The 57,120-nt window shown below is 66.1% G+C and carries 53 protein-coding genes (2 of these 53 only partly in view); 25 read left to right on the forward strand and 28 right to left on the reverse strand.

The genetic code is table 11. The features are described from left to right. The 10 genes from BLT71_RS18465 to BLT71_RS18510 form a co-directional block, all read right to left on the reverse strand. A protein-coding gene (locus tag BLT71_RS18465; protein WP_172830005.1) for an MFS transporter crosses the window boundary here: on the reverse strand, positions 1-669 show its beginning. It extends 702 nt beyond the left edge of the window; only the first 669 of its 1,371 coding nucleotides appear in the window; the start codon lies at positions 667-669; its stop codon lies beyond the left edge, outside the window. A gap of 312 nt (positions 670-981) precedes the next feature. Further along, complete coding sequence (locus tag BLT71_RS18470) at positions 982-1,212, reverse strand: hypothetical protein (protein ID WP_091723203.1); 231 nt, start codon at positions 1,210-1,212, stop codon at positions 982-984. Positions 1,213-1,389: 177 nt separating this feature from the next. Further along, positions 1,390-2,901, reverse strand: a complete 1,512-nt coding sequence (locus tag BLT71_RS18475) for an aldehyde dehydrogenase family protein (RefSeq protein WP_172830006.1) — start codon at positions 2,899-2,901, stop codon at positions 1,390-1,392. 24 nt (positions 2,902-2,925) lie between these two features. Beyond that, a complete protein-coding gene (locus BLT71_RS18480; RefSeq protein WP_091723204.1) occupies positions 2,926-3,741 on the reverse strand; it encodes an SDR family oxidoreductase in 816 nt (271 codons plus the stop codon). Next, the gene (locus tag BLT71_RS18485; protein ID WP_091723205.1) at positions 3,741-4,721 is read right to left on the reverse strand and encodes a dihydrodipicolinate synthase family protein; all 981 of its coding nucleotides are present in this window, start codon (positions 4,719-4,721) and stop codon (positions 3,741-3,743) included. Before BLT71_RS18485 ends, BLT71_RS18480 begins: the two co-directional genes overlap by 1 nt. A gap of 76 nt (positions 4,722-4,797) precedes the next feature. Beyond that, on the reverse strand, positions 4,798-5,619 hold the full coding sequence (locus tag BLT71_RS18490) for an enoyl-CoA hydratase-related protein (RefSeq protein ID WP_172830007.1): 822 nt from the start codon (positions 5,617-5,619) through the stop codon (positions 4,798-4,800). Next, the gene (locus BLT71_RS18495) at positions 5,616-6,908 is read right to left on the reverse strand and encodes a CaiB/BaiF CoA transferase family protein (RefSeq protein ID WP_091723207.1); all 1,293 of its coding nucleotides are present in this window, start codon (positions 6,906-6,908) and stop codon (positions 5,616-5,618) included. The genes BLT71_RS18490 and BLT71_RS18495 overlap by 4 nt, the downstream gene beginning before the upstream one ends. Beyond that, a complete protein-coding gene (locus tag BLT71_RS18500) occupies positions 6,905-8,311 on the reverse strand; it encodes an FAD-dependent oxidoreductase (protein WP_091723208.1) in 1,407 nt (468 codons plus the stop codon). The genes BLT71_RS18495 and BLT71_RS18500 overlap by 4 nt, the downstream gene beginning before the upstream one ends. An 11-nt stretch (positions 8,312-8,322) precedes the next feature. Further along, a complete protein-coding gene (locus BLT71_RS18505; protein ID WP_091723209.1) occupies positions 8,323-9,654 on the reverse strand; it encodes an MFS transporter in 1,332 nt (443 codons plus the stop codon). A gap of 164 nt (positions 9,655-9,818) precedes the next feature. Next, positions 9,819-10,424 carry a helix-turn-helix domain-containing protein gene (locus BLT71_RS18510; protein WP_091723211.1) on the reverse strand — a complete coding sequence of 202 codons (606 nt, stop codon included), beginning with the start codon at positions 10,422-10,424 and terminating at the stop codon, positions 9,819-9,821. A 186-nt stretch (positions 10,425-10,610) separates the two neighbouring features. Between BLT71_RS18510 and BLT71_RS18515 the strand changes: the two genes are divergently transcribed. Further along, entirely contained in the window at positions 10,611-11,075 is a 465-nt protein-coding gene (locus BLT71_RS18515) for a hypothetical protein (protein WP_091723213.1), read from the forward strand. Next, positions 11,072-12,802 carry a DUF5671 domain-containing protein gene (locus tag BLT71_RS18520; RefSeq protein WP_091723214.1) on the forward strand — a complete coding sequence of 577 codons (1,731 nt, stop codon included), beginning with the start codon at positions 11,072-11,074 and terminating at the stop codon, positions 12,800-12,802. Before BLT71_RS18515 ends, BLT71_RS18520 begins: the two co-directional genes overlap by 4 nt. A gap of 16 nt (positions 12,803-12,818) precedes the next feature. Here BLT71_RS18520 and BLT71_RS18525 read toward each other — a convergent pair whose 3' ends face one another. From BLT71_RS18525 to BLT71_RS18535, 3 genes are all read right to left on the reverse strand, one after another. Then, on the reverse strand, positions 12,819-13,619 hold the full coding sequence (locus BLT71_RS18525; RefSeq protein WP_091723216.1) for a cation transporter: 801 nt from the start codon (positions 13,617-13,619) through the stop codon (positions 12,819-12,821). Next, complete coding sequence (locus BLT71_RS18530; protein WP_091723217.1) at positions 13,616-13,942, reverse strand: ArsR/SmtB family transcription factor; 327 nt, start codon at positions 13,940-13,942, stop codon at positions 13,616-13,618. Before BLT71_RS18530 ends, BLT71_RS18525 begins: the two co-directional genes overlap by 4 nt. 105 nt (positions 13,943-14,047) lie before the next feature. After that, positions 14,048-14,296 carry a hypothetical protein gene (locus BLT71_RS18535; RefSeq protein ID WP_091723219.1) on the reverse strand — a complete coding sequence of 83 codons (249 nt, stop codon included), beginning with the start codon at positions 14,294-14,296 and terminating at the stop codon, positions 14,048-14,050. A gap of 262 nt (positions 14,297-14,558) precedes the next feature. On the opposite strand from BLT71_RS18535, the gene BLT71_RS18540 reads away from it, so the two are divergent. After that, entirely contained in the window at positions 14,559-16,433 is a 1,875-nt protein-coding gene (locus tag BLT71_RS18540; RefSeq protein WP_091723220.1) for a Na+/H+ antiporter, read from the forward strand. 80 nt (positions 16,434-16,513) lie between these two features. On the opposite strand, the gene BLT71_RS18545 is transcribed toward BLT71_RS18540, so the two are convergent. Continuing rightward, a complete protein-coding gene (locus BLT71_RS18545; protein WP_091723222.1) occupies positions 16,514-16,741 on the reverse strand; it encodes a hypothetical protein in 228 nt (75 codons plus the stop codon). Next, complete coding sequence (locus BLT71_RS18550) at positions 16,738-17,052, reverse strand: hypothetical protein (RefSeq protein WP_091723223.1); 315 nt, start codon at positions 17,050-17,052, stop codon at positions 16,738-16,740. Before BLT71_RS18550 ends, BLT71_RS18545 begins: the two co-directional genes overlap by 4 nt. Positions 17,053-17,209: 157 nt before the next feature. On the opposite strand from BLT71_RS18550, the gene BLT71_RS18555 reads away from it, so the two are divergent. Beyond that, positions 17,210-17,638 carry a VOC family protein gene (locus BLT71_RS18555; protein ID WP_091723225.1) on the forward strand — a complete coding sequence of 143 codons (429 nt, stop codon included), beginning with the start codon at positions 17,210-17,212 and terminating at the stop codon, positions 17,636-17,638. Between the two features lie 27 nt (positions 17,639-17,665). On the opposite strand, the gene BLT71_RS18560 is transcribed toward BLT71_RS18555, so the two are convergent. After that, a complete protein-coding gene (locus BLT71_RS18560) occupies positions 17,666-17,962 on the reverse strand; it encodes a hypothetical protein (protein WP_091723226.1) in 297 nt (98 codons plus the stop codon). Positions 17,963-18,057: 95 nt separating this feature from the next. Here BLT71_RS18560 and BLT71_RS18565 point away from each other — a divergent pair, with 95 nt between their 5' ends. After that, on the forward strand, positions 18,058-18,417 hold the full coding sequence (locus tag BLT71_RS18565; RefSeq protein WP_091723228.1) for a VOC family protein: 360 nt from the start codon (positions 18,058-18,060) through the stop codon (positions 18,415-18,417). A 48-nt stretch (positions 18,418-18,465) separates the two neighbouring features. Here BLT71_RS18565 and BLT71_RS18570 read toward each other — a convergent pair whose 3' ends face one another. Beyond that, positions 18,466-19,191, reverse strand: coding sequence for a GOLPH3/VPS74 family protein (locus BLT71_RS18570; RefSeq protein WP_091723230.1), 726 nt, complete (start codon positions 19,189-19,191; stop codon positions 18,466-18,468). Between the two features lie 141 nt (positions 19,192-19,332). On the opposite strand from BLT71_RS18570, the gene BLT71_RS18575 reads away from it, so the two are divergent. Continuing rightward, entirely contained in the window at positions 19,333-19,866 is a 534-nt protein-coding gene (locus tag BLT71_RS18575) for a GNAT family N-acetyltransferase (RefSeq protein WP_091723231.1), read from the forward strand. Positions 19,867-20,740: 874 nt separating this feature from the next. Here the strand turns inward: BLT71_RS18575 and BLT71_RS18585 are convergent. The 5 genes from BLT71_RS18585 to BLT71_RS18605 form a co-directional block, all read right to left on the reverse strand. Next, positions 20,741-21,487 carry a hypothetical protein gene (locus BLT71_RS18585; RefSeq protein WP_231994364.1) on the reverse strand — a complete coding sequence of 249 codons (747 nt, stop codon included), beginning with the start codon at positions 21,485-21,487 and terminating at the stop codon, positions 20,741-20,743. A gap of 1,054 nt (positions 21,488-22,541) precedes the next feature. Beyond that, the gene (locus tag BLT71_RS18595) at positions 22,542-24,185 is read right to left on the reverse strand and encodes an HNH endonuclease signature motif containing protein (RefSeq protein WP_231994365.1); all 1,644 of its coding nucleotides are present in this window, start codon (positions 24,183-24,185) and stop codon (positions 22,542-22,544) included. Positions 24,186-24,242: 57 nt separating this feature from the next. Beyond that, positions 24,243-24,587, reverse strand: a complete 345-nt coding sequence (locus tag BLT71_RS18600; RefSeq protein WP_091723237.1) for a hypothetical protein — start codon at positions 24,585-24,587, stop codon at positions 24,243-24,245. A 228-nt stretch (positions 24,588-24,815) separates the two neighbouring features. Further along, positions 24,816-25,088, reverse strand: a complete 273-nt coding sequence (locus BLT71_RS20450; RefSeq protein ID WP_157693502.1) for a hypothetical protein — start codon at positions 25,086-25,088, stop codon at positions 24,816-24,818. Between the two features lie 190 nt (positions 25,089-25,278). Beyond that, on the reverse strand, positions 25,279-26,268 hold the full coding sequence (locus BLT71_RS18605) for a patatin-like phospholipase family protein (RefSeq protein ID WP_172830008.1): 990 nt from the start codon (positions 26,266-26,268) through the stop codon (positions 25,279-25,281). Positions 26,269-26,709: 441 nt separating this feature from the next. Between BLT71_RS18605 and BLT71_RS18610 the strand changes: the two genes are divergently transcribed. The 7 genes from BLT71_RS18610 (at position 26,710) to BLT71_RS18640 (ending at position 35,109) form a co-directional block, all read left to right on the forward strand. Next, the gene (locus tag BLT71_RS18610) at positions 26,710-27,609 is read left to right on the forward strand and encodes a MurR/RpiR family transcriptional regulator (RefSeq protein WP_091723238.1); all 900 of its coding nucleotides are present in this window, start codon (positions 26,710-26,712) and stop codon (positions 27,607-27,609) included. After that, a complete protein-coding gene (locus tag BLT71_RS18615; protein WP_407681249.1) occupies positions 27,579-28,706 on the forward strand; it encodes an NAD(P)-dependent oxidoreductase in 1,128 nt (375 codons plus the stop codon). Before BLT71_RS18610 ends, BLT71_RS18615 begins: the two co-directional genes overlap by 31 nt. 89 nt (positions 28,707-28,795) lie before the next feature. Beyond that, positions 28,796-30,343: an aldehyde dehydrogenase family protein gene (locus BLT71_RS18620; protein WP_091723241.1), complete on the forward strand. Its 1,548-nt coding sequence runs from the start codon at positions 28,796-28,798 to the stop codon at positions 30,341-30,343. A gap of 8 nt (positions 30,344-30,351) precedes the next feature. After that, positions 30,352-31,668: a M20 family metallopeptidase gene (locus BLT71_RS18625; RefSeq protein ID WP_231994366.1), complete on the forward strand. Its 1,317-nt coding sequence runs from the start codon at positions 30,352-30,354 to the stop codon at positions 31,666-31,668. After that, positions 31,665-33,041, forward strand: coding sequence for a DUF3100 domain-containing protein (locus BLT71_RS18630; protein ID WP_091723243.1), 1,377 nt, complete (start codon positions 31,665-31,667; stop codon positions 33,039-33,041). The genes BLT71_RS18625 and BLT71_RS18630 overlap by 4 nt, the downstream gene beginning before the upstream one ends. Positions 33,042-33,164: 123 nt before the next feature. Continuing rightward, positions 33,165-34,400 (forward strand): NYN domain-containing protein, encoded by a 1,236-nt coding sequence (locus BLT71_RS18635; RefSeq protein WP_091723244.1) that lies wholly within the window; start codon positions 33,165-33,167, stop codon positions 34,398-34,400. Positions 34,401-34,572: 172 nt separating this feature from the next. Beyond that, positions 34,573-35,109 (forward strand): flavodoxin domain-containing protein, encoded by a 537-nt coding sequence (locus BLT71_RS18640; RefSeq protein ID WP_091723246.1) that lies wholly within the window; start codon positions 34,573-34,575, stop codon positions 35,107-35,109. A gap of 7 nt (positions 35,110-35,116) precedes the next feature. Here BLT71_RS18640 and BLT71_RS18645 read toward each other — a convergent pair whose 3' ends face one another. Beyond that, entirely contained in the window at positions 35,117-35,968 is an 852-nt protein-coding gene (locus BLT71_RS18645) for a hypothetical protein (protein WP_091723248.1), read from the reverse strand. Between the two features lie 19 nt (positions 35,969-35,987). Further along, positions 35,988-36,926, reverse strand: coding sequence for a LysR family transcriptional regulator (locus tag BLT71_RS18650; RefSeq protein WP_091723250.1), 939 nt, complete (start codon positions 36,924-36,926; stop codon positions 35,988-35,990). 242 nt (positions 36,927-37,168) lie between these two features. Here BLT71_RS18650 and BLT71_RS18655 point away from each other — a divergent pair, with 242 nt between their 5' ends. The 8 genes from BLT71_RS18655 to BLT71_RS18690 all read left to right on the forward strand — a co-directional run bounded on the left by BLT71_RS18655 (position 37,169) and on the right by BLT71_RS18690 (position 48,600). Further along, entirely contained in the window at positions 37,169-38,329 is a 1,161-nt protein-coding gene (locus BLT71_RS18655) for a PrpF domain-containing protein (protein ID WP_091723251.1), read from the forward strand. A 12-nt stretch (positions 38,330-38,341) separates the two neighbouring features. Next, the gene (locus tag BLT71_RS18660) at positions 38,342-39,799 is read left to right on the forward strand and encodes an SLC13 family permease (protein ID WP_390896688.1); all 1,458 of its coding nucleotides are present in this window, start codon (positions 38,342-38,344) and stop codon (positions 39,797-39,799) included. A 334-nt stretch (positions 39,800-40,133) separates the two neighbouring features. After that, positions 40,134-41,990, forward strand: a complete 1,857-nt coding sequence (locus BLT71_RS18665) for a BCCT family transporter (RefSeq protein WP_231994367.1) — start codon at positions 40,134-40,136, stop codon at positions 41,988-41,990. Between the two features lie 208 nt (positions 41,991-42,198). Beyond that, positions 42,199-43,296 (forward strand): DUF6226 family protein, encoded by a 1,098-nt coding sequence (locus BLT71_RS20850; RefSeq protein WP_231994368.1) that lies wholly within the window; start codon positions 42,199-42,201, stop codon positions 43,294-43,296. Between the two features lie 146 nt (positions 43,297-43,442). Next, complete coding sequence (locus tag BLT71_RS18675; protein ID WP_091723255.1) at positions 43,443-43,787, forward strand: hypothetical protein; 345 nt, start codon at positions 43,443-43,445, stop codon at positions 43,785-43,787. Beyond that, on the forward strand, positions 43,774-44,328 hold the full coding sequence (locus tag BLT71_RS18680) for a hypothetical protein (protein WP_157693503.1): 555 nt from the start codon (positions 43,774-43,776) through the stop codon (positions 44,326-44,328). Before BLT71_RS18675 ends, BLT71_RS18680 begins: the two co-directional genes overlap by 14 nt. Further along, positions 44,325-47,201 (forward strand): ATP-binding cassette domain-containing protein, encoded by a 2,877-nt coding sequence (locus tag BLT71_RS18685; RefSeq protein ID WP_091723258.1) that lies wholly within the window; start codon positions 44,325-44,327, stop codon positions 47,199-47,201. The genes BLT71_RS18680 and BLT71_RS18685 overlap by 4 nt, the downstream gene beginning before the upstream one ends. 448 nt (positions 47,202-47,649) lie before the next feature. Then, a complete protein-coding gene (locus tag BLT71_RS18690) occupies positions 47,650-48,600 on the forward strand; it encodes a S1C family serine protease (protein ID WP_231994564.1) in 951 nt (316 codons plus the stop codon). Positions 48,601-48,736: 136 nt separating this feature from the next. On the opposite strand, the gene BLT71_RS20455 is transcribed toward BLT71_RS18690, so the two are convergent. Next, positions 48,737-48,889 (reverse strand): LPXTG cell wall anchor domain-containing protein, encoded by a 153-nt coding sequence (locus BLT71_RS20455; RefSeq protein ID WP_157693504.1) that lies wholly within the window; start codon positions 48,887-48,889, stop codon positions 48,737-48,739. A 205-nt stretch (positions 48,890-49,094) separates the two neighbouring features. Between BLT71_RS20455 and BLT71_RS18695 the strand changes: the two genes are divergently transcribed. Next, the gene (locus tag BLT71_RS18695; protein ID WP_091723261.1) at positions 49,095-49,919 is read left to right on the forward strand and encodes an alpha/beta fold hydrolase; all 825 of its coding nucleotides are present in this window, start codon (positions 49,095-49,097) and stop codon (positions 49,917-49,919) included. 16 nt (positions 49,920-49,935) lie between these two features. On the opposite strand, the gene metH is transcribed toward BLT71_RS18695, so the two are convergent. Then, the gene (metH, locus tag BLT71_RS18700; protein WP_091723263.1) at positions 49,936-53,616 is read right to left on the reverse strand and encodes a methionine synthase; all 3,681 of its coding nucleotides are present in this window, start codon (positions 53,614-53,616) and stop codon (positions 49,936-49,938) included. Between the two features lie 238 nt (positions 53,617-53,854). Here metH and BLT71_RS18705 point away from each other — a divergent pair, with 238 nt between their 5' ends. The 3 genes from BLT71_RS18705 (at position 53,855) to BLT71_RS20460 (ending at position 56,361) form a co-directional block, all read left to right on the forward strand. Beyond that, entirely contained in the window at positions 53,855-54,946 is a 1,092-nt protein-coding gene (locus tag BLT71_RS18705) for a type I restriction endonuclease (protein ID WP_091723264.1), read from the forward strand. Positions 54,947-55,065: 119 nt separating this feature from the next. After that, complete coding sequence (locus BLT71_RS18710; RefSeq protein ID WP_157693505.1) at positions 55,066-55,608, forward strand: hypothetical protein; 543 nt, start codon at positions 55,066-55,068, stop codon at positions 55,606-55,608. A 219-nt stretch (positions 55,609-55,827) separates the two neighbouring features. After that, on the forward strand, positions 55,828-56,361 hold the full coding sequence (locus BLT71_RS20460) for a hypothetical protein (RefSeq protein ID WP_157693506.1): 534 nt from the start codon (positions 55,828-55,830) through the stop codon (positions 56,359-56,361). A gap of 64 nt (positions 56,362-56,425) precedes the next feature. Here BLT71_RS20460 and BLT71_RS18715 read toward each other — a convergent pair whose 3' ends face one another. Next, on the reverse strand, positions 56,426-56,878 hold the full coding sequence (locus BLT71_RS18715) for a PIN-like domain-containing protein (protein ID WP_091723267.1): 453 nt from the start codon (positions 56,876-56,878) through the stop codon (positions 56,426-56,428). Then, positions 56,875-57,120, reverse strand: the 3' portion of a protein-coding gene (locus tag BLT71_RS20465; RefSeq protein WP_157693507.1) for a DUF433 domain-containing protein. Its footprint extends 189 nt past the window's final position; the window shows 246 of its 435 coding nt (coding positions 190-435); its start codon lies off the right edge, out of view — the gene reads right to left on this strand; its stop codon occupies positions 56,875-56,877. Before BLT71_RS20465 ends, BLT71_RS18715 begins: the two co-directional genes overlap by 4 nt.

Raw genomic sequence — 57,120 nt, forward strand, 5'->3', positions numbered from 1 at the left:
GGGGGCAGCCAGCAGGAACGGCAGCCGCCAGCCCCACTCGTGCAACTGCTCTGTGGTGAGCACCGAGCTCAGGAGAGCCGCTATGAGGGAGCCCAGGAGCAGGCCGGCCGCGGTGCTGGCCGGAACCACGGCAGCGTAGAGGCCGCGCCGGTTCGCCGGGGCGTACTCCACCAGAAAGGCCGAGGCGCCCGCATACTCGCCGGCGGCTGAGAAGCCCTGGACGATGCGGATGAGGAGGAGCAGGACCGGAGCCATCAGCCCGATGGATGCGTAGCCGGGAATCAGCGCGATGCAGAACGTCGAGACGGACATGATGACGATGGACAGGGACAGGGCCTTCCGCCTGCCGAGTTTGTCGCCGATGTGGCCCCAGAAGAAACCGCCCAGCGGCCGGACGAAGAACGAGACCGCGAAGACGCCGAAAGTGGCCAGCAGCGCCGTCTGCCGGTCCGCTTCCGGGAAGAAAACCGATGAGATGACAGCGGCGAGGTAGCCGTAGACGGCGTAATCGAACCATTCAACGAAGTTGCCGATGAAGCTCGCGGTGACCACCCGGCGTCGTACGTCCTTGCTGGGCGTTAGGGGGCTAACGCCGCCGCCTGCCAGTGCGGAACCATCGGCATCTTTGGCGATGACTCCCGCCTGGGGCGGTGTTGTTTCGTGACTCATAGAACCACCAATGAAAGTTGGAGTTGCACTGATTGCAACGTCGTTGTTTCAAGATAGGTGGTGACTGCGAACACAGTCAAGAGATTCGCAGACTATTTCCGTGGAGACTTGACAGGCGATACGGGCATTCATCGCCTGGAGGCAGCAATTCCGCGACATATGACAACGTTGCACTCAAAGCAACATTGTTGAAACGAAACGGAAACCCGTTGCGGCTACGCGAACAGGCACACGGCCCGGCCCTGCCGTTGGGCAGCAAGAAACAGGCGACGCCGGGAAAGTCCCGTCGTCGCCTGTTGTGGTTCCTCTGTCCTAGGTGGAGCTGCCGCTCTGCTGGTCCCCATCGGTGCGGGGTTGATCCGGCGGAGGCTCATCCCCGTGCGGGTGATCCTTGTGGCGGGCTTCCTGGAGGTGGTGCTCCAGCTTCTCCTCCGCGTCGCGGCGGCGTTGGCCCACCGTGCGCATCTGCTGCGTGGTGGGTGCGGTGTGGGCATGCAGATGCGGGCCTGCATCATTGGGGCTGTCAACCCTGTTTTCCTGCATAGGATCATCGTCCCACCGGCGCGGGGGCCCGGAAAGGGCAGGCGGACGACGGCGGGGCAAGGCTTGCGGGCACACGAACGGCCGCCAGGAATTTGCCTGGCGGCCGTTCGGTGCTGGGTTGCCCCTGGGGGCGGATCCCGGGCCAGCGCCTGGAACCCCGCCCCCTTCCGGGTCCTGTCAGATCCCGGTGTAGACCGTCTTGCCCCACGTGAAGAAGTCCAGCGCGGACCGGCCCTGCTCGCGGAACGTGTTCGTTGACGAGTCCTTCACGCCGCCGAAAGGCACGTTCAGGTCCAGCCCGGCGGTGGGCCTGTTCACCTTCACCACGCCGGCCTGGGCGCGGGCAGCGAAATCGGTGGCCAGGGCCAGGGAATCGGTGCAGATGCCGGCGGTGAGTCCGTAGCGCGAATCGTTGATTGCGGCCAGGCCGGCCTCGTAGTCGGGGACTTCCAGGACCGCCACCACGGGGCCGAAGATTTCCTCGGTGACAGCGGGGTCACCGGCGGGCAGGTCGGTGAGCACGGCGGCGGGGAAGAAAAGCGCACCGGAGGGGTCGCCGTCGTACTTTCCGTGCAGGAGGGTGGCACCGCGTTCGACGGCGGCGCGCACCGCTTCCTGGTCCTGCTCGAATTGCTGCCGGCTCACCACGGCACCCATGCGCGATGTTCCGCCTGTGCCAGCGCCGTCCAGGCCGTCCAGGCCGTCCCCGGCAGTGTACTGCGAGGCTTCGGCCACCAGCGCCGCGAGGAACTTCTCCTTCACACCCGGCGTGACATAGACCCGCGATGTTGCGGTGCAGGCCTGGCCGGTGAGGCCGAACGCGCCGGCGGCCACCACCTGCGCAGCCTTGGCGGGGTCTGCGTCATCAAGCACCAGGACGCCGTTCTTGCCGCCCATCTCAAGCTGGACGCGGGCGCGGCGCGCGTTCAGGATTTCCTGGAGCCCCAGGCCCACACGGGTGGAACCGGTGAAGGAGAGCCCGGCGATACGGGCATCCCGGGCCAGCGCCTCCCCCACAACACGGCCCTTACCGTGGACCACGTTGAAGACGCCGGCGGGCAGCCCGGCATCCTGCAGGGCCCGGGCCAGGTGGGTGGCGGACAGCGGGGTCAGCTCGGCTGGCTTGATCACCACGGCGTTGCCGCTGATCAGCGCGGGGGCGGCCTTCCAGGCGGGGATGGCGATGGGAAAATTCCACGGCGTGATCAGCCCGACCACGCCCAACGCCTCACGGCGGGTGGTGATGGTGGTGTCCGGCAGGCCGCTGGGCAGCACCTCCCCGGTGGCCGCCCAGCCCAGCGAACCGAAGAACCGCAGCACGTCTGAGGCTCGCTTCACCTCGCCCTTGGCCTCGGCCAGGGTCTTGCCTTCCTCACGGACCAGGTCCTCGGCGATGGCCGACTGCCGCTCGATCAGCAGGTTGCCGGCGGCGATGAGGATGGCGCCGCGCGAGGGTGCGGGCAGCGCCGCCCAGGCAGGCTGGGCCGCCGCCGCTGCGGTGACCGCTGAGTCCACGTCCGCAGCGGTGCCGCTGGGGGAAACCGCGGCGATCTCGCCGGGCCGGGCCGGGTTCATCCGCACCGTGTCCGCGTCACCCAGCCATTGGCCGTTGATGAGGTGCCGGGCGGTGATGGCTTCCCGGGAGTCAGTGGATTGGTTGGTTTCGGCGTCAATAACGGTGGAGGTCATGGTGGGTCCTTTGGAATGTTGGGGCTAGAGGCTGCGGATCAGGCCGCCGTCGCAGCGGAGCGCCACGCCGGTGATGTACGACGCCGGCGCGCTGCACAGGAAGGCGGCGGCCGCACCGAACTCGGCGGGTTCCCCGTAGCGGCGGGCAGGGATAGTCTTGCGGGATTCGAGCTGGATCTCCTCGAGCGTGGTGGCGCGGCGCTTCGCTGCGGCCTGGTCCAGCTGGGTGACCCGGTCCGTGGCGATCCGGCCGGGCAGCAGGAGGTTCACCGTGACCTCGTCCAGGGCCACTTCCGCTGCGAGGGTTTTCAGGTAACCGGCCAGCGCGGCCCGTCCGGTGTTGGAGATGGCCAGGTTGGGCAGCGGCGCGGTGACGCCGCTGGAGCCGATGGCGAGGATTCTCCCCCACCGCCGCTCGCGCATGCCCGGCAGGACGTGGGACACCAGGGCGTGGTGCGGCTTGACCAGGAGATCGAAGGCGGCTGCCATGTCTTCCGCAGTGAGCGTCGCTGCGGCACCCGGCCTGGGCCCGGGGCCGTTGAGCACCAGGATGTCGATGGGGCCGAGGTCCGCCACGGTGTGCTCGACGGCTGATCCGATGCCCTCCGGCGTGGTCAGGTCCGCTTCGATGGCCACGGTGTCGAATCCGGCAGTGTTGGCGCCGCTGCCGGTTCCGTACGCGGCCTGGAGTTCGGCCACGATCTCCTTGGCGCGGTCCCGGCGCCGGCCCACGATGGCCACGCGGACGCCCTCCGCAGCAAGCGCCCGGGCCACGGCCAGGCCAAGCCCGCCTGTGGAGGCGGCCACCAGGGCAGTTTTGCCGGCGATTCCGAGATCCATCAGTAGCTCCTTGCTGGGGTCAGTGCCGGGGATTGTGCTTGTGCCCGGGCCTTGGCGTTGCCGAGCGCATCGGCGGCCTCGCTGAGGTGGGTGTGCATGGCGTCGCGCAGGCTTTCGGGGAAGGCTGCCGCCGGGGCCCGGACTCCGGAGTCCTTGATCAGGCCGCGTTCGCGGAGGCATTCCTTCCGGATGGCGAGCGCCACCTTGGCCTGCTGTTCGAAGTTGATCAGCGGCAGGTACTGCAGCAGTTCGGTGCGGGCGGCTTCGTAGCCCCGGTCCTGCCATGCGGCGACGCAGGCGATCAGCGCCTCCGGGTAGGAGAATCCGGTCATGGCTCCCGCCGCGCCGGCTTGGAGTTCGTCCAGCAGCCCCTGCCCGCCCAGGCCGCCAAAGATGGAGACGCCGACGGCGGCGCTCAGCTCGGCGATGGCCACACTGGTGGGCGGGGCCTCGGCTTTGACGGCGATGACGAACGGGCAGGCGTTGACCACGGAGATCAGTGCGGCCGTGGCGATGCTGACGCCGCTGGCCAGCGGGTAGTCCTGCAGCACCACCTTGGCGCCGGTGGCGCGGTGGATGGCATCCAGATGGGCAATCACCGCATCCGCCCGGGCCGAGTTGGCCTGGACCATCACTGCTGCCAGGCGTCCCCCAGCCATCTCCTGCGCCGCCCGGACCTCCTCGATGGCCGGCCTGGTGGCCAGCGCCGTCACTCCCACCACCAGCGGAAGCGACGTGCATTCGACAACGGTTTCCAGGACGTGGCGCCGTTCCTCAGCCGTCAGTGCGGCGGCTTCGCCGAACACGCCCAGGACGGTGAGGCCCGTGGCGCCGATGGCTTCGTAGTGCTCCACCAGTTCGGACAGGCTGTCCAGGTCCACGTCGAGGGTACTGCCCTGGAAGGGCGTGGCCACCACACCCCACACGCCTGCGGGCAGTGCGTCAGGGGCCAGGTTGTTGGGCGCAAGGGGTTGCTGCATTGTTCTGCTTCCTTTCAATGCGAAGCGTGGGGGGTGGGGCGAAGCGTGAAGGTAGGGGCGGAGGGACGGCGGCAGGTCAGCGGCCGGGCCACACGGGCCGGCGCTTTTCCTGGAACGCCCGGACCCCCTCGGCCGAGTCCTCACTGTCCAGGGCGGCCATGAGGGCCGGGAGCCGCAGGCCGCGGGCTTCCGTGGCGGTGAGGTGGCTGGTCTGCGTGACCATTTGCTTGACGGCCCGGACCGAGGTGGGCGCGCAGGCGAGGATCTGGTCCACCCAGCGCTGCACCGCGGCGTCGAGCTCTTCCGCGGGGACCACCTCGTTGACCAGGCCCATGGCCTGCATCTCCGCCGCGTCCGCCTTCCGGCCCGTGAGCAGCATGCCCATGGCCTGCGTGTAGGGGACGCGCCGCACCAGCTGGTGGATGCCGCCGTCGAGCGCCAACCTCCCGACGCGGGGCTCCGTGAGCCCGAACTTCGCACTGTCCGCGGCGACCACGATGTCCGCGCCGAGCACCATTTCCATGCCGCCGCCCAAGGCGTAGCCGTTCACCCGGGCGATCACCGGCACGTCCAGCGTGGTGCGCAGGCTGAGGCCGCCGAACCCGTTGGGGTCCAGGCCGGCCCAGTACTCCAGGCCGGTCTTGTCCACGGCGGACGCGGACATGTCCGCTCCCACGCAGAACGCGCGGGTGCCGGCGCCGGTGATGACCACGGCCCGCACCGACGCGTCCTGCTCCAGCTGGTCCCAGATCTCATTGAGCCGGGCCTGGGCTGTGCCGTCCACGGCGTTGAGGACGTGCTGCCGGTCGATGGTCACGGTGGCCAGGCCATCGGTGATGGCCAGCGTGACCTGGTCTACCCGTTCTTCGACGGCGGGTTCTTCCACAGTGATGCTCACCGGAGGACCCCCAGTTGCTGCAGGCGTTCGATGGTCTCGGGATCGAACCCGTTTTCCAGCAGCACCTCCACATTGTGCTCACCCAGGCGGGGCGCCACGCGGCGGACTGAGGGCGGGGTGGCCGAGAGCCGGATGGGGGCGTTGAGCATCTTTACCGTGCCCACGCCGGGGTGTTCCGCCTCCACGATCATGCCGTTGGCCTCGGTCTGGGCATCGGCGAGCGCCTGTTCCAGGGTGTGGACGGGGGCGTTGAGCAGCCCCTGCTCCTCGAGTTTGCCGGTCCAGTACTCGGTGGTGTTGGTGGCAATGTGCTCCCGGAAGATGGCCTGCAGCGCGGGCTTGTGCTTGAACTGCTGCTCCAGGTTGGCGAACTCCGGGCGCTGGGTGAGGTCCTCGTCCAGGCCCAGGGCGTCGGAGATCCGGGCGAGCGGGTCCGGGGTAAAGCCGCCCACCATGCACACGGCACCGTCGGTGGTTTCGAAGACGCCGCTCAGCGGCATGGCGCCCCAGTTGACCTCGTAGCCGCGGTTGAGCTGCATGCAGGCTTCCTGCATCTGCAGGTGCAGCATGGAGTCGTACATGGTCACCTCCACCTTCTGGCCCACACCCGAGGTTTCCCGGGTGCGCAGCGCCAGCAGGATTCCCTGCATCAGGTGCATGCCGGTGATGTAGTCGCAGAGGGTGGTGGGGTAGATGGCCGGTTTCTGGTCGTCCGATTCGCGCCGCCACATCACGCCCGAGTAGGCCTGGGCGATGGCGTCCTGGCCGCCCTTGTGCGAGTACGGTCCCACCGGGCCGAAGCCGGTGCCGGAGGCCCAGATGATGCCCGGGTTCTCCTGCGTGAGCTCCTCGTAGCCGAAGCCCATCCGCTCCATCACGCCGGAGCGGAAGTTGCTGACCACCACGTCCGCGTCCGCCATGATGGCGTGCAGGACGTTCCGTCCTTCCTCCGTGCGCGTGTCGATGGAGACGCTGCGCTTGTTGCGGTTGATGGACAGGAAGATCGGGTTGTCCTGGCCGTCCTGGTCCGGGAACGAGTTCCGGGAGATGTCCCCGGCACCGGGGCGTTCCACCTTGATGATGTCCGCACCATAGTCACCCAGCATCTGGGTGCAGGACGGGCCCATGAACACCTGGGTGAAGTCCACGATCTTGATGCCGTCCAGCGGCAGCGGGGTGGCCGGCCGCGCATCCCCGGCGAGGGGTGACGCGGTGGCGCCTGCCGCCGTCGTACGTCCTGCGGCCTGTTCCGTGCGGTCCGTGAATTGCTCCAACGTCGCGCTGCTCATGCCGGCACCGCCGCGTCCTGGTCGATGGTGGCGTTCGACGACGGGACGTCGCCCGGGTCTGCGCCGTGCCGGCGCATGCCCTGCTGGATGTCCAGGGCGGAGACGTCGCGGACCAGGACATTGTTCTCGACTGCGAGCGCGGCAGCAACGCCGACGGCCTGGCCCATGGCCATGCAGGGCGGAATCTCACGTGACATTTTCTGCGCTTCCGGGGTGGCGGAGTAGTGGCGCCCGGCAACTAGCAGCTGGTCCACCTCCTTGGGCAACAGCGAACGGTACGGGTAGTAGTAGTCGCGGCCGCGGGCCACGGTGTCGGCGAAGTGCCGGCGCTGGGTGACGTCGTCCTTGGTCATCACGTACTCGCCCTGCAGCAGGCGGGTCTGCCGGACACCCATCTGGGAGGCGACGTCCAGCATGTAGCAGTTTTCGAAACCGGGCAGGTGGGCGCGGACGTAGTCCACGGCCTCGGAGATCCTGTCGCGGGCAGCGAACTCGGCGGCGGTCATGTCTGCCGGGTCCGTGCCGTCGAAGCCGGACATGTGCGGGGCGTTGCACCAGACCACGCCGTCGATGGGGGTCTTGAGCCACCACAGCTCCCAGGCGCCGCCGAGGAGGCGCTTGATCTTGCGGTTGATGGCGCGGGCTTCCTTGGGGTTGGCCTGCTCGAATGCTTCGGCGGCCCGGGTGTCCACGTTGCCCAGGCGGAAGACGAGCGTGGTGATGTAGTTGTCCTTGGCGTAGCTGGCCCCGGCCCGGGAGGCGACGTCGATGTCGCCCGTGGTGTCGATGACCACGTCCGCCATGAAGGCCTGCGGGCCCAGCTTGGTCTCGGTGATGACGCCCTTGATCACGCCGTTGTCCACGATGGGGCGGGAGAACCAGGAGTGCAGGCGGAGGTCCACTCCGGCTTCGCGGACCAGGTCGTTGGAGACCCGCTTCCAGCCGTCGGGGTCAAAGGCTGCGGCGTAGCAGATGGGCTTCGGGTTGGTGTGGGAGTGGAAGTCGAAGGTGCCGTAGCGGCCCCACTTGTTCCAGAGTTCCTCCGAGGTCTTGCGGTCATCCGCCGGCGGGACAATGGCCAGGCCCAGCTTCTGCAGCCGCTCCACGTACTCGGAGACGATGCCGGTAACGGTGATTTCCTGGCCGTTGATCATGTCGTCCAGCACCAGCACCATGCCGCCGGAGGCGAGTCCGCCCAGGGATGAGTAGCGTTCCAGCAGGGTGACCTTGGCGCCGGAGCGGGCCGCGGTGACGGCCGCGGCAACGCCTGCGGGGCCACCGCCCACCACCAGCACGTTGGAGCGGGAGATGACGGGGGCGGTGAGATCCGCCGTGGTGGTGGCGAGTTCCAGGGAGCCGGCGAAGCCGTTTTCGGGCGCGGCGAAGCTGGGTGTGGTGTTCATGGGAGGGTTCCTTACTTGCCGACGAAGATGCCGTTGGAGCGGCGTGCGGCGATGTAGAAGACGATGCTGAGGATGGACAGGACGGCCACGTAGACCGGGAAGATCCAGGTGAGGTTCAGGGACTGGAACCAGACCAGCAGGTAGGAGGCGGTGCCGCCGAAGAGGGCGACGCCGATGCCGTAGCCCAGGGCCACTCCGGTTCCGCGGATGTTCTTGGGCATCAGGGAGGAGCTGACCACGTTGTAGAGGGTCATGTTCAGCACCAGTACCACCGAGCCGCCCAGCAGGACCGCCGCGAATGCGCCGATGCCGGGCTGTACGTAGAGCAGCATGAGGAACACTGACGGGATGGCCAGGATGCGGGTCACCAGGAACCAGCGGGACATGGCCTTGCCGTCGGCGAGCTTGCCGATGATCCAGGAGCCGGCCACCAGGATGACGCCAAGGACAGTGGTGAGGGCGAAGACGGAGGTGGGGTCTTCCTTGAAGCCGCTGCGGGCTGCGCTGGGCAGGCCCACGTTCCAGGCGTAGTTGTAGGCCTGGGCTGCGCCCACCACGAAGATGATGGCCATGACGGAGAGCCAGTGCTTGCGGACGCCGGACCAGACGGCGCGGGGTGTGTTGGTGGCCATCTCCTCTTCTTTGAGGGTTTCCGGTAGGGAGCGGCGGAGGTACAGGACCACGAAGCCGAAGAGGGCGCCGAGGATGAAAGGCACACGCCAGCCCCAGTCCCCCATGGCCGCCCCGCCGATCACCAGGCTGCAGAGGAAGCTGACCAGCGAGGCCAGCAGGATGCCAATGTTCACGTAGAAGGACATGATGCCGGCCACGTAGCCTTCGCGGCCCTCCGGCGCCAGTTCAACGGCGTGCGAGGTGGAGAGCGGGGCTTCGATTCCTGTGGAAATGCCCTGCAGGACCCGGCAGACCAGCAGGATGATGCCGGCCAGGGGGCCGATGGTGGCGTAGCTGGGGGTGACGGCGATGATCAGGGTGGTGCCGGCCATCAGCATGATGGACAGCAGCATCACCCGGCGCCTGCCGATCCTGTCGGCCAGGGTGCCGAGGAGGATGCCGCCCAGGGGGCGGAAGGCGAACCCGACGGCGAACACGGCCAGGGCGTTCAGCGTTGCGGACAGCGGGTCCGTGTTGGGGAAGAAGTTGGGTCCGATGAAGGCGGACAGGAGGCCGAAGACCATCCAGTCGTACCATTCGAGGGCGTTGCCGAGGCCCAGGCCCAGGAGGCCTTTGCGGACTTCGGGGGTGAACTTTTCGTGCTTTTGGGGGGATGAAGCGGTGGTTCGGGAGGTCGGGACGGCATTGTCCGTGGTTTGGGTGTCAAGCATGGGATTTTCCTTACGCTTGCGCCCCGGAGGGCGTAAGAGGGTATGACGCAGGAACGCCTGTTGGAGGAGGCGCCTGATGCGAAAGTGGCAAGGAGTGTCAGCGGCCACGGAAACGTGTCCGGACGGTTAGGGGTCAGCGCCGGCGCAGGTTAAGGCCGGCAGGCCTACAACGCGTGGGGAGCGTTGACCCAGATGGCTACGCATACCTCTTCGTAGCTGTTCTTGTACCAGTGGGGGATTTCCGAAGAGTAGGTGATCGAGTCGCCCTCTTCGAGGCTGTAGCAGACGCCATCAAGGTAGACGTCCTTCCGGCCCGAAATGATGTAGCAGAACTCTTCGCCGCTGTGGGTGAAGGGTGTTGCGCTGGTGTCGTGCCCTGGGGGCGTGCTGATCCATTGCGCTTCAATGGCGCCATCGCGGTCCGGGGTGAGCAGCTCATGAATTGCTTCGCCGACGGACTCGCGGGTGACGTTTTGGAGGTTGCGCCGCGCGGATCTCCGGACCACCGGGGACCTGGACTGGTCCTGGCCGATGAAGAACCGTCCCACGGGGATGTCCAGTCCGTGGGCCAGCTGCGCGAGGGTTGTGAAGGACGGGTTGGCCATTCCGCGTTCGATCTGGCTGACGATCGCCTGGCTGAGTCCGGTGATTTCCGAGAGCCGGGCCAGGGTCATTCCCCGGTCCTTTCGCATGGACCGCACCTTGTTGCCGACTGTGGCCAGCAGTTCGCTGGTGGCCGGCGGGGCGGTGGTGCTAGTCTCGGTGGTCATCGTTTGTCTTTCACTGGGTGATGCTACTCACACAACTATAGTGAAGATTTCCGGACAGTCAACGGATTTTCCTAACTATATTGAAGATTTGCTCTTCAGCACCCCGGGAAGGTCCTCAGGCTGCGCCTCTCGCGCCGGGCCAAAAGACACCTTTAGAACTCCCTGACCAGGGCGCATACTGTCGCCATGAGCGACGCCGCGCGGAAACCGGACCGGATCCTTTTCGTGCTGATCGGCGTCGTAAGCCTGCTGGTGGTGGTGGCGCTGGCCGTGGTCTTCACGCGCGGCGACCCCGCGCAACTGGACGAGGCCAGCCCCGCCGGGGTGGTGCAGCGGTACAGCAAGGCCGTGATTGATGGCGACAACGCCGCCGCGGATTTGTACCTCACCGACGGCGCCCGGAGCAGGTGCCGGGGAGGCTTTCAGGGCGAGCCCCGGCCGGCGCGGGTCGTCCTGGTGTCGACGGCGGAGCGCACCAATTCAGCCACGGTGCGGGTTTCCATCGTCCAACAGTCCCAGGGCGGACCGTTTGACCCGTCCGAGTACGAGATGGAGGACGCCTTCTCGCTCCTGAAAGTCAACGGCGCCTGGAAAATCGACCAGCCACCCTACATCCTGACGGCCTGCTCCGTGGTTCCGGCCAAACAATGACCTCGCCGGCAGCCACCACCACCCGCGCTCCGGCCGGCGGCCTGGCCACCCTCCGCCGCCTGATCCTTTATGTCCTGCTGTTCGCCCTGGTGGTGATTGCGGCCTCAGGTGTGAGCGGATTGCTCGAACGGCTCTTCCGTGCGTCGTCCGTGCTGGTCACCGGCGATCCTGCCAGCCTGGCACTGCCCCTGGCGTTCACCCTGATCGGCGGTCCGCTGGCACTGCTGCTGTGGTGGTTTGCCTGGCGGCGCCTCGACGACGCGGCGGAGCGCACCGCTGCCGGCTGGGGCCTGTACCTGTCCGGGATGTACGCCGTTTCGCTTATCATCGCCACCACTTCGCTGCTGAACCTGGCAACGTCCTCCATTGATACGCAGGAAAGCCAGTGGCAGTCCCCGCTCGCCAACGGCCTGGTGTGGGCGGCCATCTGGCTCTGGCACCGGTGGATGTGGAAGCACCCCGCCAAGCCGCCGACGCACCTGGAAGATGTCAGGACACTCCTCGGCTCGGTCTTCGGCCTGCTGCTGGGCGCCGGCGCGGCGGTTGCCGCCCTCAGTGGCCTGCTGGACGTGGCCATCCGCGGGTTGCCGCTCAGCGCAGCGGTTGAGCCGTGGTGGTTTGCCCCGGTCCGTTCGCTGGTGTGGGCCGCGGGCGGGGCCCTGGTGTGGTGGTGGCACTGGTTCAGGGAAGGCGGCCGGCGCCTCCGGACCACACTGGCGGACGTGGCCATGATCGCCGTCGGCATCTTTATCGCGGGCATTGCAGCGCTGGGCGGCGTGGGCGTGGTGGCGTTCGTGCTCCTGCGGCTCGCGTTCGACCGCAGCGATCCTGTGAACCTGCTGCTGGAGCCCCTGGCGCCGGCAATCTCGGCCGCGGCCATCGGTGCTGTGGTGTGGCGCTACCACCGGGCGGTGGCCGTTTCCCGTTCCACCGCAACGAGGCGCGCCAGCCTCCTGGTGACCTCAGCCGTTGCGCTGGCCGCGGCGGCGTCCGGTGTGGGCGTGGTGGTGAACGCGCTGTTGGCTGCCGTCGTCTCGCCACTCGCCGGCGGCGCCGCGCGCACACTGCTGCTGGGCGGCATCAGTTCCCTGATGGTGGGCGGCGCGGTGTGGTGGCTGGCGTGGAAGCCGCGGCACCAGCCCCGGACGGCAGGCGAAATCCCACCCGGCCGGCGCATTTACCTGGTGGCGTTCTTCGGCGTCAGCGCAGTGGTGGCCCTGATTACGCTGCTGGTGACGGGCTACCGGGTGTTCCAGTACCTGCTCGGCGACGTCTCCGGCGGAAGCTTTGTGGACCGGATCCGGGCACCGCTGGGCCTGTTGGTGGCGGCTGGCCTGGTGGCCGGATACCACTTCGCCTTGTGGCGGCACGACCGCACGCTGCTGGCGGCCGCGGCGCCCGCCCGGCGTCGGACGATTGACCAGGTCACGCTGGTCAGCGGCTATCCCCCGGGCACCATTGACGTCAGCGCTTTGGCGCGCGGCATCGCTGACGCCACGGGAGGTGCCAAGGTGACCGCCTGGCTAAGGGCGGACGACGGCGGCACTGGCCTGCCGCCGTCGTCCGTCCCTGCGCCGGGGTCACCAGCTGCCCAGCCCGACGAAGTCATCCAGCAGGTGGCAGCGGCACTGGACGACGTGGCCGCGCCTCACGTCCTGGTCATGGTGGGTCCGGGCAGCCTGGACGTGATCCCGCTGGCCGCGCCAACTCCCGAAGTTAAGGGCTGAGGTTTTCGGCGGCTACTCAGTTCTTGCTGCGGATGGTCAGTCCCAAGGACTGCGGCTGCGCTGGAGCGCACCCGGGGCAGCACGCATCTGCGTCCTGCCCGCTGCCGGCCTGGCTGGCGGCGGCATCCTGGGCCGCGCTGCCGTTTACGCGGAACACCGCAGGCGACTCGGCGTGAGGCTCTGCATGGGGCACCGCGCAGCAGACGTCCCCGCGCCAGGCGTTGAAGCCTTCGCGGACCGCAATGCCGGCGATCACGATGGCCGCTGCAGCATCCGCCCACCACCAACCCAGCGTGCTGTTCAGGACCAGCCCCACCAGCAGCACCGCGGACAGGTAGGTGCAGAGCAACGTCTGTTTGGAGTCGGCGACGGCGGTCCTCGAACCGAGCTCGCGTCCTGCCCGGCGCTGCGCCCACGAGAGGACGGGCATGATGGCAAGGCTCAGGGCCGCAATCACGATGCCGGGGGTGGAGTGCTGGGCCTCTCCCCCGCCAGCCATCGACCGGACGGCATCCACGGTGACGAAGGCCGCGAGCGCGAAGAAGGAGATGGCGATGATGCGCAGGGTGAGGTGTTCACGCCGTTCCGGGTCCTTCGCGGAGAACTGCCAGGACAGTGCAGCGGCAGACGCGACCTCAATGACCGAATCCAGTCCGAACCCGATCAGTGCCGACGAATCGGCCACGCCGCCGGCCCAGAGCGCAACCACCGCTTCGATAACGTTGTAGGTGATGGTGGCGGCTGCGAAGAGGCGGATCCGGCGCGTCAGGATGGCCCGCCGCCCGGATGTGAGCTGGTGGGCCAGGGTTCCGCTCATGCCAGGCACTCGCCGTCGGGGGCGCAGCAGGCAGGGTCTACCGCGAGGACAACACCGAGCAGGTCCATGATGGCGTGGCCCAGCCGGGCATCGGCGAGTTCGTAACGAGTCCGGCGGCCGTCCGGGACCGATAATACCAGCCCGCAGCCGCGCAGGCAGGTGAGGTGGTTGGACATGCTCTGCCGGGACACTCCGATGGAGTCGGCCAGATCCGACGGGTAGGACGGCGCCTGGGCGAGGGCCAGGAGGACCTGCGCCCTGGTGGGGTCCGAGACGGCGTATCCGAAGCGCGCCAGGACCGGGGCGTGGGTGAGGGTCTCCATGTCCTTGACGGTACATCGTGCGATGTATCCATTCAAGGCTGTATTACGGCCGAGCCTCCTGGGCCCGTGGCTTTGCCGGCTCGGCAGGTCAGCCGGAGACGCGGGTCAGCTGGACGCGTCCCGTTCGATCTCCTCCGCGAGGTCGTCCACCTCTTCGGGCCGCGCATCGATGCCGGCTTCCTCGAACCGTTCCTCGAGGACAGTGCTGACGTCGTCCTGGACGTGGCCCAGCTGGATTTCGTGCCGAACGTCGTCGGCAATGGACTCGGGTGTCTCTTCCGGGGCCGATCCTCCTACGATTTCGTCGCTGCCATCGAAGGGGTCGTCGGCGCCGCCGGTTCCGGAATCAGTCATAGTCCATGGTTACCCGCCCGCGCGCCGGAGTAAACGGTCACCGGCGCTCAGGCCGGGAACGTCGCCAAGGAAGCGGACGACGGCGGCCGCGCCCCGCCGTCGTGCGTTCTCCTTCGTGGATTGCTCCGTGGGTTGCCCGTTCGCGGGGGCGGCCGCGCCCCGCCGTCGTGCGTGGGCCGTTCCCTTTGGCCTTCCGTCCCCCTGGTCTTCGGTTCTCCTGGTCTTCCGTTCCCTTTGGCGGCGTTGCTGGGAGAATGACCCCATGGAAATCGCGCTGGGCCTTCTGGTCCTCGTTGCCGTGGTGTGTGCCGGCAGCGCCCTCGGCCGGAAGCTCAACGTTTCGGTGCCGCTGCTGCTGGTGCTGATCGGGGTGGCGGGTTCGTTCCTCCCGTTCATTCCGGACATCGAACTGAACCCTGAACTGGTGCTGGTGGGGCTGCTGCCGCCGCTGCTGTATGCGGCTGCGCTGCGCACGTCGCTGTTTGATTTTGGCTCCAACCGCCGCGCCATCGGCCTGCTCTCGGTGGGGTATGTCATCTTCGGCACCCTCACCGTCGGGCTGGTGGTCTGGTGGCTGTTTCCGGAGATTCCGCTGGCGGCCGCGTTTGCGCTGGGGGCCGTGCTGGCGCCGCCGGATGCGGTGGCTGCGACGGCGATCGCGCGGAAGGTGGGGATGCCCCGCCGGATCGTCACCATCCTCGAGGGCGAATCCCTGGTCAATGACGCCACGGCCCTGATCTGCCTGCGCGCCGCGATCGCCGCCATCTCTGGAGTGGTGTCCGTGGCCGGGATTGCCGGGGACTTCGTACTGGCTGTGGGCGGCGGACTGGTGGTGGGCATCGCCGCGGCGTACGTGCTCACAATGCTCCGCAAACGGATCCGCAACGTTGCCATCAATACTTCGACGTCGCTGGCGGCGCCCCTGGTGGCGTACCTGCCGGCGGAGGCGATCCACGCCTCGGGTGTGCTCGCCGTCGTGGTCACCGGCCTCATCATGGGCACCAAGGCGCCGTCCATGCCCAACGGCGCGGCCCGGCTCAGCCAGCGGAGCAACTGGAACACCGTGCAGTTCCTGCTGGAGAATTCGGTGTTCCTGCTGATCGGGCTGCAGGTGCGCACCATTGTGGACGGCGTCCAGGACGATTCCCTGGGCGCCGGCAGGATCTGGGTCGGTTGCGCGGTCATCCTGCTGGCCGTCCTGTTCCTCCGGCCGGTCTGGGTGTTCCCAGCCACCTACCTGCCGCGGCTTATCCCGTCGGTGCGGCAGCAGGATCCGGCTCCGCCGTGGCAGTTTGCGGCCATTGTGTCGTGGGCCGGGATGCGGGGCGTGGTCACCCTGGCCGCCGTACTGGTGCTGCCGGAGGACCTGGAACACCGGTCAGTGCTGATCCTCGCTGCCTTGGTGGTGGTGGGCGGCACGCTGACGCTGCAGGGATTCACGCTGCCGGCGCTGGTGCGGATCCTCCGGGTGCAGGGGCCGGACCAGCGCGAAGACGCGTTGAACCAGGCATCGCTCATGCAGCTGGCCACCGCCGCGGGCGTCGCGAAGCTGCATGAACTCAGGACGGATGACGACCCGCCGGAAGTGGTGTCCATGCTGAAGCGCCGGACGCAGGAACGCGGGCTGGCGGCGTGGGAGCGGCTGGGGCGGCCGTCGGCGGAAACGTCCACGCCCAGCGAGCGCTATGCCCGGCTGCGGCTGGCAATGCTGGAAGCTGAGCGCGAGAAGGTGCTGGAGCTCCGGCGGGGTGGCGAGTACGCGCACGAGGTCCTGAGCGCTGTGCTCGAGCGGCTGGACGTTGAGGAATCGATGCTGGACGTGTCCCTGGACGAGATTGACCCGTCCGGCGGGGGCGGAGGCGAAGGCGTGGCCAAACCCGGCGGTGAGTGCGACCACCTGGAGTCCGCGGAACCGCGGGAAGTGCCCGGCGGCGCGATCTGCGAGGACTGCGTCCGGGAGGGAACGACGACGGTCCACCTCCGTATGTGCCTGGAGTGCGGCAACGTGGGGTGCTGCGATTCCTCCCCCGCCACCCACGCGTCCAGGCACTTCGAATCGACCGGGCACCCCGTCATGCGCAGCATCGAACCCGGCGAGGACTGGCGCTGGTGCTACCAGGACGACCTGCTGGGGTGAATGGGCTCTAGTTGGGTGAGTGGGCGGGTGCGTGCCTGGGTGCGCTTGGCTGGGGTGATGCTGGGGCCGAAAGCTCGCCGTCAGTCCCGGGGCGCCCGTGCACGGCGTCTGGTTGCGAAAAAGCCCGGCAGGCTGACCATGAAGGCGGCGACGCCGAGGCCCAGCGGGGTGGTGAAAGGGAACCCTCCCTCCCTGATGCCATTTTCATCGGCAATAAGGGTGAAGTTCCAGGTTGCGACGGCGCCGCACACCAGCAGTGTGGCGCTGGCCACCAGGGCCAGCGCCCAAAAGTCAGTGCGGCGTGTCATCGATTCGTCGTCCGCCCAGTCCGCCGGCCACTCCGATAACCGGCCCAGAAGGCGAGGATCAGCAGACCCAGCACCGCGATGCCCAACCCGATCTGCGTCCCCTGCGTTACGAACGTCAAGCCGGATCCGCTGAAGGTGTCGTTGCTTAGCGGCGCGTAGGCGAACCAGCCAAAGCTGGCGGTCGCCTGCTGGTTCCACGCGACAATGCACCCCACCAGCAGCGCGGTGACACCGAGAAAAGGCACGACGACGGCACTGAGCCTGGTGCGTCTGGACGGTTTTCGATGTTCCGGTATTTCGTTGTCCCCCATGCCTGCGAGTCTAATCGTGGGCGCCGGACCGCCCTTCCCGGCTCAGCCCTCCCGGTCTAGGCTGGGCGGATGCCCGGCGTAAGCGGCTACACCCGCGGCCGGCACCCGGATGAGATTCCGGAACAGCCCATTGCCCCCCAGAACCCGAGGATGGATGATGACCAGTACCCCTTCGCAGGACACCGTTCGCACGCCAGGGCCTCAGGTCTATGTCAGCTTTCCCGGAACCGCGCGGGAAGCCCTGACCTTTTACTGCGATGTCTTCGGCGGTGAACTTACCCTGTACACCTACCAGGACTTCAGCAGGAGCGACGGCTCCCCGGACGCCATCGCCCACGGAACGCTCAGCGGCGTCGTCGCGCTTGGGGGCTCGGACGCGGCAGCCGGCGAGGCGTCCGTCCGCACCGAAGGCGTAATGCTCTCGCTGCTGGGGACCGCAGAACCGTCAGTGCTGCACGAATGGTTTCGCAGGCTTTCCGACGGCGGCACCGTGGTTGATGCCCTCGCGCCAAAACCGTGGGGCGCTTCGGACGGCCAGGTCATCGACCAGCATGGGCTCCACTGGCTCATCGGGTACGAGGACTAGCTGCGGAATCAGCTGCGGCGGGGCTGTCTACCGGCCGGGCCGCCTGCCCATCCTGAAACCGGCCCAGAACGCCAGCACCAACAGGCCCACGACGGCGATGGCCAGGCCCGCCTGCGTTCCCTCGGTGATGAGGTCCGCGCCGATGCCGGTGAACGGACGGTTGCTGTTCGGCGCGTAGGCGAAACTGAAGGAACCGTTCCGGTTCAGCCAGGCGATCAGGCACCCCGCCAGCACCACGGCAACGGCCAGCGAAGGCACGACGGCGGCGCGCCACTTGGCGCGTTTGGACGGCATGCGGACTTCAGGTGTGTTGTGCTCCCCCATGAGGGCGAGTCTAGCGGGGCGCGCCCGTCCCACCAGCGCGAAAGGCTGCCAGTGAGGTCCTGACACCCAGCACAGGACGGGTCTAGGCTGGGCGGATGTTGACCATCGGCACCATCGTCCTCGGCGTCAACAACGTCGCCGCCGCTACCGAATTCTGGAACTCAGCCTTGGGCTACGTCCCGCGGGAACCAGGTGACGACACGTGGGTAACCCTCGCACCGCCGTCGGGCCCTGGCGCGTTGCTCTCGCTCATGCTGAGCGAAACCCCTGTCCAGGACCGCCCGCGGATCCACCTTGACCTGTATGCGGAGGACCAGGGGGCCGAGGTGGAGCGCCTAGTGTCGATTGGCGCCCGGCGCGTGGACTGGGATCTCTACCCAGAGGACCCGGACTTCATCGTCCTGGAGGATCCCGACGGAAACCGGTTCTGCGTCATCGACAAGAGCGACGGCTGAGTATGGCCGCCCTACGCGGTTCTTGCTCCGGTGCCGCGCTCCGCGGTCCTAGAGCATCGCGGTTTCCTCCTCCGCCAGCCGGATGAGCCGCAACTCGTCCTCAACGGCGCGCGCCGGCCAGTAGTCCTTCGCCAGACCGCTCGCCCAGTTCCTGTCAGCGTCCGGGAACAGCTTGTGCAGCAACCCTGCTGCCTCAAGCAGTGCGATGAGGGCCAGGGTCCTGGTCCTCTGTGCCCCGGTTGCTGGATTGTCGGGTTGCGTCGCCGATTCCTTCGGTGCGCCGTCGGCCGGCGAGTCTGGCACCACGGTTGATGGGGTGACTCCGCTGAGGGTCGACTCGATCCTGCTGAGGAGAGCTGCTTCGGGTTCGTGGTCCTTTTCCGGATAACGCACCGGCCGGAAGCGCGCGAGGTGCCTCTCCCCCAGGTGTTCCACGATGCCGAGGGCCGCCATTCCCTCGTAGATCCGGTGAACCTGGGCACGGCCTTCCATGATGGAAACCCACCTGGCGGGAGTGTGGGGACGGGACTTGCCGCGGATCAGTTCCAGTTCAGGTGCAAGGTCGTCCCTGGCGGCCGATCCTGTGGCCCGGATGTGCTTGCCCTGCAGCTCGATCGCGCCGGTCAGGTCGAGCTCGGCCAAGATGGCGCCGGCCACTGTGGTCCTGAGGGCGAACAGGGGCACTTCGGGTTTTCCGTCTTTGTCGTTCGTTGCCAGCAGCAGGAATTGCTGGGGCAGGTTGAGGTTCACCGCAGCGGGTGCTTCAGCGTTCATACGGCCATGGTGGACCTGCCGGGCCGTCGCAGCAACGGCCTTTCGTACCTATCTGCTCCAACAAAGCATGCAGCTGGGGTTGGGTTTAGTTGGTGGCTCCCGGGTCACGAGCCGGAGCAACCAGCCGGTAAATTTGAGTGAATGATCCATATTGACCGGGACGATCCCGTACGCGGTGATGTCCACCAGCTCCTGAGCGAGCATTTGGCGGACATGTTCGCCACCTCGCCTGCCGAGAGCGTGCACGCCCTGGACCACTCTGCCCTGTCCGTGCCCTCGATCACCTTCTGGACAGCGCGCGAAGACGGTGAGCTGCTGGGGTGCGGCGCCCTCAAGCTTCATGATCTCGAGTCCGGGCGTGACGTCGAATCTCTAAAAGCCCACGGCCCCGCGGTTCTCGGAACCGAACTTCACAGCGCTAGCGGGCTTGGTGAGATCAAGTCCATGCGTACGGCAGCGGCGGCTCGTGGGCGTGGGGTGGCTACCCTCATGCTCAACCACATCATCGACCACGCCAGGGCCCAGGAGCTCGAGCGCGTCTGCCTGGAAACCGGAACCGAGGACTACTTCGCTCCGGCCCGGCGCCTCTACTCGCGCCACGGTTTCACGGAATGCGCGCCTTTTGCCAACTACGTCCTGGACCCGAACAGCGTTTTTATGGAGCTGCGCCTCTAGCCGTTGCCGCAGCCAAGGCGGGCAGGCGCGCCTGGGCTACAAAATGCAGACGTTAGGCATGTGTGTGCTGCTCGCAGCCCGGTCATGCCGGCTGTCTTGTCCGCCCGTTTGACTGCCGTATAGCCAAGCATTCTGTTACTTTCCCGTTATGGGGATGCCGAACAAGGTCTTTAGGTCGCTGAGCATTTTTCTCGCTGGCTTTGTGACGTGGGTGTTGCTCTGGCAAGTTCTTGGGGCGGTCCAAGCGTTGCTCGTCGGGGCTGTGGTCGCTGTTGTGGTTGTCCTTTTCTTCCGCTGGGCTGCGGCCAGGCGTTGAAGATTGGAGCAGACCGTGACACTGATCCTGCTGGCGTGTGGCCAAAGCGTGGACGAGCCGAGGGCTAGGCGGCCATACTCGCATGGTTTGATATTCATATGAAGGTCTGGGTTTGGGGAGCCGCCGGAGCATTGCTGTTATGCACTGCGATGACTTTGGTCGTTTTCGGTTTCTTGCAACCCGGCGTTTCCTGCGAGGGCGAAGATAGTTCGGCGGGGTGTCCGCCAACGGCCGCCAATGCCAGTCTGTTGGTTGCAGGGATAATCGCGCTCCCCATCAGCGCCCTCTTCATGATTCAGGCAGGAGCGATGCACCGGCTCGCGGACAGGATGTCGAGCTGACCCCTAGCCAGGTAAGCGTGAAGACACACCTGTCTGATCGATGGCACAAATCAGGCGTGACCCCGCACGAGAGCCGATCCTGCCAAAAGTACCCGGCTGCCCACGAGCAAGCGCATGCAGTAACTCTGCCACAGGGAGTTGCCGTCATTCCCGCGCTGGAGTGGTCTGTCCAGAAGATCGCAAAGCAGGCGTTTGGGCCCATAAGCCCGTGGCCCAATCAGCTGGTTACTTGTCGGAGCTTGAACACGATCGAGTCGAAGACGGCTCGTGCCTCTCGTGTCAGCTCCGGATTGATCGATTCGTGGAATTGGACCATCCAGAACATAGCGCGCTGGCCGTGCAGGTTGACCACCCGGTAGGTTTCGCGCTCAGCGACGCTTGAGTACCAGCGGGTGCATAGGTTCGAATAATCTGAGTGAACGCAAAACTGACCGTTGTCGCAGGCTTTGATGTCCACGTCGCCCTCGACGGAGAGGTCGAATTCGACGCCGGAGTAATCGCCCACCACGACCTCGGCGGGAGGGGTGCTCGCCGTTGACGCCTGCGCCGTCAACGCGTCGACGAACGCCTTAGCCGACGAATCGACCTCGACGAGCGCGCCCTGCCACGCGCACGCGTCCCTCGGCACATGGTCGGAGTGCCACCAGCCCACGAAGACCGCCCTATCACCCGGGTGATCCGGGTCGTCCTTACGCAGTCCGTCGCCGTCTTCACTCACCCAGCCATCTGGGACGGTGATCTCGAAATTCTCGGCGAAACTGGTCACGACGTATTTACCGGCGTCGATGTCGCCGCTGGCCGGCAGCGGTGGGATCGTGGGCAACGCCGGCGCTGTGCGGGCCTCCGTAGAGGGTGCGGGGGATGGCGCCTCGGCGGGGGTGCACGCCGACAGGCCGAAGCAGACGGCCAAGACTGATGTCATGGAGATGAAAAGGCGTAGCAGCACACGCATGGCGGCCTCCAACAACAAACCTTATGCTGCGGACGTTACGCGCAGCCAACACTGACTGCAAGAGACCCAGTAGCTAACGCACCCCCATTTTAAATAGCGGGAAACGGATGGTGAGTTCCGCCACCAGCTACTGTGGTCATCCCTGCTGGTTCGCCATAGCCTCAGGCCCCAATGCGTTTGAAAGTCGCTCTCTGAACTCTGGCCTAACAGAGGATTCGGTGCCCGACTGAGAATCCTCAAACGGGCATCCACCAATCACCACGGGAGTCGCTGTTCGGCCGGGGTTGATGGAGAATCGGTGCATGATCAGCACAGCAAAGGTTGACGGTTTCGTGGTTCGAGCGGGGGGTCATTCACGAGTTGAGATCCTACGGTTTCTGCGCAGTGCGGATGTATTGGTCAATCTCCATGCCGAGACGTTGCTCGCTCACCCCGCATTCGACAACCCAGTGCGTCAAAACCTACGAATCGTAGAGCGAACGGTAGAAGAGCTTGGCTTCGCACATGGCGCGGTTCAGTCCCAGATCTTCAGTGCTGCGCGGAACCACGGCCTCGCACTTTGTCCCTTGGTGACGGGCCCTTATCTCCGATTGGCGATGATGGGCCAATCGAACGCCCCGGACTCTGTTTTGTCGGCAGGACGTGCGCCGACCGGAGCGATCCACGTCGCTTCCGAGCCGCTAAGCGAGGACGCGGAGTACCCCAAAGGATTCTACCTTCGGGTCGTGGACGGGCAGGCCTGGCTGAGGGGTTATCGATGCGATGACACGTATGTTTGGGCGCCGCACCATCGGCTCGCGTTCCTATCACCAAGTCGCTAATGACACGCGCGCTCATCTTCTGACCACATAGACCAGGACCAAAGCGCTCACGCAACGCACCCGTTGCTCTTGGCGTTGAAAGCCGGCAGATCCTGGTCGATCCCGGACTTACGGGAGCGAGTCGGGTGCGCCCGGAGCGCAGCGAAGCGGTGGTGGCATGCCGAGGGACGACTGCGTAGAGCGGCCCCCTCGGAATTCGCGGGAGCGCGTTCAGGCGACTTCTGAACGACGTTTACCTGTAAGCGCTAGGCAGCGAGGTACGCAATCAGGGCATCCTCGAGCGGGCTGACGTCCCCGGAGGTGCCGCCACCTACATCGGGAGTTCCGCCGTCAAGGCTTGGTGGCATGGTCGAACTCCCGGCAAGCAGCGCGAGCGGCAGCCGTGGTGGCACCCAGTCCGGTTGTTCCGCCGGATAGTGGCGCCCGGTGGGTGAGGTCCAGCCTGGCGGTTCATTCTTGCTGGCCGGTGTGGGGGTCCAGGCGCTTTGATGCTTGAGCCTGTGGTGTTTGGGGCACAACTGTGCCAAATTACTGACTCCCGTTGCCCCGCCGTGCTGCCAGGCGGTGAGATGGTCGTTCTCATTGTCCGGTGTGTGGTTGCTGCAGCCCGGGAAGGTGCATTTGCCATCCCGCATCCTCAACCAGCGCTTCAAACTCTCAGGGAGCCGGTAGTTCGTCCTGCCGATTTCCAGCGGCGCCCCGTCCCGGGGGTCCACCAAAACCCGGTAAAACGACCCCGCCCCCTCGGCAACGATCCTCCGTGCCACCGACGCAGGGACAGGCCCGAAACCGTCCACTTCCCCTGGTTCGTCCGTAACGCCAAACACTGAGAAAGCGGGGACGGTCATCAAAATGTCAGCCTTCGGCGCCGGAAGCTTTTCCAGGTCCAGCCCGACACAGCCCAGGAGAAGGTTGGCGCTGACGTCTGCCCGGCGCTGACTCAGTGTGCGCGAGTCATCGGGACTCTGCAAACCACGCGCGATGGAGGTGACCTTATTCCAGATTGCGCAGGCATTTTCACCCGGAAGTATCAGGGTGATCCGGCCCATGCCATCAGCCTCGGGGCGATACTCCATGCGCCGCTCGGCAACGCTCAAGGCCCGCCGCACCTCCAGCGAGTCGGGATACTGGCGCTCCCGCCATGCCCGAACCTTCCTGCGGAAGCGCGACGGCACCAGTTCCCCGGGAGCGGCACCACGGGCAGCATGGGGCGCGTCCGGATCGAAGAAGTGCGCTTCCAGTTCTTGGACTCGCGCAGGTTCCAGACCCGCTGTTTCATCAGCGAGAATCCGGGCATGCTGCCACGAGATGGCGCCCGCCTGCAGCTCGGCCAACGCCGCAGGCAAGGAACTCGTCAACGCGTGCGCTTCACCCATCAAGACAGAGGCCGCACCCTCGCCGACGGTGAGTACACATGCGACCTCCGCCACCAGAGACTTCTCACGCGCCGAGGCCTCATAAGCGTTGGCGGCCGGGCCCTCGATCTGGGCTGACGCCTCAGCGTAGGCGGCTACCAGCCGGACCTTCGCAGCCGCCGTGGCAGCTTCGACCCGTGCCAGCACTTCCAGCCCTGCCAAGCACGACTCGGCCAACTCCCCCAACGGGTCACCAGAGATGGGAGCCCCGCTACGGCCTACGCCATGGCAACCGGCGCTGTGGCTGCGGGCATTGTCACTGGCGCCGTTGCCGTGGGCATTTCGGTAGGGGCCATCAGCGCGCGAATCGCAGTCAGTGCCATCGCGGCCAGTGGTGTCACAGCATTCATTGTCTGATGCCGCCATAGGACCACGCACAATACGGGCCAGTTCATCGACCAATCCGGCCACCGATGCAACGGCAGCGGCCATCGTGACCTTGCCTCCCGCACCCGTGACCGCTCCGGTTTCCATACCTGAAGCATGGCAGGAGGGTCTGACATTTTGAGTGGGCTGCTCGGCTAGGTACAGCTAGGCGGCGAGCGGCATATCGAACAGCTGCTCGGCCAGCCTGATCAAGTGGCGGGGAGCGTCTGCGTCCTCCCACGGTTCTGCGTGGCCAAGGAACGTGACGGTCCCGTGGATAGTGCTCTCCACGTCCACGCCGGCCTCGCGGAGAAGGACCTCCGCCCGCACGTTATGGAAGATCCGGCCCGACTCATTGCTCAAGTAAGCGCGCCAGTCCTGTCCCGCCAGCACCGCAACTTCCCCTGCCGCTACACGCTGCTGTGAAGCGGCGTCCAACTGCAAGGGCCGGATGTGGACGGGGTGGTTGAGCCTGGCGGGGATCACCAGGGCGTTGAGGAGGGGGTTCATGATTTGCGTCTTTCGTCCATACGCTGACCGCTGATTGCTGGGCGATGTGCGCGGAGCGCCCTTCGCGGATGGCTGCGCGACAAGGCCGTAGCCCATCGCGGAGCAAGGGAGCCATAAGCCGGACGTCGAGCGATAGGCATCGGCTCCGGGCGAGGAGGGCGGTTGCCGCGCAATGACGCGGGCGGCCAGACGGGACTAGGAGTTCCCCATCCAGCCGCCCGCGGGCTTTTAGCGCTGGTTCTTGCGCGGCTTGGCGAAATTCAGCTCACTGTGTTCGTGCCTGGCTTTTTTGTCAGCCCGTTTTTCAAGAATCGACTTGCCCGCTTTTTTCGCGGCGCTGCCTTTGGGGGATTTTCCGGACATCGGAATCACGCCTTTCTGTGCTTGCGTTAACCGATACCATACCCACTTTTTATTTTTATGCCAGTCCTGCCGGGAAGCACCCTCCGTCGGAGCACATCCCTGCAACAACGGGCATGCGGGCGTGACTGGGGCCGTCAACCAGGCTGACACCTTTCCACCGAAAAGCGCCTGCCAAGTCTTTTTCTGTAAGCGTCGGCTTACAGAAAAAGACCGGCATCGCCCTGGCTTTCCAGATTCTCCAGAAATAGCACAAATTGGGTCATTAAAGACCAGGAAAATCCCCAGCTGTTAGGCCGCTAAAAACCCACCCAGGACGTTTTCCAGAGAGTCAGCGCCAGAATTCGCCGAGTTTTTCGGCGAGGTCCAGTCCCTGCTGATATCCGGAGCGGGCAGCGGCCGGCCGCAACGACACATCCATCGCATTGGCGCCGAACAGGTGCTCGGAAGCGCTGCCCGGGAAGACCGTTTCCACCCTGCTGCCGCCGGCGCGCAACCCGCTGACCTGCGATGCGAGATGCATCCCCCAGTCAGCGGGCGTCCGCGACCTCCCGCCAAATGGAGAGAGGACGAGCACGCGTGCATATCCCGCTGCCAGGTCGGCATTCTCGGCGTTGGCCCGGTAGCCGCCGTCGATATACGCACCCCCGCCGGCGCTGTACGCGAACCCGCTGGCACAACTGGCGGCAACGGCGTCCACGAGGCCCACCCCACTGTCGCGGTCGAATACCACGGGATGGCCCGTGCGGGCGTCCACCGCCGTGATGAGCGTGTACCGGTCCGGCCACAGCTGGTGCGGCAGCCTGGCCGCCACGGTGGCCCGCCAGCGGTCCGAAGGATCGTAGTCTGCAGCCAGGTCCAGGGCTGCGGCGCCCATTTTGAGGCGCATGTCAGCCACGTCCACGGACTCGGCGATGATCCTGCCCGTCCGCTCCAAGTGGCTCACTACCCCACCGGCGGGAGACGGCCGCTGAGAACCCGAGCCGGCAGCGACGGCCTGAAGCCGGGAACCTGCATCCACAGTTCTGGGAGCTGCGCCACCTGCCGACGGTCCGGGTGCGGCCGGAGCCGCAGGTACCGCGCCCGACGCCGGCGTGCGGCTTAGGGGCGGAGCGTCAAGGATCGCAGCCAGCAGCTCAGCCGGGGTTGCGCCGGAGAGTTGGGCCGCCGCCGTCGAGCCGGCTGATGTTCCGATAACGAGGTCGGCGTCGGTGACATCCAGCCCGGCCTCGGACAAACCGGCCATGACGCCGATCAGCCACGCATTGCCGGTGGACCCGCCGCCGCCAAGAACCAGCGCCCGTTCACCGGACCCGGGCATTCGTGGGGTGGCATCAATGCCCGCGGTAGAAGACGCAGTTAAAGGAGGTGCCGAAGCGCCCGAAGGAGAGCCCGCGGAAACAGCATCAAAAGGTAAAGAAGAAGGTGAAGACATGGGAGTCGCCTTTCGCGAATTGCCTGATGTGGCGCTCCCGGCGGCGGCTAGCTCAGCCGCGTGATCGTGGACTGCCGGGGAGCACCCATTACGGATACAGCGTTCATGGGTCTCACCTCCTGCAGTCGGGTCACGATCACCGGAATCGTCGCACAGGATCGCGCCGCTGCGCAATGGCCAAGGTTTTACATTCCCGAAACGAAAACACCTAGCCGCAAACAAAATTGCAGAGTAGATTTGATGCAATCAGGTTTGCAGAGTGATCTACGGCACAAGCACACAAGGGCAGGCCAGCAGACCAAACGAGCGTTACAGGACGGGTACACCTTGAACACCAACGCCATCAGCGAGAAGGCCGCAGCGGGAGAAGCCGGCGGGGCTGGCACCTCGTCGGGCGCCTGGCTGGGCGATGCGCTGCCGGATGTTCCGCTCACCAAGGCCCAGAGCCGGGTGGTGGAGATCATCACGCGCAACCCGCAGCTCTCCTCCTACGCGGACATCGCCGAAATCGCCCAGCGCGCGGACGTGAACAATTCCTCCGTAGTGCGCACCGCGCAGCACCTCGGGTACCGCGGCTGGCCGGACCTGCAGCGCGAACTCCGCTCCCGCTACCTCGTCATGATCTCCACGGAAGACACCCTCACCGAACACGGCGAGCACCGCAGCCCCCTCCGCGAAGCCATCACGCACGACATCGAAAACCTGCGCCTGACGCTGGATTCCAACACCTCCGAGGAAGCCGAGGCAGCCATTGCGGCGATGGCCGCGGCCAAGTCCATCACCGTCGTCGGGATCGGTTCCTTCGCCGGACCGGCAGGCGTCATGGCCCACCTCGGCTCCACCATGGGCTACCCCATCTCGCTGGAAAACCGCGCCGGTGTCCACCTGGCCTCCAGCACCAACAGCCTCGGCCCCGGCGACGTGCTGGTGGTCATCAACATGTGGCGCTCGGTGAAGCACATCATCATCGCCGCCGAAGCCGCCAAGCAGGCCGGCGCCACCGTCATCGCCATCAGCGACCTCCGCCGCGGCCGCTTGGCTTCCGCCGCCGACCACCTGCTGGTGGTCGCTTCCGAAGGCATCTCCTTCTTCCAGTCGGTCACCGCCGCCAACTCCCTGGTCTACGGCCTGCTCGCCGGCATGGAAGCCGCCCACCCGGAACGCAGCCGGGCTGCTATCCGCCGCACCCAACAGCTCTGGAAAGACCTGGACATCTACCTCGATTAAGCGTCCCCAACCAAGCACGCGCACGTAAGCGGCAACGCCCGGGCAAGAACGCTCCGCGCAAATCCGCACCAGCAAACAACAACCGCCACAGGAGTACCCGCATGAACGAGCCACAGAACCGCCGCATCGCCGTCATCGGCCTCGGCGCCATGGGCGGAGCCATGGCCGCCACCCTGCACAAGGCCGGATGGGAAGTCACCGGGTTCGACCCCTCTGACGCAGCCCGCGCAGCGGCAGCAAGCACCGGTATCAGCACTACTGACAGCCTCGCCGCCGTAGCCGGGACACCCTACGCGGTACTCTCCCTCCCCGCAGCCAGCATCGTGGAAACCACGGTGCCGCAGCTCCTCGCCACCCCGGGCACGGTGGCAATCGTGGACACCACCACGTCCGAACCGGCCACCAGCAAGACCATGGCCGGGCTCGCCGAAGCACAGGGCGCCGCCTTCATCGATGCACCGGTTTCGGGAGGTCGCGACGGCGCCGCAACAGGAACGCTGAGCGCTTTCGTGGGTGCCACGGACGCCGCACTGGCCGGCGCAGAGCCGGTCCTGCTCGCCCTCACCGGCGGGAACTACAGCCACATCGGCGGGCCCGGCAGCGGCAACGTGGTCAAACTCCTCAACAATGTCCTGGCAGCCGCAAACCTCGCCTCCGTGGGCGAAGCGCTGGGTGTGGCCAAGGCCTACGGCATTGACCCAGCGACGGCGGCAGCCAGCATCAGCGGCGCGTCCGGCGGCAGCAAGGTCTCGGCCAACATGTACCCCAACTGGGTACTCACCGGCACCCACGATTCCGGCTTCTCCATGGGCCTGATGGCCCGGGATGCGTCCCTCGCAGTGGACCTCGCGGAGCAGATCGGTGAGAAGCCGGCACTGCTGGCAACGGTGGCCAACCAGTGGCAGGACGCCCTGGCGGTTCTCGGCCCCAAAGCCGACTTCACCGAGATCGCACGCACCGTGGCACCTGCGATCACCCCCGCCGGCGCGCCTGGCGCTGAGGCCGGGACAGGCGAAGCCATTAGCCCTGAAACAGCCGCATCCACAGGCACAAAAACCAGCCCGGCCACCCCGGAAGCCTCCTCCCCCGCGGCCTGAGTCACCGCCCGAAGGGCCGGTCCGAAAGACCAGCCCTCCGGCCCAGCCAACAGCCCCCACAGCCCCGACTTTTCGAAGGACACAGCATCTTGAGCATCACCACAGCACCAACATCCTCGTCGGCGGCCACCGCCAAGGCAGTTCTGGACGCCGCCTTCCCCAACGGCCTTGGCGCGTTCGTGGCCGGCCGCGTTGCCACGGGCAGCGGAGACGCCATCACCCTCACTGCCGCCGCCACCGGCGAACCCTTCGCCACCTACGCGGACCCCGGCGCCGAGGGTGCCAACGCCATCCTGGAAAGTTCGACGGCGGGCGCCAAGGTGTGGGGCGCATTGAACGGTTTCGAGCGGGCCGCCATCCTCCGCAACGTCAGCCGCGCGGTGGAGCAGCACGCCGAGGAACTGGCCATCCTGGAATCCGCCACCACCGGCAAGCCCATCCGGGACGCCCGCGTGGAGGCCGCCAAGGTAGCGGAAATGTTCGGCTACTACGCCGGCTGGGCGGACAAGCTCACCGGCCAGACCATCCCCGTCCCGGGCAACTGGCACACCTACACCGAGCGCGTCCCGTGGGGCGTAGTCGTCGCCATCACCCCGTGGAACGCACCCATGTTCACGGCCGGCTGGAACTCCGCCGCCCCGTTGGCCGCAGGCAACGCCGTGATCATCAAGCCCAGCGAATTCACCCCGGCGTCGTCCGTTCGCCTGGCTCAAATTGCCCACGAGGCAGGCCTTCCGGAGGGCGTCTTCAACGTGGCCGCCGGGCTGGGACAGACCGTGGGCGCATCCCTCACCACTGACCGGCGCGTGGGCAAGGTCAGCTTCATCGGTTCCGTCCCCACAGGCCGCCGCGTGGCAGTGGCCGCAGCCCAGGCGGGCATTCCGGCGCTGCTGGAACTGGGCGGCAAGAGCGCCAACATCGTGTTTGCCGACGCCGATCTGGACCGGGCCGCGGACGGCGCCATCTCCGCCATCTTCTCCGGCGCGGGCCAGTCTTGCGTGGCCGGGTCCCGGCTGCTGGTGGAACGCAGCGTGCACGCCCGGTTCGTGGAAATGGTGGCCGCGAAGGCCGCGCTGCTCCGCGTGGGCGATCCCCTGAGCGCGGACACCGAGGTGGGGCCCATCATCACGCCGCAGCAGTTCGCCACTGTCACCAGCCTGATCGAGGCGGGAGTGGACGACGGCGGCCGTCGCCTCACACAGGCCACGTTGCCGGAGTCGCTGAGCGGCTCCGCGCTGAAGGGTGGCCACTGGGTGATGCCCACGCTCCTGGACGGAGTCTCCCCGGCGAACCGCTTGGAAACCACGGAGGTCTTCGGGCCGGTGGTGGGCGCCGACGCGTTCGATACCGAAGCCGAGGCCATCGCCCGCGCCAACAACACCAACTTCGGCCTGGCCGGCGCCGTGTGGACCTCGGACGTCTCCCGGGCCCACCACGTGGCACGCGAGGTCAAGGCCGGCACGTTCTGGATCAACTCCTACAAGACCATCCACGTGGCGGTGCCCTTCGGCGGCTTCGGCGATTCCGGCCACGGCCGTTCCTCCGGGCCGGGCGTGCTGGACGAGTACACGCAGGCCAAGGCCATCTGGGTGCCCACCCGCGCGGCCGGCTCCCCGTTCCCTTCGCTGTCCTACTAGGAGGCCCCATGGAAACCACCAACACACCCGGCGCTGAACCCGCGAGTACGGAAACCATCGGTACCGAAACAACCGGCACCGGCGCAACCAGCACTAACCCAACCCCGGCGGCGGGCGCCCTGCGCGCGGCCCTGGCGGACGGCGTCGAACGCTGGAAGCCCCAAGTGGAGGCGCTGGCCCGGAACATCCACGGCTACAAGGAAATCTCCTTCGAGGAAGTCCAGTCAGCAGAGGCCATCAGCGCGCTGCTGGAGGACGGCGGCTTCACCGTGGAGCGCGGCACATCCGGGCTGCCCACCGCCTTCACCGCGAGCGCGGGCAGCGGCGACCTCACCGTCGCGCTATGCGTGGAGTTCGACGCATTGGCGGGCATCGGCCACGCGTGCGGGCACAACCTGATCGCCGGAGCTTCGGTGGCGGCGGCACTGGCCCTCCAGCCGTATGTGGACGAACTCGGCATCACGCTCAAGGCCATCGGAACCCCGGCGGAGGAGCACGGCGGCGGCAAGGCGCTCATGCTGGAGCGGGGCGCGTTCGACGGCGTGGGGCTGGCGTTGATGGTCCACCCCGTCCAGGACGGGCTCACCTACAACCCCGCCGGGACGAGTGCGCAGGCCGTGGGCCGGTACAAGGCGACGTTCACCGGCAAGGCGGCCCACGCGGCGGCCGCCCCGCACCAGGGCGTGAACGCAGCCGACGCTGCCGTCCTCAGCCAGGTGGCCATCGGCCTGCTCCGCCAGCAGATCCCGTCAGACCACCGGATCGCCTGCTTCGTGGCCGAGGCCGGGCACGTCACCAACATCATTCCGGAGAAGGCCGTGGTGGAGTTCGAGTGCCGTGCCTTCACCCTGCCGGAGTTCCGTGCCCTGCTGGAACGCGTCCGCCGCTGCTTCGAGGGCGCTGCGATCGCCACCGGAACCACGCTGGAATATGAGGACACCGAGCCGCTCTACGAACCGCTGCTCCAGGATGACGACCTCGCCGCGCACTGGACCTCCGCGATGGACGCGTTCGGCAAGGACACCTCCCGGTCCTCCGGCCTCAGCGGCGGGTCCACGGACATGGGCAACATCTCCCAGGTCATCCCGTCCCTGCACCCGTGGCTGAGCATTCCCGGCGCGGACGTCCCCATCCATTCGCATGCGTTCGCCGCCCTGGCGGACACTCCCCCGGCATACGGCGTGATGTTCGAGGCAGGCACCGCCCTGGCCTGGACCGTCGCCGCCGCTGCCTCAACCCCCACCCAACGCGAACGCTTCACCCAGGCGGCATACCGCCGTCGTACTTCCCCCCAGGAAGCTGTCACCCAGGAAGGCGCATCATGAGCACTGCCAAAACAGCCCGGACCGATAAGGCCGGCACCAGGCTGACCATCCCCATCGCCGCCCTGGCGTTCGTCATTGCCCTGGCTGTCCAGTTCATTGGGCAGGCCAAGATCGATCTTGGAATCGGCGCCATCATCATCTTCCCCATGGTGTGGGGCCTGATCCTGGGCCTGCTGGTCTCGGTCCAGAAGTTCAAGCCGCTGGGCATCGACCTGCAGCGGGTGGCCGCCGCCCTGGTGGGCGTGGCGGTGCTGCTGCTGGTGGCGCGGCTGGCGTTCAACATCGGCCCCAGCCTGCCCACCCTGCTGAAGGCCGGCCCCGCGCTGCTGCTGCAGGAAGTGGGCCACCTGCTGGGCACCATCGTGCTGGCGCTGCCCCTGGCCGTGCTGCTGCGCATGGGCAAAGCCACCGTGGGTGCCACCTTCTCGCTGGACCGGGAACCGTCCTTCGCCATGGTGTCCGAGAAGTACGGGCCGGACTCGGACCAGTACCGCGGCGTGCTGGCCATGTACGTGTTCGGCACGCTGTTCGGTGCCGTGTTCATCACGCTGCTGACCTCGCTGGTGGCCAACTGGAAGATCTTCGATCCGCTGGCCCTGGCCATGGGTGCCGGCGTGGGGTCGGGTTCCATGATGGCTGCCTCGGTGGCGAGCATCACCGCCGCCTACCCGGGCGACCAGGAAGCAGTGCTGGGCATGGCCGCCGTGTCCAACCTGATCACCACCGTGCTGGGCGTCTACGTGGGCATTTACATTGCGCTGCCGCTGGCGGACAAGTTCTACCGGGCGCTGACCCGCAAGCAGGAAAGCCGGCAGGCAGTGGCAGCCGGCGCCGCCGGACCCACCGCCGGCCCCAGCGCTGCCGACCTTGAGCGTGAGGCGGCACAGGCCGAAGAAAACCGACTGTTCCGCGAGCGCGTGGCCGAATCGTCCGCCGCTATCAAGCTGCCGCTGTGGCTTTCGCTGTCCGTGCTGACGGTCCTCGGCATCGGCACGGCGTCGGTGGCGGCCAAGGGCTTCAGCCTCAGCATTGTGGGCGGCTACGCCGTGATGCTGGCGTTGGTGCTGGTCAGCATCGTGCTGGCGAAACTGACCCGGAAGATCTCAGCGATCGTCTTCATCACCACCATCGGCGCCTACATCTCCAGCCCGTGGTTCTTCGGGGCCGAGCCGCTGAACGCCGCCGTCAAGACCGTGGACTTCCTGTCCATCGCCACGGTGATGCTCACGCTGGCCGGCCTCTCCCTCGGCAAGGACATCCCGCTGCTGAAGAACATCGGCTGGAAGATCATCCCGGTGGGCCTGGTGGCCATCACGGCATCGTTCCTGCTCTCCACCGTGATCGCCGAGTTCGCCCTGGGGCTTTGGCACTGACACGCGCACGGCCCTAGCGGCACCCAACAGGAGCGGACGACGGCGGGGGCTTCCCGGCGTCGTCCGCTTCTATGCGTGCAAGCCAAGCTAGTCGCTGCCGGACGATGCTGGCACACTGGCCCCATGAACGAGGCGCTCCCACCCACCCGACGGCCCGGCATCCGCGCCGCAATGTTCGTGGACTTCGACAACGTGTTTACCGGACTGCAGGCCATCGACCCCGCAGCGGCGAAGCGCTTCGCCGAAGACCCCAAGCACTGGGCCGATGCCTTGTCCACCGGTGGATCCGGTGACGGGAACCGCCGCTTCCTGATCCGCAACTGCTACCTGAACCCGATGGTGTACTCGAAATACCGGACCTACTGGACCCGCGCGGGGTTCCGGGTGATCGACTGTCCGTCGCTGACGCAGCGCGGCAAGAGCAGCACGGACATCAACCTGGTGCTCGACGCCATGGACGCGCTGTCCGGGAGCGTGGGCATCGAGGAGTTCTTCATCGCCTCGGCCGACGCCGACTTCACGTCGCTGATCCAGCGGTTCCGCGCGGCAGACCGGATGACCACCGTGATTGCCGCGGGCGCCGTGGCATTCGCCTACCGGGAGATGGCGGACCACGTGGTGGAATCCCATGATTTCGTTTCCATCCTCACCGGCTCCACCGCGGAGCCAATCCATGCCGTCGGCTCCGCGAAGCAGCGCCAGGTTCCGGCCACTGCCACGTCGAAAGCCAAGGCAGCGTCACCGGGGGTCCGCGAGGTGCTGGAGTTCGTTCGCACCGCGCCGGGCCCGGTGGTGGGTGCGATGGTGGCGCACCGGGCACTCGCCGCAGATCCATCCCTGAAGACTGACTGGGGTGGCTTCGGAAAATTCGGGACGTGGGTTTCCCAGATCGGCAAGGACGTGGAGTACTCGGCCGTGCAGGGCGGGTGGGTGTGGGATGCCAAGCGCTTCTCCAGCGAGGACCTGCCCGCCCCGGCCTCGACGCAGCCGGGCGTCGAGGAGCAGGTAGCCCGGGTCACGGACGTGCCGGCGCTGTCGGCAGGCCAGTTCCGGCAGATCTTCCAGGCCATGGCAACCCGCCTCCAGGAGCATCCGGCCAACCGGACCGAGCTGTCCCGGCAGGTCAGGGACGATTGCGTCAGCGCCGGTGAGCCGGTCTCCCGGAACGCAGTGAGCTTCGTTCTGCAGGGACTCGATGACGCCAACTTCACGCTCACCGATGACGCGTCGGCGCAGGACCTCGCAGGAGCCTGGACGCGGTACGTGGAGGAGCTGTGCCGGGTTGCCCTGCTGGAGTTCGATGCTGCCGAGCAGCTCGCCGTCCGGCGCTGGGCCAGCGGCGGCCTGCTGGACAAGTAGCGGCCACAAGCAACGGAAGCGGACGACGGCGGGCGCATCCTTAGCGTCTGTCCGCTTCCGTTCGGTGACACGTCCGGAAAGCCGTGCGCGCCGGGGACGTTCGGCCCTACGTCCGCGGAGCGGGGCTTGGCAGAGTGGATTCGACAGGCACGCCATCTCGAGGAGGCCGGCGATGAGCAGGATCTACATTCCTTACGGGACCACCGAGGGGCAGACGGCAAAGATCGCCGAGTTCATCGCGGACGTGTTCCAGGCGCACGGCCATGACGCCGCAGCCGCGGACATCAAGGACGCCGGCGATGCCATCCCTGACGGGTACGACGCTGTCCTGGTGGGCGGGTCCGTCCACGTGGGCAAGCACGAAAAGTACGTTGGAGACTTCGTCCGAAAGAACCGCGACACCCTGGAGCGGCTGCCGTCCGCGCTGTTCTCGGTGAGCATGGCCGCGCACGGCGACACCGAAAGCGCCGAGGGCTATGTGGGGAAATTCGAGGACGAGACCGGCTGGCGGCCCGCGCAGGTGGGGCTGTTCAGCGGCGCCATCCCCTACACCCACTACGAGTTGGTCAAACGCCTCATCATGAAGCGGATCGCCAGCAGCCAGGGCTCACCAGACACGGACACGTCCCGCGACTACGTCTACACGGAGTGGGACGGCGTGAAGCATTTCGCGGAGGATTTCCTGGCGCGGCTCCAGCCGGCGAGCTGACGTCCTGTTACCGCGCTGCGGGCTCCGTCGCCTGGTTCTTCGGCGCGCGTGGCGTCGCCTGTTTCGCCTTGGGACGGCGCTTCCGCCTCCGCCGGCGGTGGCCGGGGACGACGAACGGCGGCCGCGGAGCGCCCAGCCTCGGCCCCGACCAGTAGCGCCCGCCGATCAGGATGCCAGCGAGGACGCCGTACGCCCACGCGGCCGGCATTCCCATCTGGCCGCTGGCGCCACCAACGAAAATCAGAGCGAAGAAGACGACGGGGATCACCAGCAGGAGCCCGTTCCTGACACCAAGTCGAGGCGGGAACCGGAAAAGCGCCCACCCCGCCAAGGTGGCCGCGGCCAGAACGGCAACGCTGGCCGGTGTCGGCGAGAGCAGCAGCAGTTGGACAGTTCCCATCGCCAAAAGCACCACCGCACAGGCGGCATTGATGAGCGCAAGCCGCCATCCGCCGTCGTACGTGCCGTCTTCTTTAAGGACGCGCTTGCGCGGCTGCCGGAACTCCGCGCCCGTCCCCCGCCCGGACCAAACGTGGCCCCCGATGATGCCGCCCACCAGGAACCCGACGAACCACGGCGCCGATGCCGGGATGGCCAGCCGGTCCGACACGTCGATGGAAATCAGGGTGAAGTAGTTCAGCAGGAGGGTCCATTGCATCACCACGAAAGCCCTGCCAGATTGCGAGACCACGCGGTACAGCACGAAGGCGTACACCGCGCCGATAGCGAGGAACGGCAGGGTCTCCAGAATCCTGCCTCCGGCCAGCCACGCGAACACTCCGAGCAACACCGCGATCAGGGTGCCGTAGAAAATCCGCCCGGCCCACACGTCGTTCTTCAGTAAATCCTTAACCCCCATAAGTCCAAGCGTAGGTGACCTACAGGTAGTCGCCGGCCCGTTCGCGGGCGATCTCCAGCAGTGTGGTCTGGAAGGCCACTTCGGCCGGGGCGTAGACCTTGTCCTGGCGCTGGGCGAGCAGGACCCGGCGCAGCGGCGCTTCGTCGCCGAGGCTGAGCACGCGGACGTCCGGGTGTTGAAGCGCGACGGCGGTTTTGGGCACCATGGCCACGCCCATCCCCACGCTCACCATGGCCTGGGCTTCCTGGTAGTCGTTGGCGAGGAATCCGATGGCAGGCTCGAACCCGGCGTCGTGCGCGGAACGCTGCAGGACCTCCACCACCGGGTGCGCCTCCGCACGGACAATCCAGGATTCATTGCGCAGGTCCTCCATGCTCACCTGCTCCTTGCCGGCCAGCGGGTGGCTGGCCGCCACCAGGATGACGGTGCTCTCGCGGAACACCTCGGTGACGCGGATGGAGTCGTTCTGGAACCTGTTCCATGGGTAGTCCCACAGCAGGCAGAGTCCCGTCACCCCGGACTGCAGGTCTGCCACGAGTTCGTCGAAGCGGGCGCTGCGCAGCGACAGGCTGATGGCCGGGTACCGCTTCTTGAAGGCACGGATGACGATCGGCAGGAAGGACCCCGCCAACGTGGGGAACGTGCCCACCGTCAGGGCGCCCCGCTTGAGGCCGGCGATCTGGTCCAGGTCTGACTGCGCCGCCTTCATCTGGCGCAGGATCTGGCGCGCGTGGCCGGCCAGCACCTGGCCCGCCTCGGTGGGCACCACCCCGCGGGAACGGCGGGTCAGCAGCGGCTGCCCCACTTCCTGCTCCAGCTTGCGCAGCTGCTGGGACACCGCGGACGGCGAATACATCATCAGGTCCGCCGCGGCCGTGATGGAACCCTGCTCCACTACCTCCAGCAGCACCGCCAGGCGGCGTACATCGAAAAGTTGCGTCTCGTCGTCGTGAAGCATTGCTTTACCCCTTGGCGGAATTGGTTCAAACGGTTCATACGGACCTGCATCCCTGCACTGGCAACGGCCCACCCGACACCGTAAGCAGCCGATCAACCACGCTGAGAGTCTGCAACGGCAGTGATTGAAGCAATGCTACATCCCCCTTCAATTATTGAACATTGTCTTAACTTGTGATCCGGATCAATCTTTTATCAGGGCCCCTCGAAGTACCCGAGGCAATGAGGAGATGTGAAAGACCAATGAAGATCGAAGCAGAGTGGATGCGCGGAGGCACCAGCAAATGCTGGGTGTTTGAAGCCGGCCATCTGGGCGACGGCACCAGCCTGGACTCGCTGCTCCCCCGCGTATTCGGCAGCCCGGACTCGCGGCAGATCGACGGCGTGGGCGGAGCAACCTCCACCACCAGCAAGGCCATGATCCTGCACCGTCCCGACGACGCAGACATCGACGTCGACTTCACGTTCGCCCAGGTCGGCATTGACGAGGCCGCCGTGGACTGGGGCAGCAACTGCGGCAACTGCTCCGCCGTGGTGGGCCTCTACGCCATCGAAAAAGGATGGGTGGTCCCCACCGGCGACGTCACCAAAATTGTCACCCGCAACACCAACACCGGCCAGGTCATCGTCCAGCGGGTAGCCACCCCCGCCGGCGCCCTGCCCATCGTGCCCGACGCGCAGATGCCGGGCGTCCCGTTCCCCGGCTACCGCGTGGGGCTCGGCTTCCAGGACCCCGCCGGGAAAACCACCGGCGCCCTGCTGCCCACCGGATCAGCCACGGACACCATCACCGCCGGCGGAACCCGCTGGACGGTCTCCATGGTGGACGCCGGCGCCCCCGTGGTGATTGTCCGCGCCGAGGACCTCGGCCTGGACCCCGCCCGGTACGAAAGCTGGCTGCCCGGCGTCGAACTCCAACTCGACACCCTGGACCAGATCCGCCGCCAGGCCGCCGTCCGCATGGGCCTGGCCGCCACCACGGCGAGCGCGGCGCGGGCCATCCCGAAGCTTGCCATCGCCGCAGCCCCTCCTGCGGGTTCAGCTCCGGCGGGTTCGGCTCCGGCAGGCTCGGCTCCGACAGGAGCAGACGCCAGCGACCTCAACGTCATGATGCTCTCGATGGGCCGGCCCCACCCGGCGCTGGCCATCACCGGCAGCATCGCGTTGACCCTGGCGGCCCGCACGCCGGGCACCGTCCTGCACCAGATGACAGGCGGCACCCAGGGCGCCGCGCTGAAGCTGCGGACCCCCGCCGGGGTCCTCGAAACCTGGACCGAAGAGAACGGCGATGGAGTGCTCGTCGGCGTCGACCGCACGGCCCGGACCATCGCCACTACCGTTATCCACCTCCCCGAGGCCCTCGGCAACGCTGCCGCAGAAGCCCTCGCGGGAGCCACTCGATGAGGAGTACCCGCCATGACTAACACCGTGCAGCAGCCCACCGAAACCGTTGAGGAAACCCGGGACCAGCAGTCACCGGAGCAGCGGTCACCGCGCCCCAACCGCCGCCGCCGTATCCTGCTGATGGCGGTGGTGGGCATCACCCTCTTGGGTGCGCTTGCCCTGTTCCTGGCGGGAGGCGTCTTCAACCAGGCGCCAACCGCAGGATCGGAGCCGAGCATGACCGCAGTGCAGATCATCCCGCTGATCATCCTGGTGGTGATGTTCGTCGTCGCCACCAAATGGCCGCTCAACATCGGCGTGATGGGGCTGGTAGCGTCCTTCGGCGTCGGCTATTTCATGCTCGGCATGGATGACAAGGAAATCCTGGCGGACTTCCCCGCCAACATCGTCATCACCATCATCGGCGTTACCTACTTCTTCAGCATGGCGCAGCGCAACGGCACCATCGACATCATCGTCCAGACCTGCGTCCGCCTGGTCCGGGGCAAGACGCTCCTGCTCCCCTGGGTGTTCTTCCTGATGGCCGCAGCCCTGACCTCGCTGGGCACTTTCTCCCCCGCCGCCGTCGCCCTCCTGGCACCTGCTGCCATCGGTCTGGCGTACGAGTCCCGCATCCACCCGGTAGTGATGGGCGCGTTCCTCATCAACGGCGCCCACGCCGGCGGTTTCTCCCCGCTCTCCGTGGCCGGTGTGCTGGTGCACGACATCGCCGTGAAGAACGGCTTCCCCATCTCGCAGGGCGCACTGTTCACCGCCAGCTTCGCGATCAACCTGATCCTCTCCATCCTGACCGTGGTGCTGTTCGCCCTGCTGGGCAAGCTGCGCGAAGGCGACGGCCGGCACGCCGATCTCGAAACCGGCAGCACCGGCCGCCCGCACGGCCAGCAGATCCTCACCCTGGTGCTGATCGTTGCCATGCTGGTCTGCGCGCTGGGCTTCCACATGCCCATTGGCTTCGTGGCCCTCTCCGCTGGCCTCCTGCTGGCCCTGGTGAACATCAAGGAACACCAGACCTTCATCGGCGGGGTCTCCTGGTCCACCGTCCTGCTGGTGGCCGGCATGATCACCTACGTTTCCCTCCTGCAGCACGTGGGCGTCATCGACACCCTCGCCGAGCAGGCCCTCGCCCTGGGCGCCCCGCTGCTGGTGGCACTGGTGCTCTGCTACGTGATCGGCGTCGGCTCGGCCTTCGCCTCCTCGACGGCACTGCTCACCGCATTCATCCCGCTGGCCGGACCGCTGCTGGCCACCAGCTCGCTGAGCGCCTCCGGCACGGTGGCTGCCCTGGCCATCGCGGCCACTGTTGTGGACGTCTCCCCGTTCTCCACCGACGGCGCCCTGGTGGTGGCCAACGCCCGTGAGGACGACCGCCAGCGCGTGTACAAGCAGCTGATGATGTACGCCGGCGGCGTGGTGCTGGTTGCCCCGGCACTGGCGTGGGCCCTGCTGGTTCCCACAGGCATCATGTAAACCCGGATGCCGCTCCCGCACTCCCTTCGCAACAGGAACCCCGAAAGTCGGGCGCAGGAGCGCGCATCCGTCAGCCAAAAGGCAGGACCCACCACGGGTCCTGCCTTTTGGAATTGGTGCGGGACCGCGGGACCGGGCTCAGCGGGTCCTGGCTCAGCCTGTCCGGGCACCGTATGTGTGCGCGGTCGCACACCCCTCCCACCCCGGCTCCGCCATCCCCGGTCAGTAGAGTTGCAGGGCACACAAAGCACCGAACAGACCGATACGACACACGATGAGCGTCCGAAACAGCAGTCTGAGCGTTGCAGAGGGCGCAAAAGGGGAAATTGGGGACATGTCCGCCACACCAGGCACAAGGACCATCAGCAAACCACCGGGGCAGCCGCCCGAAACGGGGACAGCGCCAGCCGGGAAGGCGCCGGACGGGAAAGGCACGGGGCAACCGCCCGGGGCCGCCAACCACAAGGTCACCCCGTGGGTGTTCTGGCCCGCAGCAGCCATCATCTTCCTGTTTGTCCTGTTCGCCACGATCTTCCCTGCGGCCGCCACGGATCTGTTCGGCACCATCCAGGGCAACGTCATCAAGTGGTTCGGCTGGTACTACGTGGCGGCCATTGCCGTGTTCGTGGTGTTCGCCCTGTGGATCGGCCTGAGCCGGTACGGCGACATCAAGCTGGGCAAGGATGAGGACGAACCCGAGTTCTCGGTGATGTCCTGGTTCGCTCTCCTGTTCGCTGCCGGAATGGGCATCGGGCTGGTCTTCTTTGGCGTGGCGGAGCCGCTGAACCATTTCGCCTCCCCGCGCCCGGGCCTGGAGGGCTCGCCGCTGGTCCTGGCGCAGCATGCAATGACGCAGACGTATCTGCACTGGGGCCTGCATGCCTGGGCCATCTACGTGGTGGTGGGAGTGTCCATCGCCTATACGGTGCACCGGCGGAACCGTCCCATCTCCATCCGCTGGACGCTCGAGCCACTGCTGGGCCGGCGCCGGGTTGCCGGCGCCTGGGGCAACGTGATCGATGTTGTGGCTTTGGTAGGCACGCTCTTCGGCGTGGCCACCTCGCTGGGACTTGGCGTCCTGCAGATCTCGTCCGGCCTGGAGCAGGCCAACATCGCCGAGGCCACCACCATGACGCAGATCGGCCTCATCCTCTGCATCATCACGCTGACCATCATTTCGGTGGTGTCCGGGGTGGGCAAGGGCATGAAGTGGCTCTCCAACATCAACCTGATCCTGGCCGGGCTGCTGCTGCTGGTGGTGCTGTTCACCGGCCCCACGCTGTTCCTGCTGCGCGAGTTCGTGCAGTCGATCGGCCACTACCTGCAGAACGTCCTGGGCCTGACGTTCAACACCATGGCCTTCTCCGGCGCCGAGGGTGAAGCCTGGCAGGCAGCGTGGACCACGTTCTACTGGGGCTGGTGGATTTCCTGGGCGCCGTTCGTGGGCATCTTCATCGCCCGCATCTCCAAGGGGCGCACGGTCCGGCAGTTCGTGGGCGGCGTCCTCCTGGTACCCACCACCGTGGGCTTCCTCTGGTTCTCGGTGCTGGGCGGCTCGGCCATCCACCGCGAACTGTTCGGCGCCGGCGGCCTGGTCAGCGGCGACGGCACCGTGGACACCGAAGGAGCCCTCTTCAGCCTCCTGGGCAGCCTTCCCGGCGGCGGCGCCCTCACCGTAGGCGCCATCCTGCTGATCGCCATCTTCTTCATCACCTCCGCGGATTCCGGCGCGCTGGTGATGGGCATGATTTCCACCGGCGGCGACGTTGAACCGCGGAACTGGCTCCGCATCTTCTGGGCCCTGGCCTCCGCGGCCGCTGCCATCGCCCTGCTCCTGGCCAACGGCCTCGAAGCGATCCAGACGGCTGCGATCCTGACGGCGGTGCCGTTCAGCGTGGTCATCATCCTCATGTGCATCTCCACGGCGAAGGCGTTCCACCTGGAGCACGCAACCCTGATGCGGGCGCAGCGGAAACTGGCCCGCGACCAGATGACAGCCCACGTCACCGAGCACGTGCAGGAGACGATGGCCGATTCGGTCCAGGAGCACTACCAGGAGCATCTGGCAGACCAGGTCCAGGACCAGATCAGCGAAGCCGTGGAGGCCCAGTTGAGCGAGCGGGCGGCCACCGAGGCTTCCGAACCCGATGCACCGGCCCGCGAACCGGTCGCCGGGCGGAGCAAACGCTAGCCGGACTCCGGCAAGTAAGCGGGACAGGAAGCGTACGACGGCGGGTGCCCACCCGGCGTCGTACGCTTCCTCATTGGTGCGTGGGGCCGCAGCCCGCAACCGGCGCTGGTTCGTAACGCTGCACCGTGCTGGAAGCTCCGGCTAGGATCGCGGCATGGGGTCAACGGGGGAATTGTTCGAGGGAGAACCAAAAGTATTGCCGGAGCCCATGGCGCGCGGCAGTGCGACCTACCAGCTGGCGTCGGACCCGGCTCCGTCCGTCAGGCACCTTGCTGGCTATGAGCCGTTCGTCGAGTTCTGCACGGGCCAGGGCGTCGAGGCCGCGGAGCTTGCCGCGGATCCCGCCAGGCTCTTTCGGTACCTGCGTGACGTCGCTCAGGACATCGCGGCCGACGCAGCCCTCAAGCAGGCGGCGGGCGTGTTTGCGGGCAACGCCCTCGCCCGGGCCAGGCCGGATGCGGAATGGACAGCGTACGAGGGCGCGCCCGCCATGGTGGGAACGGACGAACTGCGGTTCGAAGTGGGCCGCCTGCTCGACGCCCTGCGCGAAGTGGACGAGGCAACGCTCCAGGGGTTCATCGCCAAGGTGTCCGAGTGGGCCGGAGACCGGCCCGACGCGCCGATGGTGCAGCCGCAGCCGGCATCCCTGCCAGCAGCCCGCGCCTATGTCCGGCCCGTCCTCCCGGAGGCTACGTACTACGCGGAAGACGGCACTGTCATTCCGTACGGCCGGAGGTGGGGCGACGGACCGCCGGACACGGATTCGTACAGCGTGACCAGCCACACCGAGAGGTTCGCGGGGCTGCACCTGGTGGCCCGGGCCCTCATCAATCACCTGGTGGCCGTGTACGACGTGGAGGTCCGCGAGGACAATGCGGTGGCTGCAGACCTGGTGGTGGATGTCCGGGACGTGGTGGCCCCCATCAGGGTCACGCCGCGGGCTGCCGGCGCCGCCCCGCTGACCTTTGTGCTGACCGGTTTTCCGGGAGTTGTGGTCCACGCCGGGGTGTTGCACGACTTTCCTTTTCCCGTGTGTGGCTGCGATGCGTGCGACGAGACCGTTCTGACGGAGGCGGACAGGCTGGAGCGGATGGTTCTCAGCGTGGTGGCCGGCGGATATGCCGAACGCTACCCGGTGGGACGCCGGCGCTGGCGGGAATATGCACTGACGGCGTTCGACGGGTCCGGCGCTGAAAGCGGCAAAGGCGAGCCCGGCCCCATCGACGAAGCCAGGCTCAGCGAGGCGGAAATCCAGCTCAGGGACGTCCCGGGCGGCTGGGAACCCTGGCCGCTGCGGGAGCGCTGAGCACCGGGGCACGGCACTGCCGGAAAGCGTACGACGCCGGGTGCCTACCTGGCGTCGTACGCTTTCTGTTTTGGTGCGTGCGGCCGAAGCCCGCAAACGGCGCACCGCTACACTGGCGGATACCAGCCATCACAGGGGGAAGTGCAGTGCTGAACAATTTTCGCGAGGCAGCAGAGGCCAGGCGGGCAACCCAGGGCCGCCGGCTGTACGGCTACGTTTCCGCGGCCATCATTGTCGTTTTGATCCTGGCGGTCATTTTCTGGAGCATGCCACTGTGGCTGTTCACCGCCATCCTGGTCGCCGGGATAGCGCTCGACATCGTGCTGCTCCGCAAGTGGATCAACCAGGACCTTCTTAGCCAATCCAGGGCCGGTCAGCAGCGCCGGGGTCTTGCTGACCGGGAACCCGGCCCGGAACGCAGCGTCACACAACGTGACGGCACCCGTATCCGTACGGGCAACGCCCTACCCTTGACACGTGACTTTGACTAAGACGCGCACCGCCGCCGCAAGCTCCCTCGCCGCCGCCGGTCTCCTGTTGACCCTCGCCGCCTGTTCCACGCCGGCCGCCACCCAGCCCGCCTCCTCCGCCCCCGCCTCCTCCGCGAGCGCGTCCGCCAGCGCCGACGCCGGCCCCTGCAAAGGCGTGAAGGTCATCGTCGATTCCGCTTCGCTGGACCAGGCCGCCGCGGACATCTCCGTTTGCGTGGACGTGGCCGGAGCCACCCTGGCCTCGGACGTGCTGGGCAAAGCCGGCGTGAAGATCGAGGGCACCGCCAAGTACCCCACGAGCTTCGCGTGCCGCGTCAACGGTGTGCCCGCCGCGGACTTCGACATCAAGCACAAGGGCGGCACTACCCGCGAAGCGTGCGATGACAAGAACACCGTCTCTTATTGGGCGCTCTGGGTGAAGCCCGCCGCCGGCACGTGGGGTTACGCGCAGGAAGGCCTGGACAGCCTGAAGCTCAACCCCGGCGAGAGCCTTGAACTGCTCTACACGGTGGACAACGAACCGGCAGCCCCCTCGGCATGACCTTCCGGCCCGCGCCGTTACGCGCAGCGGTGGTTCTCGCCGTTGTGTTTATCGCGGTGCGGGTCATCTACCGCGTTCTCTTCAACGGGGCGGGCCTTGGTGCACCGCTCCTGCTCGACCTGCCCCCGCTGCGCCTGCCGGCCCCCTACGCTCATGTGGTCCTGCTCGGCCCGGTCTCGGCGCCGGGGGTGTGGGCGGCAGTCGTTTCCGCCCTCCCGATTGCCGCGACCATCCTCACCTTCGGCCTGCTGAACGCCTGGGTGGACGTGGCCCGCGGCTTCGTGCACCTGGCCCGCCGCGGCCCCCTGCAGGGCATCGCCCGCATGCTCGTGGTGGCCTGGTCGGCCCTCCCGGCGCTTGCCGACGCCGTCACGTCCGTCCGCCTGGCTTTCCGGTTGCGGGGCGAACGGTTCGGTCCGCGCGCCCTGGTGCCGATCCTGGAGCGGACGCTGGAGCACGCCGGCCGGGTTGCCGCCGCCCTGGAGCTGCGCGGCTTCGGCAGCCGGGGTTCTTCCGTTTCCGTGGACGACGACGGCGGCCCGCTTCAGGTGCGTGACGCCAAGTTCCGCATTGGTGACACTGAGCTGGGCGTGGCTGACTTCCAGCCGCGCCCCGGGACAGTGTCGGTGATGACCGGGCCCACCGGCTCCGGCAAGTCCACCATCCTGCGGGGCATCGCCGGGCTCCTTTCGCATGTTGACGGCGGCGGGGTGGCCGGGACGGTGCGCGTGGGCGGGCTGGACCGGGTGTCGACGCCGCCGCGGGAGACGGCCCGGGTTGTTGGGGTGGTCCTGCAGAACCCCCGTGCCGCATTCGCCACCACCCGGGTCCGGGACGAGATCGCGCTGGCCCTTGACCTCCGCGGTGTTTCAGCGGCCGATTCCAAGGCCCGGGTGCAGGAGGTGGCGGACCGCATCGGCGTTTCAGCCCTTCTGGACCGGACCATCAGCACGCTCTCCGCAGGCGAGGCGACGCTGGTGGCCATCGCCGCCGTGGTGGTGGAACAGCCGGCCCTGCTCCTGGTGGACGAGCCCCTGGCCGACCTCGACACCACAGCACGTGCCCGCGTCATCGCCGTGCTCCATGCCCTCGCCCGCGACGCGGGTGTCTGCGTCATCGTGGCCGAACACCGGGCCGAGGCATTGGCCCCCATCGCCGATTCGTGGTGGACCATCCGCGGCGGCGCACTGGTTCCGGGCGCGGCTCCGGCGGCTACTCCCGCCCTTGAGGCTCCTCCCGTCGTCCTTCCTGACCCGGCTGCCGTGACCGTACTGGCCGCGGAGAACCTCGCCGTGCACCGCGACGGCAAACCGCTGGCGCAGGACGCGTCCTTGACCCTGCGCCGCGGCGAAGTGGTGGCGCTGGTGGGCCCGAACGGTGCCGGAAAGTCCTCTGTCCTCGTGGCGCTGGCGCTCAGTAACGTCAAAGGCGGCCGGGGTAAGGCCGACGGGGGAACGATCAATTTTGGATTAGGCGACGGCGGCAGGGTGGCGCTGGTGCCAGACGCCTCGGACGACCTCTTCACCAGGGATACCGTGGCGGGCGAGCTCAAGGCGGCTGAACGGCGCCTGGCCCGGCGGAAGAACGCCGCACCGCTGCCGGCCGGCTATGCCGCACAGCATCTTGCCCGGCTGCGCGGGAATGCAGGCATGCCGATCGGGCACGAGCATCCCCGGGACCTCTCCGCGGGTGAACGCAGGATCCTCGCCATCGCGCTGCAGACAATGGACCGGCCCCAGGTCCTCCTCATCGACGAGCCAACACGCGGGCTTGACCCGGCAGCCCGTTCGGCGGTCGCGGCGGCCTTGCGTGCTGCGGCGGGCGACGGCGCAGCAGTCCTGATCGCCACCCACGACCACTCCTTCGCCCACGGCCTCGGCGCCCAGATCCTGCCAATGCGCGACGGCGTCGCGCCCGCGGTTGAGTTGGCGCCGGCAGAATCCGAGGCCGCCGTCACTGCCATCACCGCCCAGCCGTTCAACGCACCCCGCTTCCGCGACAGGTTGCCGGACGTCCCGGCCCGTAAGACGTCGCACCGCCTCCGGATGCCGCGGCCCGTTGAGCTTGCCGTCCTGGCCGGCGCTAACCTCCTGGCGCTCGGCGCCTTCTGCTGGCCCCTGCTGGCGGCGGCCCTCCCAACGGATGCTGCCGCAGCCCTCCCCTACGCGGCCCTGGCCATCGCACCCGTGGCGGCTGTCGCCGTCGTGGTTCTGCTGGATGGTTCGGTGCGCTCGGCCCATACCGTCGCACTGCTCGGCGTGCTGGCAGCGGTGGGGTCTGCGGTGCGGGTGGCGAGTACCGGCGTCGGGGGCGTGGAGGCGGTGTTCATCCTGCTCGTCCTCGCAGGCCGCGCGTTCGGTGCCCGGTTTGGCCTGCTGCTGGGTGCTGCGACCATCGCGCTGTCGAGTGCGCTGTGGGGCGGGATCGGGCCGTGGACGCCGTTCCAGGTTTTCGCGTGTGCGTGGGTGGGTGCCGGGGCCGGGCTGCTCCCCAAGAAGGTGCGCGGGAAGGCCGAACTGTGGATGCTGTGCGGCTACGGGGTTGTGGCGTCGTACCTGTTCGGGCTGCTGACCAACCTGTGGTTCTGGCCGTTCGCCGTGGGTGCCGGCACCGGGATCTCGTACGTGCCGGGCGCGCCGCTGGGCACCAACCTCAGCAGCTTCCTGCTGTACTCGCTGCTGACCTCGACGGCGGGGTGGGACACCCTGCGGGCCGTGACCACCGTCGTCGGAATCATTGTGGTGGGCCGGGCCATTCTCGCCGCGCTGCGCCGGGTGAAGCCGGTCTCTGGCGGGATTGCTAAAAAACGCGCCCAGGGCGTCCACGCGCCTGAACCATCCACGAATGGGACCCCGCACCAGTTCACTTCCTAGGGTTTGCTGAGCTATTCAGACGGCAGACAAGCCCCCCTAATCAATCACGATGGAAAAAATAGGGGAGTCTCGCTACGCAAATTGTTCTATTCCCGGATTAGCTTTTAGGTAGCCGTCTTCCGCGGCTGCCGGCCGAGAGTTAGGACTGAATTCAATGGAGAGCAGAAAACTTCCAGCCCCGGCAATTCTTCCCAATATCACTGCTGTTTCCCTGTCCGCGCTGTTGCTCGCCGGATGTACCGCGCCAGTCGCGTCACCACCTCGGGACAGTCCACCGACAACATCTGCCACGGTGACGCAACAGCCGTCACCAACCAGCCCTGCCCCCAGTCCTTCGCCGACGACTGCACTGCCCACGTCATCGGAGCGGGCGGCGCCTACATCCTGGCCGGAAGTGGTGGCCGAAGTGCAGTCCGGGGTGGGACAACTGAGCGTCACAGGCTGCGCCGTGAACTCCACCGGCACTGGATTCCTGGTCGCTCCCGATCTCGTGGTCACTGCGGCCCACGTGGTTGACGATGCTGCAGCCATCAGCATCGACTTTGGCGGCACCTCGGTGGGCGGCGTGATCTTGGGGTTCAATGAACTTGCAGACCTGGCACTGGTTCGCCTGGAATCTAAAGCGGCAGGCCATCAGTTCCAGTTTCAATCCTCGGAGCCACCAATCGGAACCGAAGTTGCCGCCCTCGGCTTTCCTCAGAGAGAGTCGCTAACCCTTACCAGAGGTGTTGTCAGCGGGCTGAACCGCGATATCAACTTCGGGAGCGGAGTTATCGGCAACATGCTGCAAACTGACACCGCAATCAATCCAGGAAACAGCGGTGGACCTCTGCTGAACCTGGAAGGGAAAGTCACCGGAGTGGTCAGCGCAACCCGGAAGGACTCGGAAGGCATGGCCTACGCGGTCACCGCACCCAGAGTCACTGAAGCGGTATCAGAATGGCAAAAACGGGGAGTACCGATGGCACCCGTTGATTGCGGGGAGGCTCCCGCGCCAAATTCCGGGATATTCCCCATGAAGGTCAGCTCGAATCATGATCAGGCCAGCAACATCGGCCAGGCCTTGCTACTGCACGGCCAAGGCATCAACCGCGGCGCTTACTCTGCAGCTTTCAAACAATTCACACCGGAGCTGGGGGCAAGTTTCGGTGGCGAGGCAAAGTGGAGTGAAGGACTCGGCTCGTCTTACTGGACGAAGCTCGAGGTAGTCAACGTGACAGGGGCGGGAGATTCCCTGGAAGCCAACGTTCTTTTGCAGACACGACAGGATGCCGGACATGGAGTCGATGGACAAACCTGTTCCAATTGGCGAATCACCTACACCATCGTGTGGGACGGAGCAGCTTGGCGCATAGCCGGAACTTCCTTGCCTCACGGCAAGCCCCAACCCTGCAGCTAGGACTGCCGTCCTCGGGAATCACAGCGCCGACGGGGCAGCGGCGGCAGCTTGGGAAAAGCTGCAGCGCGAACAAAAGAGCGGACGACGGCGGGTGGGCACCCGCCGTCGTCCGCTTCTTTAGCTCTGACGCTTCAGGTCAGGCGTTGGTTTTACGTTTCAGCCAGCCCCATACGGCCGTGGCGACGAACAGGACCAGGCCGATGATGGCCAGCCACAGCAGTCCCTTCACCACGAATCCGAGGACGGAGAGGACAAGCCAGATGATAAGCAATGTGATGATAATTCCCATACGGGAAGCTTAGGCCCTCTGAGCAGCGGAAACGGGCACCAACTCACATCATGAAGTACTTGGCCTCCGGGTGGTTGGACCGCGTCAGGAAGTAACGGGCTGGATCGGCACAGCCTTGAAGGTCATAGTGGGAGGATCCTTGGGATTCGTTGTTTCCCGTGGATAGTCTGGGACTAACGCCACCCGACGGAGGGTCAGTGAGAATGTGATCGAAGCAGTTGCTGCGGTAATCGGCCGGAACAACGTGACCATATCCGGGCGGGATGATGGGCCCGTGATGATGTTTGCCCACGGTTTTGGCTGCGACCAGGCGATGTGGCGGAAGCTGCGGCCCTATTTCGCTGATGATTACCGGCTGGTGCTTTTCGACCATGTGGGTGCAGGACACTCGGATATCAGCGCCTATGACTGGGAGAAGTACGGGTCCCTCAACGGGTACGCCTCGGACCTGCTGGAGATCTGCGCCGCCCTTGAACTGGAGGACGTCATCCTGGTGGGCCACAGTGTCAGCACGATGATCGCCGTGTCCGCCGCAGTACAGGACCCCAACCGTTTCTCCCACCTGGTCCTGCTTGCTCCTTCGCCGCGCCATACGGATGACCCGTACGACGGTTACGTGGGCGGGTTCTCGCGGGAAGACATCGAGGGCCTGCTGGCATCCCTGGACAGCAACTATTTCGCCTGGGCCGCGGCCTTGGCGCCCATGGTCATGGGCAACCCGCAAGAGCCGGACTTGGCGGAAGACCTGCGGGCCAGCTTCTGCCGGACAGATCCGACCATCGCACGGCATTTCGCCGGGGTAACCTTTTTCTCCGATACCCGGCCTGAACTGAGAAAGGTGCGCACCAGCTGCCTGATTCTGCAGTGCTCGGACGATCGGCTTGCCCCGCCGGAAGTGGGCGCCTACCTGCACAAGAATCTGGAACACAGCACCCTGGTGCAGCTTCAGGCCACCGGGCACTGCCCCCACCTCAGCGCTCCGGAGGAAACGGCCCGGGCGATTCTGCAGTACCTCGACACCCGCTCGTGACGGCCGCCGCCGGCCGTCACACCTTGAAGTACTTGGCCTCCGGGTGGTGGAACACGAACGCGTCCGTGGACTGTTCCGGGTGCAGCATCAGCTCGTCGCTGAGGATCACGCCCATCCGCTCCGGCTTGAGGAGTTCCACCACCTTGCGGCGGTCCTCCATATCCGGGCAGGCGGGGTAGCCCAGCGAGAACCGGGCGCCGCGGTAGTCGAGTTTGAACAGGCCGGCCTTGTCCTTGGGTTCCTCGGCGGCGAAGCCCAGTTCCTTGCGGATCCGGGAGTGCCAGAACTCAGCCAGGGACTCGGTGAGCTGCATGACCAGGCCGTTGAGCTCGTAGTAGTCGCGGTACTGGTTGGCGGCGAACATCTTGGAGGTGAACTCCTCGATCTTCGAGCCGGCAGTGACCAGCTGTACCGGCAGCACGTCAATCTGGCCCGACTCGCGGGAGCGGACAAAGTCGGCCAGGCAGAGGTGCCGGTCGCGGCGCTGGCGCGGGAAGTTGAAACGCAGCCGCTCGGTGCCGATGGGGCCGCCTGAACCGCCGTCCGGGGCGAGCAGGCCAGCGGTGCCGAGGACGCCGTCGCGGTCTTCGCCGTGGTGCAGCACCACCACGTCCTCGCCTTCGGTGACCACCGGGAAGTAGCCGTACGCCACGGAGGCGTCTAGCATCCCCTCGCCGAGGATGCGGTCCAGCCAGTAGCGCAGGCGCGGCCGGCCTTCGCGTTCCACCAGTTCCTCGTAGGAGGCGCCGTCCTCGCCGCGGCCGGGCTTAAGGCCCCACTGGCCCATGAAGGTGGCGCGCTCGTCCAGGAAGCTGGCGTAGTCGTTCAGGGCAACGCCGCGCACAATGCGGGTGCCCCAGAACGGCGGCGCGGGCACCGCGTTGTCAGTTACGACGTCGGACCGGCCGGGCATTGCCTCGGGCTCGGTCACGGTGAACCTGGGCCCGCCCTGGTGGATGCGCTTCTTCAGCGGCGGCAGGCCCACGGCGTCCGGGTCCTCGCCGCGGGCCACGCGGACCAGCGGTTCCATCAGCGCCAGGCCCTCGAACGCGTCCTTGGCGTAGCGGACGGTGCCTTCGAACTGCTCGGCGAGGTCCTGCTCCACGTAGGCGCGGGTGAGGGCGGCGCCGCCCAGGATGACGGGCCATTTCTTCGCCAGGCCGCGGGTCTGCAGCTCGGCGAGGTTGTCCTTCATCACCACGGTGGACTTCACCAGCAGCCCGGACATGCCGATCACGTCGGCGTCGTGTTCCTCGGCGGCGGCGATGATCTCGGCGATGCCTTGCTTGATGCCGATGTTGATGACGATGTAGCCGTTGTTGGTGAGGATGATGTCCACCAGGTTCTTGCCGATGTCGTGCACGTCGCCGCGGACGGTGGCGATCACCATGGTGCCCTTGCCCGAGGAGTCCGACTTCTCCATGTGCGGCTCCAGCAGGGCCACTGCATTCTTCATCACTTCGGCGGACTGCAGCACGAATGGCAGCTGCATCTCGCCGGCGCCGAACCGCTCACCCACCACCTTCATGCCTTCAAGGAGCTGGTCGTTGATGATGGACAGCGGGCTCATGCCTTCGCTGCGGGCCAGGTCCAGGTCCGCTTCCAGGCCTTTGCCCTCGCCGTCGATGATGCGGCGCTGCAGGCGTTCGCCGGTGGGCAGCGCGGCGAGTTCCGCGGCGCGCTGGTCCTTCAGCGCTGCGGTGTCGACGCCGGCGAACAGGTCCAGCATGATGGCCAGGGGGTCGTAGGTGACGTTGCCGTCGGCGTCGTATTCTCGGCGGTCGTAGACGAGGTCCAGGGCCACCTTGCGCTGCTCCTCCGGGAGGGAGGCGAGAGGGACGATCTTGGCGGCGTCGATGATGCCGCTGGTGAGGCCGGCCTGGACGGCTTCGTGCAGGAACACGGAGTTGAGCACCATGCGCGCTGCCGGGTTCAGGCCGAAGGAGACGTTGGAGACGCCGAGGGTGGTGTTGATGCCGGGGTACTTGGTGGTGATCTGGCGGATGGCCTCGATGGTTTCGATGCCGTCGCGGCGGGTTTCCTCCTGGCCGGTGGCGACAGGGAAGGTGAGGGCGTCCACGATGATGTCCTCGACGCGCATGCCCCAGTCCCCCACCAGGGAGTCCACCAGGCGGGAGGCGATGGCCACCTTGCCGTCGGTGGTGCGGGCCTGGCCCTGTTCGTCGATGGTCAGGGCAATCACGGCAGTGCCGTGTTCCTTGACCAGCGGCATGATGCGGGCGAAGCGGCTGGTGGGGCCGTCGCCGTCCTCGTAGTTGACGGAGTTGACCACCGGGCGGCCGCCGATGAGCTCGAGTCCAGCCTGCAGGACGGGCGGTTCCGTGGAGTCGATGACCAGCGGGAGGGTGGAGGCCGACGCGAAACGGGAGACGATCTCCTTGATGTCCGCGACGCCGTCGCGCCCCACGTAGTCGATGCAGACGTCCAGCAGGTGCGCACCCACGCGAACCTGCTCGCGGGCGATGTCCACGCAGTCGTCCCAGCGCTCTTCGAGCATGGCCTGGCGGAACGCCTTCGAGCCGTTGGCGTTGGTGCGCTCACCGATGGCCAGGTAGGCGGACTCCTGGTCGAAGTTCACGTGGTGGTAGAGGGAGGCAATGCCGGCTTCGCGCTCTGTGGGCGTGCGTGCGGTCTGTGTTTTGGCGCTACTTGCCGCCGTGGAAATCGTGTCGGTGCCTTCTGTGCCGACCTTCTGCTGCGTGCGGAAGGGCTCAAGACGTTCGACGACGGCGGCCAGGTGCTCCGGCGTCGTGCCGCAGCAGCCGCCCACCAGGCCGAGGCCGAATTCGCGGACGAACTGTTCGTGGGCGGTGGCGAGTTCGCTAGGGGTGAGGGGGTAGTGCGCGCCGTTCGGGCCGAGGACGGGCAGGCCGGCGTTGGGCATGCAGGCGATGGCCACGGTGGACTGCTTGGAGAGGTGGCGGAGGTGCTCGCTCATCTCGTCCGGGCCGGTGGCGCAGTTCAGGCCGATGGCGTCCACGCCGAGCGGTTCCAGGGCGGTGAGCGCGGCGCCGATTTCGGAGCCCATGAGCATGGTTCCGGTGGTTTCGACCGTCACCTCCACGAAGATGGGGAGGCGGATTCCCTTGGAGACGATGGCCTGTTTGCAGCCGTTGACGGCGGCCTTGGTCTGAAGGAGGTCCTGGCTGGTTTCGATGAGGAACGCGTCCGCGCCGCCGTCGATGAGGCCTTCTGCCTGCAGCGCGAAGGTCTGCTTGAGGTGTTCGTAGGTGGTGTGGCCGAGGCTGGGGAGCTTGGTGCCGGGGCCCATGGAGCCGAGGACCCAGCGCATCCGGCCGTCGGTTTCCTCTGCAGCTTCGGCGCGTTCGCGGGCGATCCGGGCGCCCTTTTGTGCCAGCTCTTCGATGCGGTCATCGATGCCGTAATCGGAGAGGTTGGACCAGTTGGCACCGAACGTGTTGGTTTCCACGGCGTCGATGCCGGCGGCGAAGTAGGCGTCGTGGATGTCCGCGAGGACGTCCGGGCGGGTGTCGTTGAGGATCTCGTTACAGCCTTCGAGGCCCTGGAAGTCATCCTCAAGCGACAGGTCCCGGCCCTGAAGCATGGTGCCCATGGCCCCGTCTGCAATGACGACCCTGTGGTTGACCGCGTCCAGGAGCGCCTGCGCGCGGACGGGACGGGCGACGGAGTCAACATCTAGCGCAAAACGAGGCATCTCAACAGGTTACGTGTGGGGGCTGACACGTTTCGCTGTGTGTCTGAGTGCTACGGCGGGGGTGGTTTTGGAGTCTGCCCCTTCAGACGAGTCGGTCAACTGCCAGGGTCAACGTCCAAGTGCCAAAGCGAGTTGCGTGTAAAAGGCGCTGATCGCATGTAGGTTTTTGCTTCACAGCTTGAAATTGATTCTGGCACGCAGACGTGACCAGCTACAGCGGCCTTACTGGGGGTAGGACATGGAATTCGCGGAAAAGCTTTCGGCTCTGGCGGCAAAGGTGCGGCAGCAGCGGGGTGTAATCCAAACCGAAGAGGCAACGAAGAACGCCTTCGTTATGCCTTTCATCTCGACGATTCTGGGCTATGACGTCTTCAACCCGTTGGAGGTTGTCCCTGAGTTCATTGCAGACGTGGGGCTGAAGAAGGGCGAGAAGATCGACTACGCGATCGTCAAAGATGGTGAAGTCCAGATCCTGATCGAGTGCAAGAAATCGACCGAGCCCGTGAAAATCGAGCATGCTTCCCAGCTTTTCCGGTACTTCGCGGTGACCAATGCTCGCATTGCAATCCTGACCAATGGTGAGGTCTACCAGTTCTTCACTGACCTGGACGCGCCAAACCGCATGGATGCAAAACCGTTCCTCGTGCTGGACCTGAACGACATCGACCAGTCGTTGATTCCTGAACTCCAAAAACTGTCCAAAGACGTCTTCGACCTGGATTCGATCATCAGCGCTGCCGGAGAACTGAAGTACATCGGCGAACTCAAGCGAACGCTCGCAGCGCAGTTCAAGGAACCAGAGGATGAGTGGGTCAAGTTCCTGACGACAAGGGTTTACACGGGCCCCTACACGCAAAAGGTTCGGGAGCAATTCACCACCCTGGTCTCCAAAGCGACTAAGCAATTCCTCAATGACCAGGTCAACGAGCGGCTGAAGAAAGCTCTTGGCAACCCTGGGTTTCCGCAGACTGAGGAGACAGCCATCCCCACTGCTGTCACCAGCACACCGGTCGCGGAAGCGGATCTTGCGGAGGTTGACGCGCTTGAAACAACGCTTGAGGAAATTGAGGGCTACCAGATCGTGCGCGCGATCGTCTGCAGCGAGGTAAAGCCCGTACGGATCGCGCAGCGCGACGCAAAGTCCTACTTCGCAGTGCTCCTGGACGATAACAATCGCAAGCCGATTGCCCGCCTGCACTTCAATCGGACGCAGAAGTACATCGGGATCTTCGACGACAACAAAGAAGAGACCCGCGTTCCCATCAACTCGCTTGAGGAGATCTACGAGCACACTGAGGCACTTCGAGCGACCGTCAAGAGTTACCTGTGAGCGCGCCTCCAACCGACATGGATCGGCTACTCGTCGCAATTGCGGCGATACCAGCGCCGTGGAAAGAATGGCCCGGCGGATATCCCAACCGCTTGGACCTAGCGTTGGTGGACGCTGTCATGTCTATCCGTTTCCGTTATGGCCGTGAGCGCAGTGACGGTACTTGGACTGGTGCACGTGGCGCAGTACTGCGCTACCAGAGTCACTCCGAGCATGTGGCGCCCGCGGACAAGATGCAGAACCTAGCGCGCCAGAACCCAGTCGCCTTTGAAAGGATTCTCAACAGACAAAAGGTGCATGCAGGGACGACCAAAGCGTTTGCGATCGTGGAAGCAGCCAAGAACTTCTTATCAGCGGGAGTGACTTTGCCGGAGCACCTTAATCCCGCCAGCGATGCTCATAGAAAGCTCTACACAGGCGTTTCAGGTCTCGGCATAGTCACGTGGGAGTACCTAACGATGCTCCTTAGCCATGACGGCGTGAAGGCAGACACCTGGATCACAGAATTCGTTGGGAGAGCCATCGGGCGGCGAATTTCGTCTGAAGCTGCCGGCGGGCTTGTTAAGGAAGCGGCTCAGAAATTGGGCGTGAACGAAAAGACGCTCGACCATGCCATATGGGGTTACGCCAGTGCCACCGGGCTGAAGGATATGGCCGCCTAGTTGTCATGATTATGCCCTCACGTACACATGCCTCTTACCTATAGGCAGTCCACTGAATATTGACATCCTCGAAAAATGGCAACCTCAACAACGATTGCTCGTAGCTGCATTTTCAGCCGGTGGAGAGGGACAGCGGCCCCGTCGCTCGCTTAGAATCCATCCCATAGAGTGGGCGACGGAGCTAGCCGACGCGCCGGCTGTGGTCTAACAGGGGGAAAATTGACTCGCACACCAGCAGAGATTGCCGAAAGCCTCTACGCCCGGTTTGAGGACTCAAGCGCAGACTTTCAGCAGGAGCTATACCCATACAACAGCGGGCGGATCGTCAGCTACCCGGCGGCAAAACAGAAAGTGGACGCGGCCCTGTCCGCATTTGCCGCTGCGTTAGGCTCCGAGCAGGAGGAGTCCCTGGCCGTAGCAGGTTGTGCTTCCCAATCGCGTGAGGGTCAGCAGGAATGTGAATTGGTTGTATTCACTTACGGTCTGCTGCTTCACGCGTCCTTCTCGCTTGATGCCGATGCTGGGGCAGGGCACCCTGAAGTGCAAATCATTCCGCGCAGTAGTCTCGTATCCCTGAGCATAAAAGCAGCATCCCCGTACAACCAGCCTACCCGGCCAGACCGACTGCAGTTTAGCGCTGTATACGAAAACGGGCTTGTTCTTGACTTTCCACTCAAAGGGAATCGGGCAAACAACGAAAGCATTCTAGGGAACGTCCTTGATTTACTGAGGACGGATTTGAAGAACAAGTAGGCAGAATATTAAAGAAGTTCTACCCTTCCCGCTGACTCGTTGGGACTTCAAGCCGTTGGCGTTTCTATGCAGCCAGCTTTACGGGTCTTGCCCGCCAGTGAGTCGTATCCACTTCGAAAACGGTAAAGTGCTGACGTGATTGCCTACCGCCATGGTGGAATTTGAAGCCCCTGGACTCGTCGCCCCAGTTCTCCAAGGCGAGGACCAGTCCGGACACGAGAGTACCGGTCAGCATAGCGATCCATGGCAGGCCTCCGACTCCGTGAACCCCCTTGTAACCCATCCATCGAATCCCGTTGTCATACAGTCCCCGGAGTTCCTTGGGTGTAGTCAGTTGATTCTTGTCCTCCGTGATGATTGCGTCAAAGGCTTGCTCCGCGAGGATCGGAAACAAATCCGTGTCCTTGGTGGACACCAGTTCCAATTCCGTACTTGATACGAACGTGTGATCCTTGTAGATGCCCGCAAGAGTGCTCACGATTCGCGGTGACACGCACTCGTCCAGAAAAAATTTCATGCCACCCTCCGGATTTCGTCGCCCAATTCGAGGGCATCGATAGCCGCAGCACGACTGACCGTGGGGTAGTAATACTCAACGTCCTCGACACGTATGGTTTCCCCGTCTACCAACCGAGTGATGGTGTCAAATGCGATACGAGTTTGATCGATAGTCGGCCAGCCGCCAAGCCGGTCGCGATCAATCGTGATGTGTTGCTTAGGGTGTCTAAAATCAACGACGCGGCGTCGGTTCAGGTTTGT

Origin of the sequence: Pseudarthrobacter equi, from assembly GCF_900105535.1 — a bacterium.
GTDB lineage: Bacteria > Actinomycetota > Actinomycetes > Actinomycetales > Micrococcaceae > Arthrobacter > Arthrobacter equi.

Bases quoted from the DNA above. Each gene is read 5' to 3' on its own strand.
- BLT71_RS18605 (WP_172830008.1), bottom strand. From the start codon at position 26,268: ATGCCCGGGTCCGGTGAACGGGCGCTGGTTCTTGGCGGCGGCGGGTCC.
- BLT71_RS18475 (WP_172830006.1), bottom strand. From the start codon at position 2,901: ATGACCTCCACCGTTATTGACGCCGAAACCAACCAATCCACTGACTCC.
- BLT71_RS18635 (WP_091723244.1), top strand. From the start codon at position 33,165: ATGAACGAGGCGCTCCCACCCACCCGACGGCCCGGCATCCGCGCCGCA.
- BLT71_RS20455 (WP_157693504.1), bottom strand. From the start codon at position 48,889: ATGGGAATTATCATCACATTGCTTATCATCTGGCTTGTCCTCTCCGTC.
- BLT71_RS18505 (WP_091723209.1), bottom strand. From the start codon at position 9,654: ATGCTTGACACCCAAACCACGGACAATGCCGTCCCGACCTCCCGAACC.
- BLT71_RS18600 (WP_091723237.1), bottom strand. From the start codon at position 24,587: ATGAACCCCCTCCTCAACGCCCTGGTGATCCCCGCCAGGCTCAACCAC.
- BLT71_RS18480 (WP_091723204.1), bottom strand. From the start codon at position 3,741: ATGGATCTCGGAATCGCCGGCAAAACTGCCCTGGTGGCCGCCTCCACA.
- BLT71_RS18650 (WP_091723250.1), bottom strand. From the start codon at position 36,926: ATGCTTCACGACGACGAGACGCAACTTTTCGATGTACGCCGCCTGGCG.
- BLT71_RS18595 (WP_231994365.1), bottom strand. From the start codon at position 24,185: ATGGAAACCGGAGCGGTCACGGGTGCGGGAGGCAAGGTCACGATGGCC.
- metH (WP_091723263.1), bottom strand. From the start codon at position 53,616: ATGCCTCGTTTTGCGCTAGATGTTGACTCCGTCGCCCGTCCCGTCCGC.
- BLT71_RS18570 (WP_091723230.1), bottom strand. From the start codon at position 19,191: ATGAACGCTGAAGCACCCGCTGCGGTGAACCTCAACCTGCCCCAGCAA.
- BLT71_RS18535 (WP_091723219.1), bottom strand. From the start codon at position 14,296: ATGACTGATTCCGGAACCGGCGGCGCCGACGACCCCTTCGATGGCAGC.
- BLT71_RS18630 (WP_091723243.1), top strand. From the start codon at position 31,665: ATGAGCACTGCCAAAACAGCCCGGACCGATAAGGCCGGCACCAGGCTG.
- BLT71_RS18655 (WP_091723251.1), top strand. From the start codon at position 37,169: ATGAAGATCGAAGCAGAGTGGATGCGCGGAGGCACCAGCAAATGCTGG.
- BLT71_RS18715 (WP_091723267.1), bottom strand. From the start codon at position 56,878: ATGAAATTTTTTCTGGACGAGTGCGTGTCACCGCGAATCGTGAGCACT.
- BLT71_RS18565 (WP_091723228.1), top strand. From the start codon at position 18,058: ATGTTGACCATCGGCACCATCGTCCTCGGCGTCAACAACGTCGCCGCC.
- BLT71_RS18515 (WP_091723213.1), top strand. From the start codon at position 10,611: ATGAGCGACGCCGCGCGGAAACCGGACCGGATCCTTTTCGTGCTGATC.
- BLT71_RS18470 (WP_091723203.1), bottom strand. From the start codon at position 1,212: ATGCAGGAAAACAGGGTTGACAGCCCCAATGATGCAGGCCCGCATCTG.
- BLT71_RS18560 (WP_091723226.1), bottom strand. From the start codon at position 17,962: ATGGGGGAGCACAACACACCTGAAGTCCGCATGCCGTCCAAACGCGCC.
- BLT71_RS18520 (WP_091723214.1), top strand. From the start codon at position 11,072: ATGACCTCGCCGGCAGCCACCACCACCCGCGCTCCGGCCGGCGGCCTG.
- BLT71_RS18640 (WP_091723246.1), top strand. From the start codon at position 34,573: ATGAGCAGGATCTACATTCCTTACGGGACCACCGAGGGGCAGACGGCA.
- BLT71_RS18665 (WP_231994367.1), top strand. From the start codon at position 40,134: ATGTCCGCCACACCAGGCACAAGGACCATCAGCAAACCACCGGGGCAG.
- BLT71_RS18625 (WP_231994366.1), top strand. From the start codon at position 30,352: ATGGAAACCACCAACACACCCGGCGCTGAACCCGCGAGTACGGAAACC.
- BLT71_RS18685 (WP_091723258.1), top strand. From the start codon at position 44,325: ATGACCTTCCGGCCCGCGCCGTTACGCGCAGCGGTGGTTCTCGCCGTT.
- BLT71_RS18485 (WP_091723205.1), bottom strand. From the start codon at position 4,721: ATGCAGCAACCCCTTGCGCCCAACAACCTGGCCCCTGACGCACTGCCC.
- BLT71_RS18540 (WP_091723220.1), top strand. From the start codon at position 14,559: ATGGAAATCGCGCTGGGCCTTCTGGTCCTCGTTGCCGTGGTGTGTGCC.
- BLT71_RS18710 (WP_157693505.1), top strand. From the start codon at position 55,066: ATGTCTATCCGTTTCCGTTATGGCCGTGAGCGCAGTGACGGTACTTGG.
- BLT71_RS18545 (WP_091723222.1), bottom strand. From the start codon at position 16,741: ATGACACGCCGCACTGACTTTTGGGCGCTGGCCCTGGTGGCCAGCGCC.
- BLT71_RS18510 (WP_091723211.1), bottom strand. From the start codon at position 10,424: ATGACCACCGAGACTAGCACCACCGCCCCGCCGGCCACCAGCGAACTG.
- BLT71_RS18705 (WP_091723264.1), top strand. From the start codon at position 53,855: ATGGAATTCGCGGAAAAGCTTTCGGCTCTGGCGGCAAAGGTGCGGCAG.
- BLT71_RS18645 (WP_091723248.1), bottom strand. From the start codon at position 35,968: ATGGGGGTTAAGGATTTACTGAAGAACGACGTGTGGGCCGGGCGGATT.
- BLT71_RS18495 (WP_091723207.1), bottom strand. From the start codon at position 6,908: ATGAGCAGCGCGACGTTGGAGCAATTCACGGACCGCACGGAACAGGCC.
- BLT71_RS18525 (WP_091723216.1), bottom strand. From the start codon at position 13,619: ATGAGCGGAACCCTGGCCCACCAGCTCACATCCGGGCGGCGGGCCATC.
- BLT71_RS18575 (WP_091723231.1), top strand. From the start codon at position 19,333: ATGATCCATATTGACCGGGACGATCCCGTACGCGGTGATGTCCACCAG.
- BLT71_RS18530 (WP_091723217.1), bottom strand. From the start codon at position 13,942: ATGGAGACCCTCACCCACGCCCCGGTCCTGGCGCGCTTCGGATACGCC.
- BLT71_RS18660 (WP_390896688.1), top strand. From the start codon at position 38,342: ATGACTAACACCGTGCAGCAGCCCACCGAAACCGTTGAGGAAACCCGG.
- BLT71_RS18500 (WP_091723208.1), bottom strand. From the start codon at position 8,311: ATGAACACCACACCCAGCTTCGCCGCGCCCGAAAACGGCTTCGCCGGC.
- BLT71_RS18555 (WP_091723225.1), top strand. From the start codon at position 17,210: ATGACCAGTACCCCTTCGCAGGACACCGTTCGCACGCCAGGGCCTCAG.
- BLT71_RS18550 (WP_091723223.1), bottom strand. From the start codon at position 17,052: ATGGGGGACAACGAAATACCGGAACATCGAAAACCGTCCAGACGCACC.
- BLT71_RS20850 (WP_231994368.1), top strand. From the start codon at position 42,199: ATGGCGCGCGGCAGTGCGACCTACCAGCTGGCGTCGGACCCGGCTCCG.